This is a genomic window from Nonomuraea sp. NPDC005730 (assembly GCF_040630865.1).
GTDB lineage: Bacteria > Actinomycetota > Actinomycetes > Streptosporangiales > Streptosporangiaceae > Nonomuraea.
On sequence record NZ_JBEXYK010000072.1, the window covers coordinates 1 to 49,132 of the forward strand.

The following is a 49,132-nucleotide window of genomic DNA, read 5'->3' on the forward strand; positions in this document are numbered from 1 at the left end:
GGCTCGGTCGCCTGATGCCGCCGCCTTCCCCCGCTCTGGTCGCTGCGCTCCCGCCGCTCCTCCAGGCGACGGCGCTCCCTCGCACCCTCCAGCCGACGACGGTGACGGCCGAGGCGAGGACGAGGAGGGCGACGGTGAGGGTGTTGTTCACGTCCAGGAGCTTGAGCGCCGAGGCGAGCAGCACGATCGCCAGCAGGGCTCTGATCAGCCCGCCCGGGGCGCGTGAGGAGATCCGCGCGCCGAGGTAGACGCCGGGGATCGAGCCGATCAGCAGCGAGAGCGTGAGCTCCAGCTTGAAGTCGCCGAACATCAGGTGGCCGAGCGCGGCCGACGTGACCAGGGGCACGGCCTGCACCAGGTCGGTGCCGACGAGCTGGTTGGCCTTGAGCGCCGGATAGAGCACGAGCAGGGCCACGATGATCAGCGACCCCGACCCCACGGAGGAGACGCCGACCACCAGTCCGCCTACCGTACCGACCAGTAGGGTCGGAATTGGGCGCACGACGATCTCGTGGGTGCTCGACGAGCCGCCCCGCGCGCCGAGCCAGCCCTTGACCGCCATGCCGACGACGGCCAGCAGCAGCGCCACGCCCAGCGCGTACTTGACCGCGTCGGTCACGGCGAACGCGCGGGCCAGGAACACCCCGCAGAACGCGGCCGGCACCGACCCGGCGCACAACCAGCCGACCAGCCGCAGGTTGACCGTACCCCGCCGCAGGTGGACGACGCCGCCGACCGGTTTCATGACGGCCGAGGCGACCAGGTCGCTGGAGACCGCGGCCAGCGGCGGGACGTTGAAGAACAACATCATCATCGGGGTCATCAGGGCCCCGCCGCCCATGCCGGTCAGGCCGACCACGATGGCGACGACGAAGGACCCGGCCACCAGTGCGAAGTCGATCAACGTACCCACCCTCCGGACTGCAGCGTCCCCAGGACCTGGGAGACGGCCGCCTCGATCGAGATGTGCGTGGTGTCGATCACCAGGTCGGCGTCGTCCGGCTCCTCGTAGGGGTCGGAGACGCCGGTGAACTCGGGGATCAGGCCGGCGCGGGCCTTGGCGTACAGGCCCTTGCGGTCGCGCCGCTCGCACTCCGCCAGCGGCGTGGCGACGTGCACGAGCAGGAAGTCGGCCCCGACGGACTCGACCGTCTCGCGCACCTCCTCGCGGGTGGCGGCGTAGGGGGCGATGGGGGCGCAGATCGCCAGGCCGCCGTGGCGGGCGGCCTCGGCCGCGACGAAGCCGATGCGCCGGATGTTCAGGTCGCGGTCGGCCTTGGAGAAGGTCAGGCCCTTGGACAGCAGGTGGCGCACGACGTCGCCGTCGAGGTAGGTGACGGTGCGGGTGCCGAGCTCCAGCAGGGCGTCGCGCAGGCCGCGGGCGATGGTGGACTTGCCCGAGCCGGACAGGCCGGTGAAGAAGACGACCAGGCCGCGGCGGTGGGGCGGGCCGGGGAGCGTGACGGGCTCGGGGCCCGCGTAGTGCTCGGTGGCGCCGTAGGCGGTGGCGACGTGCTCACGCAGTTCGAGGTCGATCTCCGGCTCCGCGCGCGGCGCCAGGGGGACCGGGACCACGACGGTGCCCTCCGGCAGGTGCGCCTTGGCGCGCAGCGCGGCGCGGACGACGCCGGGGCCCGCCTCGCCGTACGAGAGGGGGAGCAGCACGATCACCGCGTCGAGCTCCTTCGCGGTGGCGGTGATCTCGGTGAGGTCGTCGAGCGGCCCGCGCATCGTGACGGCCAGCGCGGGCCGGCCGCCGAGCTCGGCCCTGACCTCGGCGGGCGTGCGGCGCAGCCGGGCGAACGGGCCGTGCTCGGGCGTGCCGAGCGCCTTGAGCGGGCCCGAGGTCAGGCCGTCGGCCTCGCGCGCGGTCACGGTGAGCACGGCCACCGGCAGGCCCTCGGGGTCGAGCAGCCGCACCTCGTCGCCGGGCGAGACCTCGGCGGGCAGGTGGAGGGTGACCGGCGCGGGCCAGGGGGTGCCGTCGGCGAGCGTGCCGCGCTCGTGCACGGCGTGCACGTCGTCGTGGCCCAGGAAGCCGGTCAGCGGCTCGAACGCCCCGGACAGCAGCAGCTCAAGGTCGGCCAGCTCGTGCGCGTCCGGGGTCCACTCCACGGTTTCCGACATCCCAACTATTCCGATTGAATTGGTAGGAAAGAAGTCTAGTCGCTCGGACCGTCCTGTCGCTAGAGCAGCCGGGCGAAGTGATGCTGGGGCTTCCTGATCACCATCGTGATCTCGTCATGGGAGGCGGGGTAGCGCCCGCCGCTCAGCCGGTCGACCAGCGCGACGGCGGCGGCGCCGAGCCGGCCGGCGCGGGCCGGGCCGCTGACCCGGCGCTCGTCGTCGGTGATCATCAGGCCGCGGCTGAGACAGAAGGCGTGCATGCCGTCGCTGGAGGCCAGCGGCTCGTAGACGACGGGCAGCGGGCCCGGCGTGCCGGGGGCGACCAGCGTGCGCCACAACGCCCGGCGCAGCCACGACGGCGTGAGGCGGTCGAGCAGGCCGTAGGCCGACTTCCTGTCGCGCATGCGCAGCAGCACCAGGCCGCCCGGGCGCAGCGACTGGAGCAGGCGGTCGAACACCAGCTCGGCGTGCTGGACGCGTTCGAGCAGGAACGACAGATGGATCACGTCGTAGGCGCGGTGCTGGAGCGGCACGCAACGCAGGTCGCCGAGCGACCAGGCCACCAGGTCGGCGCGCTCCTCGAGGACGTCTCTGATGGCCGGGTGGTCCTCGTCGGCGCCCGTGGCCCTGGCCTCCAGCGGCTCCACGTCGAGCGGCTCGTCGTGGGCGCACCCCGCGACGAGTAGGTCGAGCCGCCGGCTGTACCGCCCGGCCCAGTGCTCGCGGATCCGTTGACCGAAGAGGTCGCCTCGCTGGGCGACTGATCGCACCTCAGACATGTCACCTACAGTAATCAATCGAGTCGTCTCGGTTACGCACTTCCCTGCTAGCGTCCTGCCCCGTGGACGGGCAGGTTTACGTGGGGAACGCCAATATCGACGCGGCCGGCGACCGTGGCTGGCTGCTCGGTCACTTCAAACCCTTCGGCGACCCAAGGCACAGCGAAGAAGTCGAGATCAAGTGGGGCGTGCACCCGGCGGGCGACGAGCGTGCCCAGTGGGTCAGGGGTGAGCAGCGCACCGCCCTGCTCGTCCTGATCAGCGGCCGGTTCCGGGTGGAGCTGCCGGGGCGCGGCGTGCTGCTGGCCGAGCCCGGCGACTACGTGGTCTGGGGCAAGGGCGTGGACCATTCGTGGGTCGCCGAGGAGGAGTCGGTGGTGCTCACCGTACGCTGGCCGTCGGTCCCCGGCTACCGGGTGCCGCACCCCGAGTAGGCTGGGTGGAGACCCCCGCGACCTGACCCGGCCGGGGGTAGTTGTGTTGCCGTCGTGGGGCTGTGGGCGTATCTGATGAGTCTTTCCGGACTGCTTGACCTTGTGGCCCTGGGGGCCGGGGCCGACCCGAAGCTGACCGCCGCGCTCGAAGAGGGCGGCGACGTCTCACTGATCGCGCCCTCGGCGTTGCGGCCGTTCGGCGTGGCCGCGCTGGCCGCGCACGATCAGCGCACCGTGCTGGCCGTCACCGCCACCGGCCGTGAGGCCGAGGACCTGGCGGCGGCGCTGACGAGCCTCCTCGAGCCGAGCTCGGTCGCGGTGTTCCCGGCCTGGGAGACGCTGCCGCACGAGCGGCTCTCGCCGCGCAGCGACACCGTGGGCCAGCGCCTGGCCGTGCTGCGGAGGCTGGCGCACCCGGTCAAGGGCGACACCGCCGCCGGGCCGCTCGGCGTGGTGGTCGCCCCGGTCAGGGCGCTGCTCCAGCCGATCGTCAAGGGGCTCGGCGACCTGGAGCCGATCAGGCTGAAGGCGGGCGACGACGCCGACCTCGACGAGGTGGTCGAACGGCTGGTCACCAACGGTTACCACCGGGTCGACATGGTGGAGAAGCGCGGCGAGGTGGCCGTGCGCGGCGGGCTGCTCGACGTCTTCCCGCCCACCGAGGAACATCCGCTGCGGCTGGAGTTCTGGGGCGACACGGTCGAGGAGATCCGCTGGTTCAAGGTGGCCGACCAGCGCTCGCTGGAGGCGGCCGAGGACGGCCTGTTCGCGCCGCCGTGCCGCGAGCTGCTGCTGACCGGCGAGGTCCGGGCGCGGGCGCGGGAGCTGGCGCAGGAGCATCCGGCCCTCGCCGAGGTGCTCGACCAGCTCTCCGACGGTATTCCGGTCGAGGGCATGGAGGCGTTCGCGCCGGTGCTGGCGGGGGAGATGGACCTGCTGCTCGACCACCTGCCGGTCAGGTCGGCGGTGTTCGTGTGCGACCCCGAGCGCATCAGGGGCCGGGCCGAAGAGCTCGTACGCACCTCGCAGGAGTTCCTGGAGGCGTCCTGGATCAACGCGGCGGCCGGCGGCGAGGCGCCGATCGACCTGGGCGCGGCGGCCTTCCGCACGCTGGAGGAGATCCGCGGCCACGCCGACGCGCTGGGCCAGCCGTGGTGGACGATGGCGCCGTTCGGCAACGGCGTCGAGCTCGACGCCCATGACTCCGAGGCCTACCGGGGCGACACCGCCAAGGCGCTGGCCGACATCAAGGGCTGGCTCGCCGAGGACAAGGCGGTCGTGCTGCTCAGCGAGGGCCACGGGCCGGCCGAGCGCATGGTCGAGCTGCTCAAGGGCGTCGACGTGCCCGCGAGGTTGCAGCGTTTCCTGGACAAGGCGCCCGAGCCCAAGGTCGTGCACGTCTCGACCGGCCTGATCGAGCACGGCTTCATCACGCCGCGCCTGGCCGTGCTCACGCATCTTGACCTGGTGGGCCAGAAGGCGTCCACCAAGGACATGCGCCGGCTGCCCTCGCGCCGCCGCAACATGGTCGACCCGCTCCAGCTCAAGGTCGGCGACCACGTCGTGCACGAGCAGCACGGCGTCGGCCGCTACGTCGAGATGGTCCAGCGCACGGTCCAGGGCGCGACCCGCGAGTACCTGGTCATCGAGTACGCCAAGGGCGACCGCCTCTACGTGCCCACCGACCAGCTCGACGAGGTCACCCGCTACGTCGGCGGCGAGGCGCCCACGCTCAACCGCATGGGCGGCGCCGACTGGGCCAAGGCCAAGTCCAAGGCCAAGAAGGCGGTCAAGGAGATCGCCGGTGAGCTGATCAGGCTCTACTCGGCCCGGATGGCCTCGCCGGGCCACGCCTTCGGCGCCGACACCCCGTGGCAGCGCGAGATGGAGGACGCCTTCCCCTACGCCGAGACCGGCGACCAGCTCGAAGCCATCGACGAGGTCAAGCGCGACATGGAACGCGGCGTCCCGATGGACCGGCTGATCTGCGGCGACGTCGGCTACGGCAAGACCGAGATCGCGGTGCGGGCGGCGTTCAAGGCCGTCCAGGACGGCAAGCAGGTGGCCGTGCTGGTGCCGACCACGCTGCTGGTGCAGCAGCACATGTCCACCTTCGCCGAGCGCTTCTCCAGCTTCCCCGTCGCGATCAGGCCGATCTCGCGCTTCCAGACCGACGGCGAGGTCAAGGGCACGCTGGAGGGGCTGCGGTCGGGCGCGGTCGACGTCGTCATCGGCACCCACCGGCTGTTCAGCCCCGAGGTGCGGTTCAAGGACCTCGGGCTGATCATCATCGACGAGGAGCAGCGGTTCGGCGTCGAGCACAAAGAGGCCATGAAGCACCTGCGCACGCAGGTCGACGTGCTGGCCATGTCCGCCACGCCGATCCCGCGCACACTGGAGATGGGCCTGACCGGCATCCGCGAGATGTCCACGATCCTCACGCCGCCGGAGGAGCGGCACCCGATCCTCACGTTCGTGGGGCCGTACGAGGAGAAGCAGATCGGGGCGGCGATCCGGCGCGAGCTGATGCGCGACGGCCAGATCTTCTTCGTGCACAACCGGGTGGCCTCGATCAATCGGGTGGCGGCGCGGCTGCGCGAGCTGGTCCCCGAGGCGCGTATCGCGGTCGCCCACGGCCAGATGAACGAGCACCAGCTCGAAAAGATCATGGTCGGCTTCTGGGAACGCGAGTACGACCTGCTCGTCTCCACCACGATCGTCGAGTCCGGCCTCGACGTGCCCAACGCCAACACGCTCATCGTCGACCGGGCCGACAACTACGGACTGTCCCAGCTCCACCAGCTCAGGGGCCGGGTCGGGCGAGGCAGGGAACGCGGTTACGCGTACTTCCTCTACCCGCCGGAGAAGCCGCTGACGGAGACCGCGCACGAGCGCCTGGCCACCATCTCCCAGCACACCGAGATGGGCGCGGGCATGTACGTCGCGATGAAGGACCTGGAGATCCGCGGCGCGGGCAACGTGCTCGGCGCCGAGCAGTCGGGCTTCATCGCGGGCGTCGGCTTCGACCTCTACGTGCGCCTGATGGCCGAGGCCGTGCAGGAGCAGAAGGCCAAGCTGTCCGGGGCCGAGGTCCAGGAGGAGCAGCAGGACGTCAAGGTCGAGCTGCCCATCAACGCCCACATCCCGCACGACTACGTCACCTCCGAGCGGCTGCGGCTGGAGGCGTACAAGCGGATCGCGGCCATCACCGCGCCGATCCACATCGACGAGGTCCGCGAGGAGCTCACCGACCGGTACGGCAAGCCGCCGGTGGAGGTGGAGAACCTGCTGGAGGTGGCCCGCTTCCGGATCAAGGCGCGCTCGGCCGGGCTCACCGACGTCACGCTGCAGGGCCAGAACATCAAGTTCGGCCCGGCGCGGCTGCGGGAGTCGCAGCAGGTCAGGCTCGACCGGCTGTACAAGAAGGCGGTCTACAAGCAGGCGGCCGAGACGTTGCTCGTGCCGGTTCCCAAGACCAAGCCGCTGGGCGGGCAGCCGTTGCGCGACCTGGATCTGCTCAAATGGTGCGGCGACCTGGTCGAGGCGATGTTTCTTGAGCCCGCGCGGGTAAGCTAAGCGCGGTTTTTGTTCGGAAAGGGACGCATGTGAAGTCGATTCGAGTGGCTGTGGCCGCCGGTGCGGTAGGACTCGCCGCGCTGACCGCCTGCTCTTCGCCCATGGAGGCCGGAGCCGCGGCCGTGGTCGGGAGCGAGCGCATCTCGGCCCGCGACCTGACCAAGAACGTTCAGGAGTACGAGGCCGCCCTCAAGCGCGCCAACGTCTCGGCCGAGCAGCTCGGGGTGCCCGTCACCCAGTTCGTGCTCTACCGGATGGCGAACGAGAGCGCGTTCAGGCAGCTTGCGGCCAAGCACAACGTGCAGGTCAGCGAGAGCGAGGTCGACAACGCGCTCAAAGACCCGGGCCAGTACCAGTCGCCCGAGATCAACCTGATCGCCAGGGGTGTCAGCCCGGCTGACGCGCGCGGCTACCTGCGCGCGGAGCTGGGCGCGGTCAAGGTGCGCAACCAGCTCGGCGGCGCCCAGGACCAGGCCGCCCAGGAGAAGTTCGTCAAGGAGCTGACGAGCATCAAGCCGATCTACAGCCCGCGTTACGGTGAGTTCAGCCAGCAGGGCTTCGTCGATCCGGGCCGGTTCGGCAAGTCCGCCCAGCAGGCGCAGCCGCAGCAGGGCTAGCCCGATGCCGCTGATCGTCGTCACCACCTCGCCCAGGGTCGCGCCGGGCCTGCTGAGCGACCAGGCCTGGCAGGCGCTGCGCTCGGGGCCCGTGCTGACCGGCTCCGCCGCCCACCCGCAGCTTCCCTATCTGGCCGCCGCCGGGATCGAGGCGGAGGTCGTCGTGCCCGACGCGGTCGCGCTGTCCAGGCGGGCGGTGCGCGAGCGGGTGGTCTGGCTCGCCGGTGACGACGAGGACTTCATGCGCGCGATCGGGCGCGCGGCCATCGCGCTCGACGAGCCGCCGCTCATCGAGGTCGTGCCCGGTTCGTACGACCTGCCCGGCTCGCGGGTGCTCGACCTGGTCGCGGTGATGGACCGGCTGCGCACCGAATGCCCGTGGGACCGCAAGCAGACGCACGAGTCGCTGGTGCCGTACCTGCTGGAGGAGTCGTACGAGGTCCTGGAGACGATCGAGCAGGGCGACTACCCGGCGCTCCGCGAGGAGCTCGGCGACCTGCTGCTCCAGGTGGTCTTCCACGCCCGCGTGGCCGAGACGTTCGACATGGACGACGTCGCCGCGGGGATCGTCGAGAAGCTCGTCCGGCGGCATCCGCACGTGTTCGGGTCGGTGCGGGCCGAGAGCGCGGACGAGGTCAACGACAACTGGGAGGCGATCAAGGCGGCCGAGCGGGCGGCCAAGGGCGGCGAGTCGTCGGTGCTCGACGGCGTCGCCATGGGTCAGCCCGCGCTCGCGCTGGCCGCCCAGCTGCTGCGCAGGGCCGAGCGGGCCGGTGCGCCCGAGGCGCTGGCGGTCGCGATCGGCCAGGGAGTGGCCCGCGAGCTGTTCGACCTCGTACGCCGGGCGCAGGAGGCCGGGCTGGACCCCGAGGCCGAGCTGCGTGCCGCGGCCCGTGCCTACCGCGACCGCGTACGCGCGTGGGAGTCCAACGCCTGACCGCCCTGGTTGTCGGAAGAAGTCACCAAATGCCAGGATCCTTGGGGGCTTGAACCGGCGAGCCGAGGGGGACTGGTGGTGGAGCTGAGACCGCTGCGCTCGGGGGAGCCGCGCGAGGTGGCGGGTTACCGCCTGCTCGGCCGGCTGGGCGACGGCGGGCAGGGGTCGGTGTTCCTCGGCCGCGACGCGGGTGGCGGCCACGCGGCCGTCAAGGTGCTGCATCCGCGCCTGCTGGGCGACGAGCGGGCCACCCGGCGGTTCCTGCGGGAGAGCGCGACCGCCGCCAAGGTGGCGGGCTCGCGCACGGCACGGATCTACGGCAGCGGGCTGGCCGAGGGGCGGCCGTACATCGTCAGCGAGTTCATCGACGGGCCGTCCCTGCACGACCTGGTCCTCGACGGCGGCCCGCTGACCGGCGGCGAGCTGGAACGGCTGGCGGCCGGCACGATCACGGCCCTGACCGCCATCCACGGCGCGGGCATCGTGCACCGCGACTTCAAGCCGAGCAACGTGCTGATGGGCCAGGACGGCCCCCGCGTGATCGACTTCGGCATCGCCAAGGACCTGGACTTCTCCACCACGGCGAGCAGCGTCGTCGGCACGCCGGGGTACATGTCGCCGGAGCAGATCGCGGGGGAGAGCGCGACGGCCGCCTCCGACGTCTTCAGCTGGGCGGCCACCATCGGGTTCGCCGCCACGGGGGAGCCGCTGTTCGGCCGGGACTCGATCCCGGCCGTGATGAACCGGATCCTGCACGCCGAGCCGGACCTGCGCGAGGTGCCCGAGCCGCTGCGCGCGGTGCTGGCGGCGTGCCTGGCCAAGGAGCCGCAGGCGCGGCCGTCGGCCGACGACGTGCTGGCGCGGCTGCGGGGCCGTACGGCATCGCGCGGGCACGCCCGCGGGCGGGCGCGGCACGGCGCGGGTGAGGTGCGGGCTTCGCGGTCCGGTGCGCGTCCGGGGACGCGGCGGGGGTGGGCCGCCGCAGGGGTCGGCGTGCTCGTGGCCGTGGGGGTGGTGGCCGGGGCGCTGTGGCGGAACGCCGGGCTGCCCTCCGGCGGACAGGACGGCGGGCAGGCGGGGGCGTTCGGCGTCGAGCTCGGTCCCGCGTTCGGGCCCGAGCCGGGGGCCCAGGTGGCGGCGATGGCCATCGGTCACCACAAGGGCGCGCCCGTCGTCGTCTACGCCGAGCGGACGGGCAACTCGATCGAGGTGTGGGACCCGCGTACCGGCGAGCCGCTCGACCGGCTCGCGAACGCGGGCCCCACGCCGGTGCGCTCACTGCTGCTGGTCCCGGTGGGCGGCCGACAGACGGCGGTCTGGACGGGCACGGACGGGACCGTGCGGCGCTGGCGCATCGGCGACGCCCGCCCCGGCACGTGGCGCCAGGTGTGCCCGTCGGAGGCCCGCCTGGCGTCCGGCCAGTGGCGCAAGCAGCCCGCGGTCGTGATCGGCTGCCGCGACGGCCGGATCGTGACGCTCGACCTGGCCTCCAACCACGTCGTCGCCAGCGCCAGGCCGGCCGCCGGCCCGGTCACCGCCCTGGCCTGGGACGAGGCCAGCGGCAAGGCCCTCGTCGGCACCGGCAGGGGCCTGGTGGGCGCGGCCGGCGGGCTGCTCGGCGAGGGCAAGGGCGAGGTGCGCTCGGTCGCCGCGTTCGGTGACGGCCGCGCGGCCGTCACCACGGGCCGCTCGACCGCCGTGTACGACCTGGCCAGCGGCGCCTACGTGCGCGGCTTCGCCACGGGCGCGGCGGGCGCCGGCGTCACGGCCGCGGGCGGGCGCCGGATGATCGCCGGCGGCGGCGAAGGGGTCACCGTGTGGAACGCCGACCGCGGCGAGCGGCTGGGCGGCCTCGCGCCGGGCAGGAAGGTCAGCGGCCTGGCGGTGGGCGACGGGCTGCTGGTCGTCGCGACGGGCGGCCGCCTCCAGGCCTGGAGCCTGTCCTCGACCGGCTGACCCGCGACGGGCCCGACGCCTGTCCTCGCCCGGCTGACCCGCGAAGGGTCCGACCGGGCCTGGACCGGCTGACCCGCGACGGGCCCGGCGTCCGGCACCTGGACCGTGCCGTACCGGTGGCCCGGGGTACCGATAGGCTCTGATGGCATATTGCCTTTCGATTTAGGAGCGCAACCCGTGGCTACCATCGAGGTCGTTTACGCTCGCGAGATCCTCGACTCCCGGGGCAACCCCACGGTCGAGGTCGAGGTCGTGCTCGACGACGGCAGCAGCGGCCGCGCCGCCGTGCCGAGCGGGGCGTCCACCGGCCAGTTCGAGGCGGTCGAGCTGCGTGACGGCGGCAAGCGCTATGGCGGCAAGGGCGTGGAGAAGGCCGTGCTCGCCGTGACCGACGAGATCTTCGAGGAGATCAACGGGGTCGAGGCCGAGGACCAGCGCATCATCGACCAGATCATGATCGACCTCGACCGCACGCCCAACAAGGCCAAGCTGGGCGCCAACGCCATCCTGGGCGTCTCGCTCGCCGTCGCCAAGGCCGCGGCCGACAGCGCCGACCTGCCCCTGTTCCGCTACGTCGGCGGCCCCAACGCCCACGTGCTGCCCGTGCCGATGATGAACATCCTCAACGGCGGCGCGCACGCCGACACCAACGTCGACATCCAGGAGTTCATGATCGCGCCGATCGGGGCGGAGACGTTCCGTGAGGCCGTGCGCATGGGCACCGAGGTCTACCACGCGCTCAAGGGCGTGCTGAAGGAGAAGGGCTACGCGACGGGCCTGGGCGACGAGGGCGGCTTCGCCCCCAACCTGCCCTCCAACCGCGACGCCCTCGACCTGATCCTGGTCGCGATCGAGCGGGCCGGCTACGTGCCGGGCGAAGACGTGGCGCTGGCCCTCGACGTGGCCGCCTCCGAGTTCCACAAGGACGGCGTCTACACGATCGACGGCAAGGGCGTCTCGGCGCGGGAGCTCATCGCCTTCTACGAAGACCTGGTCGACAACTACCCGCTGGTCTCCATCGAGGACCCCCTCGACGAGGAGGACTGGGCGGGCTGGAAGGCCATCACCGAGGCCCTCGGCGACAAGGTGCAGCTCGTCGGCGACGACCTGTTCGTCACCAACCCCGAGCGGCTGGAGCGCGGCATCAACGAGGGCACCGCCAACGCCCTGCTGGTCAAGGTCAACCAGATCGGCACGCTGTCGGAGACCCTCGACGCCGTCGACCTGGCCCACCGCAACGGCTACCGGTGCATGATGAGCCACCGTTCCGGCGAGACCGAGGACACCACGATCGCCGACCTGGCGGTGGCGGTCAACTGCGGCCAGATCAAGACCGGCGCCCCGGCGCGGTCCGACCGCGTGGCCAAGTACAACCAGTTGCTGCGCATCGAGGAGCTTCTCGACGATGCCGCCCGCTACGCGGGTCGCGCGGCTTTTCCGCGGTTCCGGCGCTAGTTTCGACTGACGGTCCGCGGCCTGGGAAGGTCTGACGGCCGCGGGCCGTACGTCGAAGGGGGTGTGCAGCATTGGCGAAGAGGCCGCAGCTGACCGGGCGGGCCGCCATCCTCGCGGTCGTGGTGTGCGCGATCGCGATGAGCCTGGCCTACCCTGTGCGCGAGTACATCAGCCTGCGCCGCAGCATCGCCGAGCTGCAGGCGGAGAAGGCCAGGGTCGAGGCCGAGCGGCAGACGCTGCTGGCGCGCGACCGGCAGAGCGACGATCCCAACTGGATCAGGCGCACCGCCAAGGAGCGGCTGCACTTCTGCGGCCCCGGCGAGAAGTGTTATGTGGTGATGGAGCCCGAGCAGGGCAAGGAGCAGACGGCCGTGAAGCAGCCCGTCGAGGTGCCGCCGTGGTACCAGACGCTGTGGGAGTCGGTGGAGGCCGCCGACAAGGGCACGGGCCGCAGAGCGGTGGAGAGCAGCAGTGGAAAGTGACGACGTCGAGGCGGTTCAGCGGCAGCTCGGCCGGCCGCCCAGAGGTCTGCGCGGGGTGGCCCACCGCTGCCCGTGCGGCAATCCCGACGTGGTGGAGACCGCGCCGCGGCTGCCCGACGGGTCGCCGTTCCCGACCCTGTACTACCTGACCTGCCCCAAGGCCGCCTCGGCCATCGGCACCCTCGAAGGCTCCGGCCTGATGCGCGAGATGCAGGCCAGGCTGGCGAGCGACCCCGACCTGGCGGACGCCTACCAGGCCGCGCACGACGACTACGTCGCCAGGCGCGACAAGGCGGCCCACGACGAGGGCATGGAGCCGCTGCCCCGCGACATGCAGAGCACCGGCGGCATGCCGCTGCGCGTGAAGTGCCTGCACGCCCTGGTGGCGCACGAGCTGGCGGTGCCGGGGAGCAACCCGTTCGGCAGGGAGGCGCTCGACGCGCTCCCCGACTGGTGGAGTGACGGACCATGCGTGTAGCCGCCATCGACTGCGGCACCAACTCGGTGCGCCTGCTCATCGCCGACGTCCGCGACGACACGCTGCACGACGTCGAGCGGCGGATGGAGATCGTCCGCCTGGGGCAGGGGGTCGACCGCACCGGCATGCTGGCGCCCGACGCGCTGGAGCGCACGTTCAAGGCGATGCGTTCCTACCGGGAGCTCATCGACCGGCACGGCGCGGTCGCGACCAGGGTGGTGGCCACGAGCGCGACCCGCGACGCGGGCAACCGGCAGGAGTTCGCCGACGGCGTCCGCGAGATCTTCGGCGTGACGCCCGAGGTCGTGACGGGGGCGGAGGAGGCCGAGTTGTCGTTCAGGGGGGCGACCAGGGGCCTGCTGCGCATCTCGCCGGAGACCGAGCTGCCGCAGGGCCCGCTGCCGCCCTACCTGGTGGTGGACATCGGCGGCGGTTCCACGGAGTTCGTGGTCGGCTCCGAGCATGCCGAGGCCGCGCTGTCGGTGGACATCGGCTGCGTACGGCTGACCGAACGCCACCTGAGGGACGCCGGCGACCCGCCGCCGGCCCCGGCGCTGGAGGCCGTCGTCGCCGACATCGAGGCGGCCCTCGACCGGGTCGAGGAGGCGGTGCCCGTCGAACGGGCGCACACGCTGGTCGGCCTGGCGGGCTCGGTGACCACGATCGCGGGCATCGCGCTCGACCTGCCGGCCTACGACTCCGAGCGCATCCACCACTCCAGGATCACCGCCGAGGAGGTGCACGAGGTGACGCGGCGGCTGCTTGCGATGACCCATGGTGATCGCGCGCAGGTTCCGGTGATGCACCCTGGACGAGTTGACGTGATTGGTGCCGGTGCGCTAATTCTTGACCGGATCGTCCGTCGTTTCGCGTTTTCGCAGGTCGTCGTCAGCGAACACGACATCTTGGACGGAATCGCCTGGTCCCTCGCCGGCTGAGATAGCCAAATCCGGACATTTCCGATCTATGACCCGTGTTGAGCGTGCAATCACTATTGTGATTAGGTAAAGGCGCAAAACGGGGGCTTTGCCATATTGCTGTGCACGGAAGGTGCCGGCGTGGCGACCGTTCCCGAGCGCGTCTTTTCCCTCACGGAATGGAGCACTCTCACATGATGTCTGTTGGGTTGGCACGTAAGGCGGCGGCGTTCGGCGCCTCCGCCGCCGTGCTGGCCGCCATGGCAGCGGGCCTGGTCGCCAGCCCCGCTCAGGCGGCGACCTCGGCCGCGGCCGGCACGGCCACCGCGGCCAAGTCCACCAAGTCCGGCAAGGTCTCGGTCACCACGCCGAAGGTCTCGTCGAAGGACTACCAGGGTTCCTGTCCGGTCAACCTGCGCTTCTCGTCCAGGATCTCGGTCCCGGTCAAGGGCAAGACCGAGCTCGCCTACCGCTGGCTCCACGGTGACGGGTCCAAGGGCAAGGTCCAGGTTGTCAAGCTCAAGGGCCACGGCACCAAGTCGGTCACCGTCAAGGAGTCGGTGACCTTCAAGGGTGAGGTCAAGGGCTGGGAGGCCGTCCAGGTCCTCGGTCCGAAGAAGGCCACGTCCAAGAAGGGCTACTTCTCGGTCAGCTGTGCCGACCAGGGTGGCAGGAATGACGGGGACGACCGTTCGGGCGTCCGTACGGACAAGGACGTGTCGGTCTCGGCTCGCGCCTGGGCCAGCCCGTCGTCCTACGAGGGCGCCTGCACCCCGGGTGACAAGATCGACTTCACCGGTCTGATCAGCGTCAACCACCCGACCTGGGTCCGCTACCGCTGGATCCTGAACGGTGAGGTCGCCGACCACGGCAAGGTCAAGGTCTGGAACAAGCGTAAGGTCGGCTTCGGCATCTCCCCGCGTCACAGCCAGCGTGGCTGGGCGCAGCTGGAGATCGTCGGCCCCGACGACGCCCTGTCCAACCGCGCCTACTACAAGGTGTGGTGCAAGGACTCGACCCCCGCTCCCGCTGTCAAGGTGTCGGCCACCAACCTGGTGACGGCCACCAACCACAACGGCTGCAAGGTCGGCGCGCACGCCACGGTCAGCGCGACCGGCGCCGCGCGCGTCCAGTACACCTGGGCGGTCAACGGCGAGTCCGTGGCCAAGGGCGAGAGCCTCTTCGCGGGCAGCGGTTCCAAGACCGTCGAGCTCTCCGAGCAGGCGCTGACCGGCGAGGCCGCCAAGGGTGGCAAGATCACCCTGACGGTCACCGGCCCGAACAACAACGACTCGATCACGCAGTCGTACGCGGCGTGCGAGGCTCCCAAGCCCACCGCGTCCGTGTCGTCCGTGTCGGTCACCAACACCCGCACCGACATGTGCAAGGACAACCGTGGTCCCGGCGTGGACTTCTCGGCCACCCTGCACAGCACCGGCCCGACCACCGTCAAGTACTACTGGGTGGTCGACGGCGTCAAGGACGTCAACGTCCTTGAGCGTCAGGTCAACGGCGACCTCGCCGTGACCTGGGGCGTCGGTGGCACGCACAACAGCAAGGAGACGAAGGGCACCATCGAGCTCGTCGTCGTCAGCCCGAACGCCGCCTCGTCGGGCGTCGCCAACTACTCGGCGACCTGCCCCAAGGCCGACGCCTAAGCTGATCATGTGACCGGGCGGCACCCTTCCGGGAGCCGCCCGGTTCTCTTGTTGTCACTACTGTGCATTGCACAGTACTCTGCTTCGCGTGGATAGCAGCCAGTTGCTCAAGGGCGTGCTCGACCTGGCCGTGCTGGCCGTGCTCGCCGAGCGCGACGGCTACGGCTACGACGTCGTGCGCAGGCTCAGGGAGGCGGGCCTGGAAGAGGTGGGCGACGCCTCCGTCTACGGCACGCTGCGCCGCCTGTTCAAGGCCGGCGCGCTCAACTCCTACGTCGTCGCCTCCGACGAGGGCCCCCACCGCAAGTACTACGGGCTCAACGAGGTCGGCCGCACCCTGTACGCCACCTCCGCCAAGCGGTGGGCGTCCTTCGCGGCGACCATGGATTCCCTGCTCAAGGAGGGCCACGCATGACCACGCCGGAACAGTACGCGCAGGCCGTCCGCGACGCCCTGGCCGGTCACCCGGACCGCGAGGAGCTGATCGAGGACCTCGACGACCATCTGGCCGAGATCGCGGCCGAGTCCGACCTGCCGCTGGAGGATCGGCTCGGGCCGCCCGCCGCGTACGCGGAGGAGTTGGTGGCCGCCTATGGGGGGCGTCCCCAGAGCGGCCGGAGTCGCCGTCCGCGGCCTCGCGCGTGGGCGGCGGGGGCGCATGCCGGGCTGTTGCGGCACAAGCCGTACCGGAGCTTCGTGGCCTTCCTGCCCGAGCTGCGGCCAGGCTGGTGGGTGCTGCGCGGCTACCTGCTGGCCATGCTGCTGCTGGCGATCACGGCGGGCGGCGGCGTCGTCCCCGGGAACCTGGCGGAGTGGGCGCTCGTGGCGGTGGCCGTGTGGGTCTCGGTGTGGTTCGGCCGGGCCCGCGGGGGTCGCTTCGCCGCGCTGCTGGCCACGGGCGTCAACGTGCTGGCGGCGCTGGCGCTGCTCGCCGGGATGGCGGCGGTCTCCGACAGGGACGACCAGCCGGTCGCGATGGCGGCGCCGGCCGACGTGATGCTGGTCGGCGGCGGCCTCGACGTCTACAACATCAAGCCGTACGCCAAGGACGGCAGCCCGCTGACCGACGTCTACCTCTACGACCAGGACGGAAACCCGATCACGGTCAGCCCCGAGAACCACGGGTACATGGTCGACCGGTCCTGCGGCGAGCCGGTGCTCAACCGCTACCCGCTGCCGCTGGTCCAGCAGCAGGAGATGATGGCCGACAACGGCATGCCCACGGCCACGCCCGCCGCCTGCCCGACGGCCTCCACGGCGCCCCTCGCCCCGTCGGCGACGCCCGTGCCGACCGCCACCGCCACCACCGCCACGCCCGTGCCGACCGCCACCGCCACCACCGCCACGCCCGTGCCCGAGAAGACGAGGTGATCGGGCACCATCGGTGTCATGAGCTTCGTACCACCCGGCACCGGCTGGCCCGGCGACCCCGCCACCCCTGACACCCCGGTGGCCCACGACCCCGCGGACGTGCGCCGCCTCGCCTCCACCACCGGCACCCTCGCGGAGCTCACGGCCGCGCAGTCCGTCTGCCGCGCCTGCCCGCGTCTGGTGGAGTGGCGCGAGGAGGTGGCGCGCGTGAGGCGGCGCGCGTTCGCGGACGAGACGTACTGGGGCCGTCCCGTCCCCGGGTGGGGGGCCGAGCGGCCGAAGGTGCTGCTGGTCGGCCTGGCGCCGGCGGCCCACGGTGGCAACAGGACGGGCCGCATCTTCACCGGCGACCGCAGCGGCGACTGGCTGTTCGCCTCGCTCCACCGCTGCGGCCTGGCGGCCCAGGAGACCAGCACGTACGCCGGCGACGGCCAGGAGCTCATCGACACCAGGGTGGTGGCGTCGGTGCGCTGCGCGCCCCCGGCCAACAAGCCCACGCCGGAGGAGAAGGCCGCCTGCTTCCCGTGGATGGCGCGTGAGGTGGCGATGGTGGCGGGGAGCGTACGGGTGGTGGTGGCGCTCGGCGGGTTCGCCTGGCAGGCCATGTGGCCCGCGCTCAAGGACGCCGGCTACGACCTGCCGCGCACCCGCCCCCGGTTCGGCCACGGCGTCGAGGTCGAGGTCCGGCACGATGCCGCCCCCGTCACCCTGATCGGCTGCTACCACCCCAGCCAGCAGAACACCTTCACCGGCCGCGTCACCGCCCAGATGCTGGACGACATCTTCCTCCGGGCCAGGTCGCTGGCGGTGTGACGCGTCCCACCATCCCCGGGTTGGACTCTCCGGAAGTGCCCGACGTAAGCTTGTGAATGCTTTCACAAGCATTCCACGAGGGATGGGGCCTCAGGATGAACAAGCACATCTTGATCGTCGGCGGCGGGTACGTCGGCCTGTACACCGCGCTCAGGCTGCAGCGCAAGCTCCACCGCGAGCTGCGCGGCGGCGAGGCGCGCATCACGATCATCGACCCCCAGTCCTACATGACCTACCAGCCGTTCCTGCCGGAGGCGGCGGCGGGCAACCTCTCGCCCAGGCACATGGTGGCCCCGCTGCGCCGGATCCTCCCCAAGGTGCGCATTCTCAACGGCACGGTGACCAAGGTCGACCACGCCGAGCGCGTCGTCACCTTCCAGCCCGCCGAGGGCGAGCCGCGCCAGGTGGCCTACGACGTGATCGTGATGGCCGCCGGGTCGATCTCGCGTACGCTGCCGATCCCCGGCCTGACCGACATCGGCATCGGGTTCAAGACCGTCGGCGAGGCCATCGCGCTGCGCAACCGAGTGCTGCACCTGCTCGACGTGGCCGAGTCGACCGTCGATCCCGACGTGCGGCGCAGGGCGCTCACGTTCGTCGTGGTCGGGGCCGGCTTCGCGGGCGTGGAGGCGCTGGCCGAGCTGGAGGACATGGCCAAGGACTCCACCCGCTACTACCGCAACATCGGCCCGCCCGACCTGCGCTGGGTCCTCGTCGAGGCCACGAACCGGGTGCTGCCCGAGGTCGGCCCCGAGATGGGCAAGTGGACGCTGGAGCAGCTGCGCGAGCGCGGCATCGAGGTCAAGCTGGACACCAGGCTGGAGTCGTGCGCGGGCGGCCACGTCGTGCTCAGCGACGGCACCGAGTTCGACGCCGAGACCCTGGTGTGGACGGCGGGCGTCAAGCCGAGCCCGGTCGTCAACGACAGCGACCTGCCCCTGGACGAGCGGGGCCGGATCAGGACCACCGCCGCCCTGACCGTCGCCGGCACCCGCGACGCCTTCGCCGCCGGCGACGCGGCCGGGGTGCCCGACGTGACGAACCCGGGCCAGTACTGCGCCCCCAACGCCCAGCATGCCGTGCGCCAGGCCAAGGTGCTGGCCGACAACATCATCCGCCACCTGCGCGGCGAGCAACTGGTCGATTACCGCCACAAGTATGTCGGATCGGTCGCCGGATTGGGCCTGCACCAGGGCGTCGCCAATGTCTATGGCGTGAAGCTGCGCGGTTTCCCTGCGTGGTTCATGCACCGCACCTACCATCTGTCGCGGGTGCCGACGCTGAACCGCAAGGTCCGTGTCGTCGTCGACTGGACCCTGGCCCTGTTCTTCAAGCGAGAGACCATCTCGCTGGGTGAGATGGAGCATCCGCGCGACGGGTTCAGGGCCGCGGTGGCGACGACCCGCCGCTAGCCCAGGTACGGCAGCGCCCCGGCGAGCATCGCCGGGGCGTTTTCGGCACCCCTGGACGAAATGCGGAAGGGGTACCACGGGTGGGGCTCTCAGCGGTGACCGTGCTCGGCGTGGACCGGCCCGGCGTGATCGCCGCCGTCACCGGTTCGCTGGCCGACTGCGGCGCGAACATCCAGGACTCGACCATGACGCTGCTCGGCGGGTACGTGGCGATGATGCTGCTGGTCTCCGGCGATCTCGACTCCGCCGAGCTGACCAAGCGGCTCACCGTGCCCGAGCTGGTGGTCTCCGCCTCGGCGATCGAGGCGCGGCGGCACTTCTGCGACGACGGCGGCGGCCTCGGCTACGTCCTGACCGTGCACGGCCCCGACCGGCCGGGCATCATCTCGGCGGTCAGCGCCGTGCTGGCCGCCGACGGCGGCAACATCACCGGCATGAGCACCCGGCTCACCGGCCGCCTCTACGTGCTCATCGCCGACGTCGAGCTGCCCAAGGACGTCGACGTCGCCGCCCTCATGCGCCGGCTGGCGGCGGTCGGGGCGGGGCTCGACTCGGAGATCACGTTCCGTCCCGTCGAGCCGGACCTGCTGTGACGGGCGCCAGAGGCACCCCGCGCCAGGTGCTCGGCGCGCCGCACCCGGCGCTGTCGGCCAAGGCCGAGCCGGTCGATCCGGCGTCCCCCGAGACCGTGCGGGCCGCGGCCGACCTCCTCGCCACCCTGCGCGGCGAGACGGCCATGACGGGTCTGGCCGCCCCGCAGATCGGCCTGAGGTGGCGGCTGATCGCCTTCAACGCCTGGGCCCACCCTCGGGCCCGGTCGTGGGCCGGGGAGCTCGTCCTGGTCAACCCTCGCCTCACCAGCGCCTCCCACTGGGACGGCGGGCGCGAGGGGTGCGCGTCCATCGCGGGGCTCACGGCGGACGTACGCCGGGCGACGCGTATCACCGTACATGGGCATTTGCCGGGCACAGGGGAGCCGGTCATCATCGAGGCGGACGCCTTCGAAGCCCGCTGCATTCAGCACCAACTGGACCATCTGGACGGTCTACTCTTCTTGGACAGAGTGCACGGGGCGCTATCACTTCACCGCAGACTTCACAGTTGTGACGCCTGATGCGAAGTTGTGCTCCTCGGAAGCATGGTCCGTTTCGTATGATTGCGGCGCCCCCGTAGCCCAATGGCAGAGGCAAACCCCTTAAAAGGGTTGTAGTGCGGGTTCGAATCCCGCCGGGGGCACCTTTCTTAAGTGTCCCCGACCTGGGGTTTTCTCCGAGTGAAGCGTCTTGTCGCATCCGGTGGTTCACTACTGCTGTCAACCCGTCACACAATGCTTCCCCTCGTTTGCCGGGAAGACCCGGTGTGGTGAGGCATCGGGAAGATTCCGTTTTCATCACGAAACCCAACAGAACCCAGTTTCAATTGGTCGCGACGCAGTTACTCGCCGCCCGGCCGCCGGCCCCCCGGGCGGCCGCTCCGGCCTCGGGAACTCGTGCGAGGTCACGTTCGTTGTCCTCGCTGCCGAAGTCCCCCCGACGAACTTCGATCTGAGCGTGAGTTGACCTAGGTGCCGCCAGGCCCCGTAGGCTCGGCGCCACAGGAGGCAGCGATGGAGAGCAAGAACCCCGTTTTCGGCAGGGCGCGTCAACAGCGCGCGGGTTGGGCGGGCCCAGCCCCGTCACCCGACACCCTGCGGAACATGTACGACGCCCCGTCGTACGCACCCCCGGCCCCGCCCGCCTACCGGGCGATGACCCTCGACGACGTCGTCGTCCGGGGCTTCCTCACCCTCGGAGCGCTCGTCGTGGCCGCCGCCGCGGCGTGGGTGCTCAACGTCCCCCCGATGGTGGCCATCGGCGCCGCCGTCGTGGCCCTGATCCTCGGCCTGATCGCCTCGTTCACCCAGAGCACCAACCCGGCGCTCATCCTGGGCTACGCGGTGTTCGAGGGCGTCTTCCTCGGCAAGATCAGCCAGCTCTTCGAGGGCGCCATCAGCGGCATCGTCTTCCAGGCGGTGCTCGGCACGGCCTTCGCCTTCGGCGCGGTGCTGACCGTCTACTCGCTGCGGGTCGTCCGCGTCACACCCAAGCTGGTCAAGTACGGCATGGCGGCCGCCATCGCGGTGGTCGGGCTGGTGCTGGTCAACCTGCTCGTCGGCATCTTCAACGGCGTCGGGCTCGGCCTGCGCACCGACAGCCCGCTCGGCTACATCTTCAGCATCGTCATGATCCTGATCGGCTGCTTCTTCCTGCTCCTCGACTTCGACTCGATCGAGCAGGGCGTGCGCCAGGGCGTGCCGGAGAAGTTCGCCTGGCAGTGCGCGTTCGGCCTCATGCTGAGCCTGGTGTGGATCTACCTCGAGGTGCTCCGCCTCATCAGCTATTTCACCGGCGACGACTGATCGTTCACCTCCTGGGGGCCTCGCCGTAACGGCGGGGCCCTCTCTTTGTGCGACCGGAAATCTACCTGCCGTCACAGAATGATGCCTGGCCGGGGGGTTGCCATTCGCAGCGCGGTGTTGCAGTGTCGAGCAAAGGACCTTAATCCGCGGAGGTGCCCATGTCCTTGAACCACTCACCGGAGACGCAGACGAAGCTCATCGCAAGGGTCCCCACGATAACGGGACGCGAACTCCCCGAGTGGTTCCAAGCCATCGACAACGGCCCGTCCTTCCTGAGGTGTGACGAGCGGGCCAACTGGCTCGCCGACGAGCACGGGCTGACCCACGGCTACGCCGCCGCGATCGTGCTGGAGCACGAGCGGCACCGCCGTACCCGAATGGGCTTGATGTAGAGCCCTTCCCCATCCCGCGCCCGTGCTCTGAGCACGGGCGCGTCATCATGAACACATGGATCTGGACAAGGCGCTCGGCTTCATCGAGACGAACCACCACGCAGTCCTGCTCACCAGCCGTCGCGGAGGGCACCCGCAGATGTCGCCGGTGCTGGCGGGCGTGGCCGGTGGGCACATCGTCATCAGCACCCGCGAGACGGCGATGAAGGTGCACAACATCCGCCGGGATCCCCGCGTCTCGCTCTGCGTGCTCGCCGACGGCTTCTTCGGCGAGTGGCTCCAGGTCGACGGCACGGCCGAGATCGTCTCCCTGCCGGAGGCGATGGACCAGCTCGTCGCCTACTACCGCGACATCTCCGGCGAACACCCCGACTGGGACGGCTACCGCGAGGCCATGGTCAGCGAGCGGCGCGTCATCGTCCGCGTGACGCCGCTCCAGGCCGGGCCCGACCGTCAGGGCTGACCGCCGGCACGCGAACGGCCCCGCGCGGCCGGGAAGGCCGGGCGCGGGGCCGCAGAGCACGATCTAGGACAGGCGCTCCAGCACCATCGCCATGCCCTGGCCGCCGCCCACGCACATCGTCTCCAGGCCGAGGCTCTTGTCGTGGTGGCGCAGGCTGTTGATCAGCGTCGAGGTGATGCGCGCCCCGGTCATGCCGAACGGGTGCCCGACGGCGATGGCCCCGCCGTTGACGTTGAGCCGGTCGAGCTCGATCCCGAGGTCCTGGTACGACGGGATCACCTGTGCCGCGAACGCCTCGTTGATCTCCACGAGGTCGATGTCCTCGATCGCCATCCCGGCCCGGGACAGCGCCTGCTTGGAGGCCTCCACCGGCCCGAGGCCCATGATCTCGGGCGAGAGCCCGCTGACGCCGGTGCTGACGATCCGGGCCAGCGGCGTGATGCCCAGCTCGGCGGCCTTGACGTCGCTCATGATGACCAGGGCCGCCGCGCCGTCGTTGAGCGGGCAGCAGTTGCCCGCGGTGACCGTGCCGTCGGGGCGGAAGACCGGCTTGAGCCCGGCCACCCCCTCGTACGTGGTGCCGGCCCGGGGGCCGTCGTCCTTGCTGACCACCGTGCCGTCGGGGAGCGTGACGGGGGTGATGTCCTTCTGCCAGAACCCGTCGGCCAGCGCCTTCTCGGCCAGGTTCTGGGAGCGCACGCCGAACTCGTCCTGCTCGCGGCGGCTGACGCCCTTGAGCTGGGCCAGGTTCTCGGCGGTCTGCCCCATGGCGATGTAGATGTCGGGGACGGCGCCGTCCTGGCGGGGGTCGTGCCAGGTGTGGCCGCCCTCGGCCGTCTGCTTGGTGCGGGCGGTCGCGTCGAGGAAGAGCGGGTTGTGGGTGTCGGGCAGCGAGTCGGAGTTGCCCTTGGCGAAGCGGGAGACGGTCTCGACGCCGGCCGAGACGAACACGTCGCCCTCGCCCGCCTTGATCGCGTGGAAGGCCATCCGCGTCGTCTGCAACGAGGAGGAGCAGTAACGCGTGACGGTCGTGCCCGGCACGGTGTCGAGCCCGAGCAGCACCGCCACCACCCGGGCCATGTTGAAGCCCTGCTCACCGCCCGGCAGGCCACAGCCGAGCATGATGTCGTCGATCGTGTTCGGGTCGAGCTGGGGCACCTTGGCCAGCGCCGCCTGGATCATCTGTACGGTCAGATCGTCGGGACGGATGTCCTTGAGCGACCCCTTGAAGGCTCGTCCGATCGGGGAACGCGCGGTTGCGACGATGACTGCCTCGGGCATGGCCCCTCCTTGTGTCCAGCGCTGATATTAGAACTATATTCCAGTCCTCCTCGCAAGCACCCCGGGGGCCCGCGTCAGCCGTACATGCCGGGGGCGGTGGCGGTGTGGTCGTTGACGGCGTGCACGGCGCCCTTCTCGTCGCGCCACAGGCGCCAGCCGTCCTGGCTGCCGGTGAACCAGGGCGGCGGGGCGTTCATGGGGGAGACGCGGGTGCCGGTGCCGAGGTCGTACTCGCAGACGGCGGCCGTGGAGTAGAAGCCGGGGGCCTGGCCGCGCAGCGGCAGCGGCTTGGGGTCGGTGACGCAGAAGGACCAGCCCCGCTCCTCGCCCACCTGCGCGGGCTTGCCCGAGACCAGGTCGAAGGCGCTGCCCTTGGCGTCGTGCTTGAGGAAGCCCAGTTTGTCCATGCGGTCGGGGAAGGCCAGCCACCAGCCCGAGCCGGGGACGTCGGAGGCGGTGATCTGGCCGACCACCCGGCCGGTCTCGGAGTCGAGCCTGGCGAAACCGCCGTAGGCGCCCTGGCGGTCGACCGGGCGGACGACGGGCGCGTAGCCGGGGCTGCCGCTGGGGTAGACGCGTACGACCGAGGGACGCATCCAGTTGACCGTGCCGTCGCTGATCCGGACGGAGAACAGCCCGAAGGTGGAGACCTTCTTCGTCTGGGGGTTGGTGTAGGGCGCGACGTAGCCGACCAGGTTGTCGCCGGTCGAGCCGAACGCCCACCCGCCCGACAGGTCGATGCCCGGCCCGAGCGCCTGCTCGATCGGCTGCTGCCACTGCAGCTTGCCGGTCTTGACGTCGTAGGACTCGATCATGGGGTTGGCGGCCATCCGCAGCAGCAGGACCCGGGCCGGGTCGGACCACTCGACCTCGGAGATGCCGGGCAACTTCCACATCACCCGGCCGGTCGCCGGGTCGAGCACGACCATCCGGGCGTGGGTCAGGGCGGTGTGCTCCGACACGCACAGGTAGGGACCGCAGCGCTGCGGCCCGAACGTGGAGTGCATGGGCCTGGCCCACTTCTGCGCCCCGGAGCGGGCGTCGCGGGCGATGAGGGTGGCGTTCCAGCGGCCCTTCCTCGCCGGGTCGAGGGCCACGACCACCCCCTGGCCCTTGGCCGTCTCCACGACCGCGGGGGCGGAGACGCCCATGCCGGGCAGGCGGCCCGCCATGGTGGCCGGGTACGCCCACAGGCGCCGGCCGTCTTCGAGACCGAGCGTCACGGTCTCCAGCGTGCCGTCGGGCTTCATGGAGGTCGTGGTCACCACACCGGCCGCGGACACGATCCGGCTGACCGCGTTGACCTGGGTGTTCTGCCAGGAGGGGAAGTTCGCCGTGGCGGCGTCGCTGCCGGAGCAGGCGGTCAGGGCGAGGGTCCCCGCGAGGGCCAGGGAAGGTTTCATGAGGGGCCGGAGCACAGGCAATTCACTCCAAAAGAGGACGAGGAGTGACGGCTAAGGCGCGGAGGGTGACCGGATCGGGCGTCGTCAAGCCCCCCGGCGCGCACGATCACGCGTCGGTGGGATCGTCGAGCCGCCCGCCGGGCGCGCTCAGGCGTCGGTTGGCGTCTCGCCGAGCCGCCGGCGGAACAGCGTGGCCCACTTGCCGTGGAGCCCCGTCGCCCGCCCGTCGACCCGGGTCGCGGTGACCTCGGTGCCGGGCTCCTCCGCGGCCGTTGCCGCCGCAAGGTAGATCGGTTGCAGTCCTTCGCCCCGCGCGGGCCGCGGCTCAGGCCACAGCCCCAACGCAGCGCACACCGACGGTAGCACCGCGTAAGCGGCCTGCGCGTAACCTCGGTCAGATGGATGGAAACGATCCGGTCCGAACATTTCTGTCGGATTTGTATCGAATTCCGGCCCCAGGACGTCGGCGAACGCCACCGTACGGCCGCCCGCGTCGACCACGGCGACGGTCTGGGCCGCCGCGAGCTGACGGCTCCACCGCCGGGTCACCCAGCGCAGCGGCTGGGCGATGGGCCGCACCGTACCGAGGTCGGGGCAGGTACCGACGACCACCTCGACGCCCGACTCGCGCAGCCGCCGCACCGCCTTGGCCAGATGGCGCACCGCCACGGCCGGCGGCGTCTGGGTGATGATGTCGTTGGCCCCCACGAAGATGACCGCCACGTCCGGGCGCATGGCGAGGGCGGCGTCCACCTGCTCGGGCAGTTCGGCGGAGGGGGCGCCCGACTTGCCCGCCACGAGCAGGTGGACCGGCCGCTCGGCCACCGCCGCCACGCCGTTGGCCAGCAGGACGGCGGGGGTGTGGCTGGGATCGGTCATGCCCAGGCCCACCGAGGTGGAATCGCCGAGCATGACCATCTTGAGGGGTCTGCCGCGGAAATCGCCGTAGACGCCGTCGGAGGGCGGTCCGTCCAGACCGTGGGGGCGGCCGATGGCCTTGCGCGCGAGCAGTCCCTCGGCGATCAGCAGGCCGTACGCCGTGGCTCCCAGAGCCGTGAGCCCGCCACCTCCGAGCGCCGCCGCCATCGCGATCCGCCTGGCCGCGCGTGCCATGCCTGCTGCCCAGACCACGTAGTGTCCTCCCGGTCGAACTCGGCGGTAGCGTTTGCTTGAAAACTAGCCGAGGGCCTGCCACCCCCACTGGATCTCGGCCTCGGGCAAGCTGATCAAGCTTCGGCAAAGAAGGTGAACACCTCGGTGCGCGTTTACGATTCCCTGGTCGATCTCATGGGGAACACTCCGCTGGTCCGCCTGCACAAGGTCACGGCGGGGATCTCCGCCCAGGTGCTGGCCAAGGTCGAATATTTCAATCCGGGCGGCTCGGTCAAGGACCGCATCGCGCTGCGCATGATCGAGGCCGCCGAGGCTTCCGGCGCGCTGCGGCCGGGCGGCGTCATCGTCGAGCCGACGTCCGGCAACACCGGCGTGGGCCTGGCCATCGTGGCCCAGCAGAAGGGCTACCGGTGCCTGTTCGTGGTGCCCGACAAGGTGGCCCAGGACAAGATCGCGGTGCTGCGCGCGTACGGGGCCGAGGTCGTGGTCTGCCCGACCGCCGTCTCGCCCGATCACCCGGAGTCCTACTACTCGGTCTCCGACCGGCTGGCCCGCGAGATCCCCAACGCCTGGAAGCCCGACCAGTACTCCAACGTCAACAACCCCGACTCCCACTACCACTCGACCGGTCCCGAGCTGTGGGAGCAGACCGACGGCCGCATCACGCACTTCGTGGCGGGCATCGGCACCGGCGGCACGATCAGCGGCACCGGCCGCTACCTCAGGGAGGTCTCCGAAGGCCGGGTGAAGATCATCGGGGCCGACCCCGAGGGCTCGGTGTACTCCGGCGGCTCCGGCCGTCCCTACCTGGTGGAGGGCGTGGGCGAGGACATCTGGCCGGCCACGTACGACACCGGGATCTGCGACGAGATCATCGCGGTGTCCGACAAGGACTCCTTCAACATGACCCGCCGCCTGGCCCGCGAGGAGGGGCTGCTGGTCGGCGGCTCGTGCGGCATGGCCGTGGTGGCGGCGCTGCAGGTGGCGGCCAAGGCGGGGCCCGACGACGTGGTGGTCGTGCTGCTGCCCGACGGCGGCCGCGGCTACCTGTCGAAGATCTTCAACGACGACTGGATGGCCGACTACGGCTTCCTGACCACCAGCTCCGACGAGGGCCTGGTCGGCGACGTGCTGGCGCGCAAGGGGCCGGGCCTGCCGGAGTTCGTGCACGCCCACCCGCACGAGTCGGTCGGCACGGCCATCTCGATCATGCGCGAGTACTCGGTGTCCCAGCTTCCGGTCATGAAGGAGGAGCCGCCGGTCATGGCGGCCGAAGTGGTCGGCTCCATCGTCGAGCGCGACCTCCTGGAGGCCCTCTACCACGGCAGGCTCGCCTCCGACGACCCGATCTCCGACCACATGTCGGCGCCGCTACCCACGATCGGCAGCGGTGAACCCGTCGCGCGCGCGGTCGAGGCGCTGGAGAAGGCCGACGCGGCCGTCGTCCTGGAGGACGGCAAGCCCGCCGGGCTGCTCACCCGGCAGGACCTGCTCGCCTTCCTCGCCAACCACTGATCAGGGTTTCCGTATCGATTCGATCACGGTGCCGAGGCCCTCGTGCCCGCGTCCCTCGGCGTCGGCGCGCTCGAACAGCTCCTTCAGCGCGTTCGGCACCGTGGTCTCCACGCCGGCCTCGGCCAGCGCGTGCACGACGTGGCCGAGACCCACGGCCTGCATGTGCAGCGAGTTCAGCTCGCCGGGGTAGCTCCCGGCGGCGAACTCCTCGGCCAGGATCCTGGCGAACCCCATCACGCCGTCGCCGCCGAGCTGGGTGAAGGTCTCCCGCACGTACGGCAGGAACTCCAGCGGGGAGACCCCGGCCGTGCTCAGCATCGCCATGGCGTGCATCTGGCTGGTCAGGCTCGACCAGAAGATCAGCAGCAGCGACTGGTAGTACATCATCGCCAGGCCCTCGTCCGCGCCGACGTGGACGACGTCGCCGAGGGCCCTGAGAGTGGCCGTGTGCCGGTCGAGCACGTCCTTCGGGCCGCTGTAGAAGGAGTACGCCCCCGGCTGCCCGATGCCCGGCGGCGGGACCATGATCCCGGCGGTGATGAGCGTGCCGCCCCGTCCGGCCACCCGGCGGGCCGCCGCGCGCAGCTCCTCCGGGGTGCCCGAGCTGAGGTTGACCAGCACCTTCCCGTCGAGCCTGGCCTCACCGAGGCTGTCGTACATCGCCTGGTAGCCGATCTGGCTGAGCACCAGCAGGTCGCCGTCCGCGGCCGAGGCCGCGCGCCGGGCCCCGCGGGCGACCAGCGGTTCGGTCTTGCTCGCCGTACGGTTCCACACGGCCACGTCGAAACCCGCGCCGAGGAACGTCTCGGCCATCTTCGACCCCATCGGGCCGAGTCCCACAACTGTCACCTGAGTCATGACAGGGAGCCTGCGGCACCGCCCTACGGAAATCCTTATGACCGGCTACGGGTTAGTCTGTGCATGGTGCGATTCGGGGTGCTCGGCCCGCTGGCCGTCTGGACGGACGGCGGCGAGGAGATCCACGTCGCCGAGCCCAAGGTCCGCGCGCTCCTGGCCGCCCTGCTGGCGGCCGGCGGCGGACCGGTCTCCGCCGACCGGCTGATCGACGACCTGTGGGGCGACCGGCCCACCCGCAACCCGCTCGGCACCCTCCAGGCCCGCGTCTCCCAGCTCCGCCGCGCGCTCGGCGACCCCGCCATGGTCGTCCACGGCCCGGCCGGCTACCGGCTGGCCGCGCACGACTGCGACGCCGTCCGGTTCCGCGCGCTCGTGGGCCGCCGCGGCGCCACCCCGCGTGACCGCGCCCGCGAGCTCGACCAGGCGCTCGCCCTGTGGCGGGGCGCGGCCTACGCCGACTTCGCCGACGAGGGGTTCGCCCGTCCCGAGATCGCCCTGCTGACCGAGCTGCGCCTGTCGGCCCTGGAGGAGCAGGCCGAGATGCGCCTCGCGCTCGGCCACGACGTCGACCTCGCCGACCTGGTCGCCCGGCACCCCCTGCGCGAACGGCTGCGCGCCTCGCACATGAAGGCCCTGTACCGGGGCGGCCGGCAGAGCGAGGCGCTGGCCGGCTACGAGGAGCTGCGCGTCAGGCTGGCCGAGGAACTGGGGCTCGACCCCTCGCCCGAGCTGGCCGCGCTGCACCGGGCCATCCTGCGCCACGACCGCTCGCTGGCCGCCCCGCCGCCCGCCGCCGCCCCCGGACCGCTCACCAACCTGCCCGCGCCGCTCACCCCGCTGGTCGGCCGGGACGCCGACCTCGCCGAGGTCGGCGCCCTGCTGGCGGACTCGCGGCTGGTCACCCTGACCGGGCCGGGCGGCGTGGGCAAGACCCGCCTCGCCCTCGCCGCCGCCCGCCGCCTGGCCTTCCCCGAGGGGTCCGCCGAGCCGCGGCAGGGCGGGTTCGCCGACGGGGTGTGGCTGGTGGAGCTGGCCGGGGCCGGGGGCGCCGACGTGGCCGAGGCGGTGGCGGCCGTGCTGGGCGTGCGCGACGACGACTCCGTGCCGCTGGCGTCCAGGCTGGCCGGGGCGCTGGCGGGCAGGAGCGCGCTGCTGGTCCTGGACAACTGCGAGCATCTGGTCGAGCAGGTCGCCGGGCTCGTCTCGGCGCTGCTGCGGGCCGCGCCCGGCCTGCGCGTGCTGGCCACCAGCCAGGAGCCGCTGGGCGTGTCCGGCGAACGGGTCCGGGTCGTCCACCCGCTGGCCGAGGCCGACGCCGTACGGCTCTTCGCGGCCCGCGCGGAGGTCGAGCCCGGCCCCACCGTGGCCGTCATCTGCCGGCGGCTCGACGGCATCCCGCTGGCCCTGGAGCTGGCGGCGACGCGGGTGCGCGCGCTCGGCGTACAGGAGCTGGCCGCCCGGCTGGACGACCGGTTCAGGCTGCTCAGCGCCGGGATGCGGGACGCGCCGGCCCGGCAGCGCACGCTGCGGGCCACCATCGACTGGAGCTGGGAGCTGTTGTCCGCCGAGGAACGCGCGGTGCTGCGGCGGCTGGCCGCGCACGCCGACGGCTGCACCCTGGAGGCCGCCGAGGCGGTCTGCGCCGAGCCCGGCGTGGACGTGCTCGACGTGCTGGCCAGGCTCGTGGACCGGTCGCTGGTCGCCGTGGCGCGCGGCCCCCTGGGCCCCCGCTACCGGCTGCTGGAGTCGGTGACCGCCTACTGCCTCGAACGGCTGCGCGAGGCCGGTGAGCACGACCTGCTGCGGGAGCGGCACGCCCGCTACTACACCGACCTGGCCGCCCGCGCCGAGCTGCGCGGCCCGCGCCAGCACGAGTGGCTGGACCGGCTGGACGCCGAGAGCGCCAACCTGCGGCTGGCCCTGTCTGGACCGGAGCCCCTGCGCCTGGCCAACGCGCTCGCCTGGTACTGGATCCTGCGCGGCAGGCTGCGCGAGGCCCGCAGGTCGATCGAGGCGGCGCTGGCGGCGGGCGGCCAGGACGGCGCCGCCGCCCTGGCCTCGGTGTGGCTGGCCGGCATCGGACTGCTGCTCGGCGAGCCCACCCCGCCGGTACGCCGGGCCGCGCTCGACCGTGCGGGGGCCGCGCTGGCCGACTGGTTCCTCAGCTACGTCCGCTGGGCGTACGGCGACCACGCGGCGCACCGGGACGCGGTGGGGCGGGCGCTGGTGGCGTACGAGGAGCTGGGGGACCGGTGGGGGGTGGCGGCGGCGCTGTGCCTGCGGGCCAAGCTCGCGGTGGGCCGCGGCGACCTCGCGGCGATGGAACGCGACGGCGAGCGCGGCCTGGCCCTCTTCCGGGAGCTGGGGGACGAGTGGGGGCAGGTCGAGGCCATGGACGTCCTCGACCGGCTGGCCGAGATCCGCGGCGATTACGAGCGGGCGGCCCGGCTGCGGCACGAGGCGCTGCGGCTGGCCGAGGGGCTGGGGTTCGACGTGTCGTTCAAGCTGGCCGCGCTCGGCCGGCTGGCGCTGCTCACGGGCGACTACGAGCGGTCCGACGACTACCACGGGCGGGCCAGGCGGCTGGCGGTGGCGCAGTCGTACCGGTCGGCGGAGGAGAACGCGCTGCTCGGCCTGGCCATGAGCGCCCGCAGGCAGGGGCGGTACGAGGAGGCGGAGTCGTACCTGCTGTCCGCGCTCGACTGGCTGCGGCAGGTTCGGGGGACGCCCGGGACGGCGTTCGTCATGGCCGAGTGGGGGTTCGTGGCCGAGCAGCGCGGCGACGCCGGGACGGCGCTGGCCCGCCAGCGCGAGGGGTACGCGAAGGCCCGCGCGACGGGCGACCCGAGGGCCGTCGCGCTGGCCCTGGAGGGGCTGGCGGGCGCCTTGTCGATCGCGGGCCGCGAGCACCTGGCGGAGGCGGCGCGGAAGCTGGGACGGGCCTCGGCGCTCCGGCGAGCCGTCGGCGCGCCCCTTCCCACCGGCGAACGCCATGACGTCGACCGGATCACCACCCGCCTGCGCACCGCGCTGGGCGAGCCGGAGTTCGCCCGGTCCTTCGCCGCGGGGGAGCGGGATCCCGAGGTTTCGGGGCGGTGGGAACCCGGTGAGGGCGCGGTCGGCCGGTCGTCCGGGTCAGGGGAGCGGGAACTCGGCGATCACTTCCCAGGGGCCCTCGGGGGACGGGCCCGCGTAGAGCCTGCCGCCCAGCGCCTCCACCCGCTCGGCCATGCCGACCAGCCCGAACCCGCCGCCCAGCCGGGAGACCCGCGGGTCTGAGGCGACCGAGCCGAAGTTCCGCACCCGCAGCACGACCACCCGCTCGTACCGCCGCAGATCGGCCTCCACCCACGCGGCCCGGGTGGCGTGCTTGCGCACGTTGGTCAGTGACTCCAGCAGGACCCGGTGCAGCGTCGTCATCACCTCGGGTGGCAGCGTCCGGTCGTCGATGCCCGACCCGATCTCGAACGCCACCTTCGGCCCCTCGACCGAGAACCGCTCGGTCAGCAGCCGCAGGTCGGCCAGCGTCGTGCCGGGCCTGCGGTCGGCCTCGTCCTCGGTGCGCAGGACGGTGACCATGCGCCGCATCGAGGTCAGCGCCTCCGACCCGGCCGAGGCGATCGCGTCGAGCGCGGGCAGCACGGCCTCGGGCTTGTGCTCGGCGACCGTACGCGCGGCCTGGGCCTGGACGACGATGCCGGTGATGTGGTGGGCGACCAGGTCGTGCAGCTCCCTGGCCAGTTCGAGGCGTTCGGCCCGGCGTACGGAGTGCACCGCCTCGGTCCGGCGCTCCTGCTGGAACCGCAGGTAGCCGCCGATGCCCGCGGCCATCGACCACCCCGCGAACAGCAGGAACGCGAACGCCAGCCCCGCGGTGGGGTAGTCGCGCCTGGCCGACTCGGCCATCAGCACGGCCAGCCCCACGAGCGACAGCACCGCCGCCCGCCGTACCGGCTCGACGTGCCGCAGCACGCCGATGAGGAGGATCAGCAGCGACCCCGTCTCGGCCATGCCGGGCGCGCCCAGCGCGTCGACCGACGCGATGACCAGCGACACGGCGAAGGACAGCCCCAGCAGCGCGCAGAAGCCCTCAAGCCGGTGGCGGCGGCGCAGGACGACCGCCGCGATCCCGGCCGCGCCGCAGAACGGCACGAACCACTGCAGCCCCCCGGTGCTGACGGCGATGGCCAGGTCGAGCATCAGCATCAGGCCGAGCCAGCCGAGCATCGCGATCTCGCTCAGCCGCCGGACCCAGTACACGATGCCTTTCGAATCCCCCACGCCACGAGAGTAGGCCGGAAGTCGGACAACTCGTATCAACCGATCGGCCGACCCGGTCGCCGCCGGACCAGCCCTTCAGCGGAGGCGGCGGTGACGGCCCCTCGGCGATGCTGGAACACATCGGAAGGGGGACAGGACATGGTTGTCATCGGGTTCGTTCTGCTGGGGTTGGGACTGGTCGTCACGGCGCTGCTCGCGCTGGCCGACCCCGTGCTGCTCTCGCGCATCAACGGTGAGGACGCGGAGGGCGCCAGCGGCCGCCACATCGACGTGCAGGCCGTACGGCTCAGCGCCCCGGCCGTGACGGCCGCGCCGGCCGCGACGGCCCGCGAGCCCCGGGCGGCCTGAGCCTTCGTGAGACGTGGCCCGCGCGGGCATGGCCGCGCGGGTCCGGGCGGGCGCCGTCGGGGGACGGGCCCCGCCACCGGCCCGCGATCCGTTGGGGAACGGATCGCGGGCCGCTTTCCGTTAACGTGGGGCCTATGACCAACGGTTTTGAGACCCTGGCGATCCACGCAGGTCAGGAGCCCGACCCGCTGACCGGCGCGGTCGTGCCGCCGATCTACGCCACGTCCACCTACAAGCAGGACGGCGTGGGCGGCCTGCGTTCGGGATATGAGTACAGCCGCTCGGCCAACCCCACGAGGACGGCGCTGGAAGAGGCGCTGGCCGCCGTGGAGGGCGGCGCGCGCGGGCTGGCCTTCGCCTCGGGCCTGGCCGCCGAGGACACCCTGCTGCGCACGGTGTGCAGGCCGCAGGATCACGTGATCATCCCCAACGACGCGTACGGGGGCACGTACCGGCTGTTCGCCAAGGTGCACGAGCGCTGGGGCCTGCACTACGACCCGGTCCCGCTGCACGACCTCGACGCGGTGGCGGCGGCCATGACGCAGAAGACGAAGATCGTGTGGGTCGAGACGCCCACCAACCCGCTGCTCGGCATCGCCGACATCGCCGCCCTGGCGGAGCTGGCCCACGAGAACGGCGCGCTGCTGGTCGTGGACAACACCTTCGCCTCGCCGTACCTGCAGCAGCCCCTGGCGCTCGGGGCCGACGTGGTCGTCCACTCCACCACCAAGTACATCGGCGGCCACTCCGACGTGGTCGGCGGCGCGCTGATCGCGCGGGACAAGGGCCTCGGCGAGGAGCTGACCTACCACCAGAACGCGATGGGCGCGGTGGCCGGCCCGTTCGACGCCTGGCTGACGCTGCGCGGGCTCAAGACCCTCGGCGTGCGCATGGACCGCCACTGCGACAACGCCGAACGCGTCGTCGACCTGCTGCTCGCGCACCCGCGCGTGACCCAGGTGCTCTATCCGGGCCTGGCCGAGCACTCCGGCCACGAGGTCGCCGCCAAGCAGATGCGGCGCTTCGGCGGCATGGTGTCCTTCCGCGTCACGGGGGGCGAGGCCGAGGCCGTGGAGGTGTGCAACCGGGCCAAGCTGTTCACGCTCGGCGAGTCGCTGGGCGGCGTCGAGTCGCTCATCGAGCACCCGGGCAGGATGACGCACGCCTCCGCGGCGGGCTCGCCCCTGGAGGTGCCGAGCGACCTGGTGCGCCTGTCGGTCGGCATCGAGACGGTCGACGACCTGCTCGCCGACCTCACCCAGGCCCTCGGCTAGGGCGCCGGGACCACCGTCAAGGCGTCGGGACCACCATCAGGAAGAGGATCACCAGCCAGATCACGGCCAGCAGGCCGCTGATCGCGGCGATCCGGCCGTTCTGCACCTTCGCGTCGTCGTCCGCGCTCTCGCTCTCGAGGGCGCGGAGGGCGGTGCGCAGGTCGCGGTCGATGATGACCAGCAACACGATCGCCACGATGAACAGCGTCATCGACGCCGTCATGTACCAGAGGCCGAGCACGCCGTTCCCGACGGCGATGCCCAGGGCCACGCCGAACACCAGCACACCCAGGCTGGCGAGGCTGTAGATCCTCGTCGTGCGCTGGATGTTCCGCAGCACGGGCACGTTCTTGTTCCGGATGGCCCGCGGAGCCGCCATCGTCGCGGCGGTCAGCGGGCCGATCGTGAAGATGGCGAAACCGATGTGCAGCCAGAGAAGCAGGGACATGCGCCTGAGACTAGTCCCCGACGATCTCGGTCGGCGGCTCGACACTCTCTTTAACCTGCGAGGAGCAACGCATGATGAGCTCCGTGGCCGCCACCGCGACGGCCATCAGGGTGATCAGCAGGATCGTGGCAATCATGGGCTCTCCTCCTTCCCCCGTGGCGGATGTAAATATCGTCCGTAATGACTAGACGGACGTGCAACGGAATAAGTTCGCCACGGGTATGGTTGGTCACCGTCGCTTTTTTCTTACCTTCAGGGCACAAGGGGGTGCCGTCCGTGGTCATCAGGCATGTCGAGCCGTACACCGACGAGTGGCTGCAGCAGCCGGCCGGCTATGTGGAGCGCGTCGTCGACCTGCTCGGAGCCGAGGTGGCCGACTGGTGGGAGGGCCCCTGCGATCCGCGTCACGCCACGGTCAAGCTGGCCGACGGCCACGCGCTGGTGTGGGACGAGGAGAGCGGCTGGCGGCTCGGCCGCTTCGTCTCCGGCGGGGCGGGCGCGCACACCGAGCTGACCGGCGTCCGCTACCTGGGCCACGGGCTGCTGCCCCGGCCGGAGCGCGTGCCGTCGGCTCTTGTCGACGCGCGGGCGGGGGTGGGGGCCAGCTCGGCCTGGCGGCCCTGTTACCGGTCGCACCGCAACTGCCGCGACGGGTTCGACGTGGCCCTCGACTTCTACGCCCGCCTGATCGAAGCCTGACCAAGCCCCAAAGCCCCAAAGCCCCAAAGCCCCAAAGCCCCAAAGCCCCAAAGCCCCAAAGCCCCAAAGCCCCAAAGCCCCAAAGGCAAGGGCCTCCGCCCTGAGGGCGCTCCGCGCCGAGAGGCTCCGGGCCCCGCTTCCTCGGGGGAGCCGAGCTCCCCCGAACCCCTGGCCGGGGGTCTCCCGACCCCCGGACCCCCGGAGGTCACTCGCCTCCTCCCTCATGCGTTGGAGAAGGCGGTACTGCCACCTCCGAGACCGGGCTCTCTTCCTGATGCCCAAGACGCCCGAGGCAGCCCCCTCGCGAAGACCGGTAGGCAGCCGTTGGCCCTCTTCGCGGCCATCTGATGCATCACAGACGGCCGTCGGCGGCCCCAGTCGAACGAGGGAGCGTGCTCGACGAAAGAGGCCCTGTGCGTTGTGCCTGGAGCTCCGCCTGACGGGCGAGCTGGCCGCCCAAGTGGTCAGGATCCATGCCGACGAGCGAGTGCAGCCGCCCTTGCCTGAACTGCTCACGGGTGGGAGGTTGCCGTCTCCAAGCTGCCGCGCCGTAGTGCAGGGGCACGATGTGCCAGTCGTGCCCGTACCGGTGGTCGAGGTCTTCGAGGTTCATGGTGTGCCCGCGATGTGTTCGAGAATCAGCTCGGCAGCCTCCTGCGGCAGTGCGGCCAGGCGGGGGAGCGGTCTGTCCGGCAGCGGAAGGCCGCCTACGCGCACCTCCACCACGTACTCCCCTGAACGAGGGGCCATGCGGACGGTCGCGGCGCGCCTGCCCTGTTCGGCGTAGACCACGAGCTCGGGCGGGTGTCGTTCCAGCCGGCTGGCGGAGCCTCGGCCCGCAGCTTTGAGGGTGAGCCGGTATCTGTCGTCGATGGCCAGAGTGCGAATTCCCCGAGTCCTCAGCAATCGACGGAGCTCGTGCAGGGCCACGATGTGCCTGCCTGCCGTTCTGTCATTGATGGGGACGTCTCCGCCCTCCGCATCGCCCGGCTTCTCGGGCATCCGTTCCAAGAGCTTGCGAATCATTGATCGTCGCCGTTCAGATGGGTCTCCCTGGGGTGCTCGGCCATGTTTCCCCATTCGTTTTCGGGAGGCCAGGAGGGGTATTCCTCAGAGGAATAAGGCCCTATCGGCCATACCTCTCCGCTATACGCTCGGCTGGTGGAAGCTCGGTCACTGCCCGAAGCCCTTACGGCGATCATGAAACAGCGCGGCTGGACCCAGCAGCAGCTCGGCCGCGAGCTGGGAGTGTCGCAGGCGTGGATCTCGCGCGTCTGCAACGGTGTCGCCGACACGGGTCTGGCGCGGGCGAAGGAGCTGCTCGCGCGTGTGGGGTGGGAGGTACGGTTTACACCCTCCGTGGAGGAGCCTGTGGAACGCCGCGAGTTCTTGTCGGCAGCCGCATCGGTCGTGTTCGTCGCATCCGCCGCCGACTCCGATCCCTACCTCGACCCCGACTACGTGCGTGCTCTGTCCGACAGCCTGGCGCGAGGGCGCTACGAACTCGGCGGACTGCCTCTCGCGGCCCGCGCCCTCGGGCACGTGAAGCACGTCGCTCACCTGCGGATGGGCTCTGCGGGCCACGAGCTCCGAGGTGCGGCGTCCGATCTGATGTACCAGGCGGGCATCGCGCTGTACGATGCCGGCCGGCTCGCCCAGTCCGAACATGCGGGCACGATCGCCCTTGACATCGCCTGCCAGGCGGAGGACCCGTCAGCGCAGGCCCGCGCGTACGACGCCCTGAGCCGCGTCAGCCTCTACCGTGGCGATCCGCTGCGCGCCGTGCGGCACGCCCAGTGGGGGCTGCGCGTCCCGGACCTTCCGTCGAGCCGCCTGTCGAGCTTGCACATGCGGCTCGGCCGTGCCCTGGCCTGCATCGACGGCAACCAGCGGGTGGCCCGTGAAGCCCTCGATCGCGCCCTGGGCACGTCCGGTCTGAGCCCGTTCGCCGAGGCCGCTCTCGGCGGGGACGTCGCCATCGGCCTGAGCCGCCTGGGCCACTACGACCAGGCGGATCGGCTCCTACGGGAAGCGGCGGCGGCCATGGCGCAATGGTCTCCACTTTTCCGCGCCCAATATCTCGGAAGGCAGGCGCAGACGGCGGTACGCGCGGGCAAACCGGCGCTCGCCGTGCATCACATGCAAAGTCTCACCCGCGCGCTACCGTTCGTCGGCAGCGCCCGCGTGAATACCCGCGTGACACAAATCATCGCCGCGACGGCCAAGTGGGACCGTATTCCGGAGGTGCGTACGGCGCGCGAACATCTGCGGTCGATGTTGTCGGCCGGATCCCCTTCTGTTTGACGATATTCGGCTGCTTTCCCGGAGTCAGCGGGAGCGGCGGAGGCGGAGGAAGTCGCTGACGACGTATTCGCCGAGCCGGTCCGCGCTCGGTGAGAACACCCGCCCGCCGTTCCTGCGGGCCACCTCGTCCACGAACTCCTTCAGCCGGTCGTCGGCGGCCAGCATGAAGACGTTGATCGTCGCCCGCCGTCGCGTCATCTTGTCCACCTCGGCCAGCGTCAGCTCCAGCGTCTCGTGCGACGGCGGCCACTCGAAGGCCGACCTGCCGTTGCGCATGAGGTGGGCGGTCGGCTCGCCGTCGGTGACCACCAGCACCACCGGCTCGAAGTCGGGGTGGCGGTCGAGGTGGCGGCCGGCGATCAGGAGGGCGTGGTGGAGGTTGGTGCCCTGGACCATGTCCCAGTCGAGGCCGGCCAGCTCGTCGGGCTGCAGGACCCTGGCGTAGTTGGAGAAGCCGATGATCTGCACGGCGTCCTGCGGGAACTTGGAGGCCACCAGCGCCTGGAGGGCCAGCGCCGTCTGCTTGGCCGCGGCCCACGTGCCGCGCAGGGCCATCGAGTACGACAGGTCGACCAGCAGGCACACCGCCGCCGCGCTGCGGCGTTCGGTCTCGGAGACCTCGAAGTCGTCGACGGACAGCCGCACCCGGGCCCGCCCGTCCTTGGGGGCGGTCGCCACGCCGCCGCTGCGCACGCCGTTGACCAGCGTGCGGACGACGTCGATCGGCTGCTCGTCGCCGAAGCGCCACGGCCGGGTGGAGCCGGTCAGCTCGCCGGCCGAGCCCGCGTCGTGCTGGTCGTGGTCGCCGCGCCGGCCCGCGTCGAGGGAGGAGAACACGCGTCGCAGCGCGGTCTCGCCGAGCCGCCGGACCGCCTTCGGGGTCAGCTCCAGCTTGCCGCGGCGGCGGAGCAGGTAGCCCTGCTCCTCCAGCTCACGTTCGATGCGCTTGAGCGCCTCCAGGTCGTCGACCGCAGCCCGGCCCAGGGCGCGGCGTACGGCGGCCTCGTCGATGTCGTCGAGCCGCGCGCCCGGGTAGTCCTGGCGCAGGGCGGTCTCCAGCTGGGTGAGGTCGGCCAGCTCCTCCAGGGCGGTGACGGCGTCGCCCATGGCCAGGGGCTCCTCGCCGGTCAGGCGCTCGGGGGCGTTCCAGGCCAGGTCGGGACGGCGGGCGTGCAGGGCCTCGCCGAGGCGGCGCATCTGGTCGGACAGGCCGGCCTGGTCGAGGGTCTCGTTGATGAGGTTGGACAGCTCCTCGCGCTGGCGGGGGGTCATCGAGGCCAGCATGCGCTGGGTGGCGGCGGCCCGCCGGGCCAGGATGTCGACGAGCTCCTCAAGGTTCCGGGGTGTTTCTGGGAACAAATCGCCATATTTCGCCATAAAGGCGTCAAAGTCTTCTTGGGTGTGCTCGCCTCGGGTGTCCCTGTCCAGCATGTCGTTCAGGTCGGACATCATCTGCCGGACGCGGGCCATGGCCTCGGGGTCGGGGTTGGCCAGCGCGTCGCGGAGCCCTCTGAACTGGCTGTCGAGCACCTCGCGCCGCAGCAGGTCGCGCAGCTCCTCGAACGTCTGGCGGGCCGCCGCGGAACGCCACTCGTACGTGCTCAGCTCCTGGATGGCGCTCGCGGTGTCCTCGGGCAGCCCGTCGAGCCCGGCCTCGCGCAGCCGCGCGTCGTCGGACGGGTCGGGGAACAGCTCGGCCCGCTCCTGCCCGATCGCCTTGTCCAGCAGCGCCCGCGCGCGTTCGAGGGTGCCGTCGAGCCGCCCGCGCTCGCGCAGGTCCCTGCGCCGCCTGCGGACCTCCTTGAGCATGTCGTCGAGCCCCCGCCGGTCCTGGCTGCCGGGCAGCCCGCGCTTGAGCAGGTCGCGCAGCGCGTGCACCGGCGTCGAACCGGACAGGATCGCGTCGCCCATCTCGTCGAGGGCCGCGCGTACGTCGTAAGGAGGGGCCAGGGGGTCGGGGCCGTCGTGGTATTCGCCGTAGCGGAAGGCCATCACGCTTCCACGCTAACCCCAACCCGCCCCCGCCCGTCTACGGACGCCTGGCCACTTCCCACACCTCGACCGCGCTGTTCGCGTCGGGCGTATAACTCACCTGGACCTGGACCGCGCGCCCGGCCCCCTTGAGCGCCTTGGTCAGATCGGCCGACTCGCAGGGCAGCGTGCCGAGCCCGCGCTTGTCGACGCCGGCCGGCTTCCCGGACACCCAGCGGTCGCCGCAGCGGGCGGTGGCCCGGTAGAAGGACGTCAGGTACGTGTAGCCCAGCTTGATCTGCTTGCCGCCGGTGCTGAACAGGACCGTCGCGTCGTCGATCCGCTTGACCGAGCCGCGCGCGGTGACCGGCTCCGGCCAGGCGTTCAGCAGGAACTCCTGAGCCTTCACGGCCTTGCCGCCCTCGTACTCCACGCGCAGCGGGACCGCGCCCTGCCGGAGCCCGACGGTGAGCTGGGCGGGCTTGCACGGCGTGCGGCCCAGGCCGTCGCGGTCCAGCGCGACCCGGCCCTCGGTCTCCTTCAGGTCGCACGCCGTCGTCACCCGGCTGTAGGCGGCACGGGTGTAGTCGAGCTTGAGCTCTTCGGCCCCCGGGACCGGGGTCAGCTTGTAGAGCACGTTGCCGCCGCGCCGCACCTTGGCCGGCTTCATGGGGACGATCCGCAGGCTGCCCTTGCCGTCGGCCCAGGCGTAGCCGTAGGCGGTCTTGGCGGCCGTCCTGGCGGGGGCCGCCTGCGCGGGCAGCGCGAGGCCACCCAGGACGAGGCCGACGGCGGTGGCATGGATGAGCAGGCGCATGGGCGGTTCCCCCCGGAGTCGTGATCAACCAAACACTACGACGCGGGAAACCGCCCGTTTGTTCACGTCCGGTAGATCGTGACCCCGTCGAGGTCTTCCTTTGACAGCCGTCGCATCAGGTAGAGACCTTCGAGCGCGAACTCCAGGGCCGCCGCGGCGTGCCCGGGGGACTCCTCGCCGGCGCCCATGCCGAGCCTGGACATGATCTTGGCCAGGCCGCTGACCGGCCCGATCCGGTGCAGCAGCTCGGCCGCGGCCACCATGTCGCCGGACTCCACCTGGTTGCCCTCGGCGAACTTGTCGGTCACCGGGGACAGGTCCATGCCGCCCAGCCTGCTCCTGAACGTCTCGGCCGTGGCCCGGCGCAGCAGGTGGGCCAGGATCTCGGTCTCCCTGCCCTCCTCGCTGACCTCGAACTCCACCTTGCCGCGCAGGCTGTGGACGACGCAGGCCAGGTCGCAGACGCGCGTGACGGCCTGGTCCTCGCCCTTGATCGCGGACCTGCGCACGGCGGAGGCCGCGGCGGTCTCGGCGGCGGCGATCGAGAAGCGCGCCGACACGCCGGAACGGGCGTCGACGGCCGTGGACTCGCGGACCAGCCGGGTGAACCTGGCGATCACCTCGATCAGGTGCTCCGGAACGTCGGCCCCGATGTCGGGCACCGACTCCTGGCGGATGAGCGTGAGCTCGTCCTCGACCGTGAGCGGGTAATGGGTGCGGATCTCGGCGCCGAAGCGGTCCTTCAGCGGCGTGATGATGCGGCCCCTGTTGGTGTAGTCCTCGGGGTTGGCGCTGGCGATGAGCAGGATGTCGAGGGGCAGGCGCAGGTTGTAGCCGCGCACCTGGATGTCACGTTCCTCCAGCACGTTGAGCAGCGAGACCTGGATGCGCTCGGCCAGGTCGGGCAGCTCGTTGACGGAGAACACACCGCGGTTGGTGCGGGGGACCAGGCCGTAGTGGACGGTCTCGGGGTCGCCGAGGGTGCGCCCCTCTGCGATCTTGATGGGGTCGACGTCGCCGATGAGGTCGCCGACGGAGGTGTCGGGAGTGGCGAGCTTCTCGCCGTAACGCTCGTCGCGGTGCTTCCACGCCACCGGCAGCTCCTCGCCCAGCTCCCGCGCCAGGGTCTTGCAGCGCGTGCAGGCGGGGGCGTACGGATGGTCGTTGATCTCGCAGCCCTCGACCACCGGGGTCCACTCGTCGAGCAGGCCGGTGATCGTGCGGATGAGCCGCGTCTTGCCCTGCCCTCGCTCACCGAGCAGGACCAGGTCGTGCCCGGCGAGCAGCGCCCGCTCCAGGTGTGGCAGGACGGAGTCGTCGAAGCCCACTATGCCGGGGAACCGGGGCTCGCCGGCCCGCAGCCTGGCCAGCAGGTTTTCCCGGACCTCGGCCTTGACGCTGCGATGAACGTGGCCGCTCTCCCGCAACTCGCGGAGAATACGTGGCTGATGCACGGGATCGAGACTACGTCCCCCGCGAGAAATGCGGCAGAGAGTTTCGCATCTGGCGGAGATTTCGGATCTTGACCTATTGCGTGACGGTTCGTACGCGTGCTTGTCCCTTTAGTGGGGAGAATCGGCCCTAGGGAACATGCACATGTCGAGGGAGGCGAGACGTGTGGCCTTGATGACAAGCCGCTTCGCCGACGGCCTCGCCGTGGGTTCCGACCTGGTGGAGGCCGCGGAGAGCGCCGTCGGTCAGGCACTGTCGAGGCTCAGCGGCCAAGCCGACCTGGTCTGCTTCTTCATCTGCGGCGAGGACCCCGAGGACGTCGCCAGAGCGGGCCAGGCCGCGATGAAGCTGGCGCCCGAGGCGCATGTGATCGGATGCAGCGCCACCGGTGTGATCGGCGACGGTCAGGGGGTCGAGCTGACGCCCGCGGTGAGCGCGTGGGCGGCCACCCTGGAGGAGGCCAGGCTCACCACGTTCGCCCTGGAGACGCTGGCGGCCGAGGACCGGTTCGTGGTCGTCGGGCTGCCCGAGCGCACAGGGGACGACCACGTGGCGATCCTGCTGGCCGACCCGTACACCTTCCCGACCGACGCGTTCGTGGAGCGTTCGGTCGACGTGCTCGGCGACCTGCCGCTGATCGGCGGCCTGGCCAACGGGTTGCAGGGCAGGGGGTCCGTACGGCTGTTCGCGGACGGCAAGATCTACACCGAGGGCGCGATCGGCGTCCTGCTCAGCGGGCCGATCAAGATCAGTACGGTGGTCAGCCAGGGCTGCCGCCCGATCGGCCCCAGCATGGTGGTCACGGCCTCGGAGGAGAACCTGCTGCTCGAACTGGCCGGTCAGCCCGCGCTGGCCCGGCTGGAGGACATCGTCAGCGAGCTGGACGAGGACGACCGCGAACTGGTCGCCGCCGGCCTGCAGATCGGCGTGGCCATGGACGAGTACGCCGAACGCCACGAACGCGGCGACTTCCTCATCAGGGGCGTCATCGGCATCGACCCCGAACGCGAGGCCGTGGCCATCGGGGACATCGTCGAGATCGGCCGTACCGTGCGCTTCCAGGTCAGGGACGCGGCCACCGCCGACGAGGACCTGTACGACCTGCTCGACGCCCACCGCGAGGAACTCGGCAAGGTGGACGGCGCGCTGCTGTTCTCGTGCAACGGCCGGGGCTCGGCGATGTTCGGCACCGCCGACCACGACCCGGTCGCCCTGCGCGACACGCTGGGACCGATCGGCGTCGCGGGCTTCTTCGCCGCGGGCGAGGTCGGGCCGGTCGGCGGACACAACCACGTGCACGGGCTCACGGCGTCCGTGCTGGTCTTCTCCAGCGCCGCGGAGCCGGAGCTGTCGTGATCCTGGCGATCGACGTCGGCGGCACCAAGCTGGCCGCCGGACTGGTGGCCCCTGACGGAACCGTGATCACCTCCCGGCGGGCCGCCACACCCCAGAACGCCGACGCCGAGACGCTGTGGCACACCCTCACGACCCTCATCGACCCCTTGTCGGCCCGCGCCGAAGGGGTGGGCGTGGGCTGCGGAGGGCCCATGACCTGGCCCGACGGCGAGGTCTCGCCGCTCAACATCCCCGGCTGGCGCGGCTTCCCGCTGCGCGCCCGGCTGGCCGGCCGGTTCCCCGGCTTACCCGTACGCCTCCACAACGACGCCATCTGCCTGGCCATCGCCGAACACTGGCAGGGCGCCGGCCGGGGAAGCGCCGACATGCTGGGCATGGTGGTCTCCACCGGCGTCGGCGGCGGCCTGATCCTGGACGGACGCCTGGTCAACGGCGGCACGGGCAACGCCGGCCACATCGGCCACGTCGTGGTCGAACCGGACGGCGGCCCCCGCTGCGGCTGCGGCGGCCACGGCTGCCTGGAAGCGGTCGCCCGCGGCCCCGCCCTCACCGCCTGGGCTCTCACCCAGGGCTGGACTCCCACCGGCGACCCGGAGCCCTTGGAGGCGTCCGAGGGCAGGGAGGCGTATCAGGAGGACCGGGCGGTCACCGGGCGGGCGCTGGCGGCCGACGCGCTCGCCGGGGACCCCGTGGCCCTGCTGGCGATGCGGCGGGCCGGACGCGCGCTCGGGATCGCCATCGCCTCCGCCACCCACCTGTGCGACCTGGACCTGGTGACGATCGGCGGCGGGCTGTCGCAGGCCGGCGAGCCGCTGTTCGGCCCCCTGGAGGAGGCTTTGCGGGAGCACGCCCGCATGGGGTTCGCCCGCCGCCTCAAGGTCGTGCCCGCCGCCCTCGGCCAGGAAGCCGGCCTGGTAGGCGCCGCCGCCCTCCTCCTGGCCGGCGGCGCCTACTGGACCTCCTCCCGCGACTGACCCTCGCGGGAGGGTCGCCGGGCGGGCGCGGGCCGAGGGTGCGGAGGCCGCCGCCTGCCCGGGAGGGCGGTCGTGCGCCGGGCGGGGGCGGAAGAGCCGCCGGCCGCCCGGAGGTCACCCCTGTTCGGTGTGCCGGCCAGGGCCCTCGCCGGTGCCGTCGCCGGTGCCGGAGCGGTCGGTGGGGCCGTCCGTGGGCGGGGCGGGCATCGCGGTCGGCTCGCAGGGGCCCACCGCGCCCTTGACGATCTGCAGCGAGGTGGAGACCGGAGGGGCCTCCGGCCCGCTCCTGTCGAGGGTGACCGCCAGCACGAGCGTCTGCCCGGCGGGAACGCGTCCCTTCGGGATCTTGAAGGAGATCCCGTTCCCGCTGCTGCCGATGCTCGCCTCGAACCGCCCCTCGGCGGTCCCGTGCTGCCCCCGCGGCTCCTTGCAGACCTGCCCGTACGGCAGGTAGTCCACCACCGCCTTGACCCCCGCCGCGGCCAGCTGGGACGCCAGCCCGTCCGGGTCGCGGAAGGCGTTGATCTCCACCGCCACCCCGCCGTCGGCCGTCCCGGTCACCGCGTACGCCGGCGCCCCGCCGAACAGGCCGGTCGCCGCCACCGTCGCCACCGTCGCCACCGCGGCGACCCCGGCCGCCGCGGCCAGCCCCACCAGCCTGCGCCGGGGCCGCCGGACGCCCGGCGTGCCGACCTGGGCCCCGACCGGAGCCCCGACCTGCGCCGGCCCGGCCGCCATCTCGTGCTTGAGCGCGCCCAGCAACCGCTCCTCGAAAGTGTTCATGCCTGTCCCTCCACGTACACGGCCGACGGCGAAGCGACGTTCTCCAGGGCGCGTCTGGCCCGGTGCAGGCGGACCCGCGCGGTCACCTGCCTGATGCCCAGGGCGGCGGCCGCCTCGGAGACGGTGAGCTGGTCGATCGCCACGAGCTCAAGCACCGCGCGTTCGCCCTCCGGCAGGCCCGCCATGGCCTCCAGGGCGCCGCGCATGCCGCGCTCGGCGTCGATCCGCTCCTCCATCCGGACGAGGTCGTCGTCGTCCATCAGCCGCCGCCCCGCGATCCGGCCGGCCGCCCGCGCTTCCCGTGCCGACCTGCGCAGCTGGGCCGACACCACGTTGCGGGCCACGCCGTACAACCACGCGGTCTGGCTGCCCCGGCCCGGCACGTAGGTGTGGGCCGAGTCGAGGGCCGCCAGGAAGACGTCGGCGGTCAGGTCGGCGGCCAGGTGAGGATCGCTCACCCGCCGGACCACGAATCGCATGACGACGTCGACATGGCGGCGGTAGAAGGCCTCGAAGGCCGCCGGGTCCTCATTGAGGCGCACTGGCCTCGCTCCCTTCGTCGTTCGCCCTTACACCTGTACTTGGTCCGGCCGACGGGAAGCGTTTCGGCGCAGGTCAGGCGAGGGTGGGGCGGCGCGGCTGGAAGAGCCACGCGTCGAAGAGCGGGTCGAGGTCCTTGCCGGACAGCCGCTCGGACAGGTCGACGAACTGCCGCGTGGTGACGTTGCCGTAGCGGTGTTCGGCGGTCCAGGTCTTGAGCAGCTTGAAGAACGTCGGGTCGCCGACCGCCTTGCGCAGGGCGTGCAGCGCCATGCCGCCGCGGGTGTAGACCGACTCGTTGAACAGGTCACCGGGTTTGGCCCGGCCCGGCGGGTAGGACCACATCGGGTCTTTGACGCCGCGGTTGTAGAAGTCTTTGAAGATGGTGTCGGCGGTCTTCTTGCCCCGGTGCTCCGACCACAGCCACTCCGCGTACGTCGCGAAGCCCTCGTTGAGCCACAGGTCCTTCCACCGCTTGATGGTCAGGCTGTCGCCGAACCACTGGTGGGCCAGCTCGTGGGCGATGATGCCCTCGTCGGGGTCGAATCCGCCGTAGAGGGGTTTGGTCTGGTTCTCCAGGGCGTAGCCGGCCGAGTAGTCGTCGACCACGGCGCCGGTCGAGGAGAACGGGTAGGGGCCGAAGACCGTGCTCCAGTAGTCGGTGATCTCGCCCGAGACGTTGTAGACGCGGTCGAGGCCGGTCCTGAACTTCGGATCGACGGCCGCGTACGTCGGGATGCCGCCCGGCGAACGGCCCTGACGCACCTCGAACTTGCCGATCGTGGCCGTGGCGAGGTAGGTGGCCATCGGGTGCGGCTCGCTCCACCGGTAGGTGGTGCGGCCGCCCGCGGTGGACGGGGACGCGCTCTGCTCGCCGTTGGCCACGACGGTCAGGCCGGCGGGCACGGTGACCGTGAAGTCGAACGTGGCCTTGTCGGCCGGGTGGTCGTTGCTGGGGAACCAGGTCTTGGAGCCGTTGGGCTCGGAGGCCACGAACGCGCCGTCGGCGGTGGGGATGAACCCGTAGGTGCCCAGGTTGGCGGTGTCCTTGGCGGGCGTGGGGCTGCCGGAGTAGGAGATCTCGGCGGTGAACGGCGAGCCGGCGGTGAGCCGCGCGGCCGGGGTCACGGTCAGCTCGCCGCCCTTGCGGGAGAAGCCCGCGGGCGAGCCGTCGACGCTGACCTTGGCGACGTCGAGGCCGGTGAGGTCGAGGTTGAAGCTCGACAGGTCCTGGGTGGCCTTGGCGCGGATCTTCGTCAGGCCGGTGAGCCGCTTGGTCGCCGGGGTGTAGTCGACGGTCAGCGAGTAGTGGGCGACGTCGTAGCCGCCGTTGCCGTCCTGGGGGAAGTCGGCGTCGCCGATGCCCGGCGCGCCCGCGTGGCGGCCGGCGGCCGAGCGGGGCGGCGGCTCGTCGGTGGGCGCGCAGGCGAGCACGCTGATCAGCGCCACCAGCACGGCCGCGCCGCGTCTTCTGATCCGCATAGGTGAACCAGCCCCCTTCAAGCCGTGACCGGAATCTTACGCTGGGTCACGCGCTCCCGACGACTCGTCACCGCGGAGGGGGAAGAGCCGGAGGCGCCGGCGGCTCCCCGCCGCCGGCGCCCCATGAGCCCTGAAAGTGGTGGTGGTCCCATGAAATCCAGATCACCCCCACCAAGTCGGGACAAACTAAAGGTTGCCCCTTCGTTCCTGCTCGCGCTCGATCGCCTCGAACAGGGCCTTGAAGTTCCCCTTGCCGAACCCGAGCGACCCGTGCCGCTCGATCAGCTCGAAGAAGACCGTGGGACGGTCCTGGACCGGCTGCGTGAAGATCTGCAGCAGGTAGCCGTCCTCGTCGCGGTCGACCAGGATCTTGCGCTTCTTCAGCTCCTCGATCGGCGCCCTGACCTGCCCGATGCGCTCGCGCAGCTCGGGGTCGTCGTAGTAGGAGTCGGGCGTGTCGAGGAACTGCACGCCCGCCGCGCGCATGTGGTCGACGGTGGTGAGGATGTCGTTGGTGGCCAGGGCGATGTGCTGCACGCCCGGCCCGCCGTAGAACTCCAGGTACTCGTCGATCTGCGACTTCTTGCGGCTGATCGCCGGCTCGTTCAGCGGGAACTTGACCTTCCGCGTGCCGTCGGCCACGACCTTGGACATCAGCGCCGAGTACTCGGTCGCGATGTCGTCGCCGACGAACTCGGCCATGTTCGTGAAGCCCATCACCTTGCGGTAGAACTCCACCCACTCGTCCATCTTGCCGAGCTCGACGTTGCCGACGCAGTGGTCGACCGCCTGGAACAGGCGTCCCGTCTTCGTCGCGGGCGGCGCGACGAGCGGCTCGGCCGGCACGTAGCCGGGCAGGTACGCGCCCCCGTAGTTGGACCTGTCCACGAGCGTGTGCCGCGTCTCGCCGTAGGTGGCGATGGCCGCGAGCACCACCTTGCCGTGCTCGTCCTCCAGTGTGTACGGCTCCACCAGGCCCGTGGCCCCGTGGGCGACCGCGTAGGCGTACCCGGCCTCCACGTCGGGCACCTGGATGGCCAGGTCGATCACGCCGTCACCGTGCTCGGCGACGTGCCTGGCCACGTCCGTGCCGGGCCGGATCGAGGCCCTGAACTCGAAGGTGGCGCTGCCCGAGGTCAGGACGTAGGCGACCTCGTCGCGGCTGCCGGTCTCCGGCCCGCGGTAGGCCACCAGTCGCATGCCGAAAGCGGTCGAGTAGTAGTGGGCGGCCTGCCGGGCGTTGCCCACGGCGAACACCACGGCGTCCATGCCGTTAACCGGAAAGACATCAGTCATACCCCTAACTCTCGATTTAGCTGGACGAGTTGTGCAACAGTTACTTGAACGAGTGCACAATCTGTCCACCTATCTCAGGTCAGAGTCGGAGAACTTGTACAGCATGACGATCGACGAACTGGACGCCCGGCTGATCTCACTGCTGACCGCCGAGCCCCGGCTTGGTGTGCTGGAGTGCTCCCGCCGCCTCGGCGTCGCCCGCGGCACCGTCCAGGCCAGGCTCGACCGGCTGGTGGCCAGGGGCGTGATCACCGGGTTCGGGCCCGACGTGTCGCCCGTTGCGCTCGGCTACGACGTGACGGCGTTCGTCACCATGGAGATCAGGCAGGTCTCCGGGCACGACCCGGTCGCCCACCGGCTGGCCCACATCCCCGAGGTGCTGGAGGTGCACACCATCACCGGCGGCGCGGACCTGCTGTGCCGGGTGGTCGCGCGGACGAATGCCGATCTGCAAAGGGTCATCGACCAAATCGTGGATGTTCAGGGGGTGCTCAGGACTTCTTCGATCATCGCACTCGACACACCGGTTCCATACCGAGTGCTGCCTTTGGTCGCCGATGTTCCGCGCCGCGGGGGGCGCTAGTGGCCCGTCTCTGAACGTTGACCCGGTAATTGATCTCGGCTGGTGAACCCGGAAAGCTGGCTGCCTCTGGAACCTGGGAGGTAGCCGTG

At 71.4% G+C, this 49,132-nt stretch carries 44 protein-coding genes, 1 tRNA gene and 2 pseudogenes; 29 read left to right on the forward strand and 18 right to left on the reverse strand.

The genetic code is table 11. The features are described 5' to 3' along the window. The 3 genes from ABZ444_RS44530 to ABZ444_RS44540 form a co-directional block, all read right to left on the reverse strand. Positions 1 to 904 (reverse strand): sulfite exporter TauE/SafE family protein (locus tag ABZ444_RS44530; protein ID WP_358010273.1); only part of this gene is annotated, 904 nt, incomplete at its 3' end. Next, positions 901 to 2,127 carry an adenylyl-sulfate kinase gene (gene cysC / locus ABZ444_RS44535; protein WP_358010274.1) on the reverse strand — a complete coding sequence of 409 codons (1,227 nt, stop codon included), beginning with the start codon at positions 2,125 to 2,127 and terminating at the stop codon, positions 901 to 903. The genes cysC and ABZ444_RS44530, both read right to left, overlap by 4 nt. Positions 2,128 to 2,186: 59 nt before the next feature. Continuing rightward, positions 2,187 to 2,906, reverse strand: coding sequence for a methyltransferase domain-containing protein (locus tag ABZ444_RS44540; RefSeq protein WP_358010275.1), 720 nt, complete (start codon positions 2,904 to 2,906; stop codon positions 2,187 to 2,189). Between the two features lie 62 nt (positions 2,907 to 2,968). On the opposite strand from ABZ444_RS44540, the gene ABZ444_RS44545 reads away from it, so the two are divergent. From ABZ444_RS44545 to ABZ444_RS44640, 20 genes and pseudogenes are all read left to right on the forward strand, one after another. Beyond that, on the forward strand, positions 2,969 to 3,340 hold the full coding sequence (locus ABZ444_RS44545; protein ID WP_357974763.1) for a signal peptidase I: 372 nt from the start codon (positions 2,969 to 2,971) through the stop codon (positions 3,338 to 3,340). A gap of 75 nt (positions 3,341 to 3,415) precedes the next feature. After that, on the forward strand, positions 3,416 to 6,916 hold the full coding sequence (mfd, locus tag ABZ444_RS44550) for a transcription-repair coupling factor (protein ID WP_358010276.1): 3,501 nt from the start codon (positions 3,416 to 3,418) through the stop codon (positions 6,914 to 6,916). 23 nt (positions 6,917 to 6,939) lie between these two features. Continuing rightward, a pseudogene (locus ABZ444_RS44555) lies at positions 6,940 to 7,533 on the forward strand (SurA N-terminal domain-containing protein); the annotation flags it as partial. A 4-nt stretch (positions 7,534 to 7,537) separates the two neighbouring features. After that, positions 7,538 to 8,470 (forward strand): MazG family protein, encoded by a 933-nt coding sequence (locus ABZ444_RS44560; RefSeq protein ID WP_358010278.1) that lies wholly within the window; start codon positions 7,538 to 7,540, stop codon positions 8,468 to 8,470. 75 nt (positions 8,471 to 8,545) lie between these two features. Further along, a complete protein-coding gene (locus tag ABZ444_RS44565; RefSeq protein WP_358010280.1) occupies positions 8,546 to 10,426 on the forward strand; it encodes a protein kinase in 1,881 nt (626 codons plus the stop codon). Positions 10,427 to 10,603: 177 nt separating this feature from the next. Continuing rightward, on the forward strand, positions 10,604 to 11,881 hold the full coding sequence (gene eno / locus ABZ444_RS44570) for a phosphopyruvate hydratase (protein ID WP_358010281.1): 1,278 nt from the start codon (positions 10,604 to 10,606) through the stop codon (positions 11,879 to 11,881). Positions 11,882 to 11,952: 71 nt separating this feature from the next. Next, complete coding sequence (locus ABZ444_RS44575; protein WP_357974748.1) at positions 11,953 to 12,363, forward strand: septum formation initiator family protein; 411 nt, start codon at positions 11,953 to 11,955, stop codon at positions 12,361 to 12,363. Beyond that, positions 12,353 to 12,841 carry a DUF501 domain-containing protein gene (locus ABZ444_RS44580; RefSeq protein ID WP_358010282.1) on the forward strand — a complete coding sequence of 163 codons (489 nt, stop codon included), beginning with the start codon at positions 12,353 to 12,355 and terminating at the stop codon, positions 12,839 to 12,841. Before ABZ444_RS44575 ends, ABZ444_RS44580 begins: the two co-directional genes overlap by 11 nt. Continuing rightward, the gene (locus ABZ444_RS44585; RefSeq protein ID WP_358010283.1) at positions 12,832 to 13,779 is read left to right on the forward strand and encodes a Ppx/GppA phosphatase family protein; all 948 of its coding nucleotides are present in this window, start codon (positions 12,832 to 12,834) and stop codon (positions 13,777 to 13,779) included. The genes ABZ444_RS44580 and ABZ444_RS44585 overlap by 10 nt, the downstream gene beginning before the upstream one ends. Positions 13,780 to 13,967: 188 nt before the next feature. Next, positions 13,968 to 15,416 carry a hypothetical protein gene (locus tag ABZ444_RS44590; RefSeq protein WP_358010284.1) on the forward strand — a complete coding sequence of 483 codons (1,449 nt, stop codon included), beginning with the start codon at positions 13,968 to 13,970 and terminating at the stop codon, positions 15,414 to 15,416. An 88-nt stretch (positions 15,417 to 15,504) separates the two neighbouring features. Further along, positions 15,505 to 15,831, forward strand: a complete 327-nt coding sequence (locus ABZ444_RS44595) for a PadR family transcriptional regulator (RefSeq protein ID WP_352323564.1) — start codon at positions 15,505 to 15,507, stop codon at positions 15,829 to 15,831. After that, the gene (locus ABZ444_RS44600; protein ID WP_358010285.1) at positions 15,828 to 16,787 is read left to right on the forward strand and encodes a hypothetical protein; all 960 of its coding nucleotides are present in this window, start codon (positions 15,828 to 15,830) and stop codon (positions 16,785 to 16,787) included. The genes ABZ444_RS44595 and ABZ444_RS44600 overlap by 4 nt, the downstream gene beginning before the upstream one ends. Positions 16,788 to 16,805: 18 nt before the next feature. Further along, positions 16,806 to 17,600, forward strand: coding sequence for a uracil-DNA glycosylase (locus ABZ444_RS44605; RefSeq protein ID WP_358010286.1), 795 nt, complete (start codon positions 16,806 to 16,808; stop codon positions 17,598 to 17,600). A 95-nt stretch (positions 17,601 to 17,695) separates the two neighbouring features. After that, on the forward strand, positions 17,696 to 19,012 hold the full coding sequence (locus ABZ444_RS44610; protein WP_358010288.1) for an NAD(P)/FAD-dependent oxidoreductase: 1,317 nt from the start codon (positions 17,696 to 17,698) through the stop codon (positions 19,010 to 19,012). Positions 19,013 to 19,092: 80 nt separating this feature from the next. Then, on the forward strand, positions 19,093 to 19,605 hold the full coding sequence (locus ABZ444_RS44615) for an ACT domain-containing protein (protein WP_358010289.1): 513 nt from the start codon (positions 19,093 to 19,095) through the stop codon (positions 19,603 to 19,605). Continuing rightward, entirely contained in the window at positions 19,602 to 20,126 is a 525-nt protein-coding gene (locus ABZ444_RS44620; protein WP_358010290.1) for a peptide deformylase, read from the forward strand. The genes ABZ444_RS44615 and ABZ444_RS44620 overlap by 4 nt, the downstream gene beginning before the upstream one ends. A 49-nt stretch (positions 20,127 to 20,175) precedes the next feature. Further along, a tRNA-Leu gene (locus ABZ444_RS44625) sits at positions 20,176 to 20,248 on the forward strand. Between the two features lie 370 nt (positions 20,249 to 20,618). Further along, on the forward strand, positions 20,619 to 21,410 hold the full coding sequence (locus ABZ444_RS44630) for a Bax inhibitor-1/YccA family protein (protein ID WP_358010291.1): 792 nt from the start codon (positions 20,619 to 20,621) through the stop codon (positions 21,408 to 21,410). 158 nt (positions 21,411 to 21,568) lie between these two features. Beyond that, entirely contained in the window at positions 21,569 to 21,802 is a 234-nt protein-coding gene (locus tag ABZ444_RS44635) for a DUF4287 domain-containing protein (protein WP_352323556.1), read from the forward strand. 55 nt (positions 21,803 to 21,857) lie between these two features. After that, a complete protein-coding gene (locus ABZ444_RS44640; RefSeq protein WP_357974722.1) occupies positions 21,858 to 22,265 on the forward strand; it encodes a PPOX class F420-dependent oxidoreductase in 408 nt (135 codons plus the stop codon). A gap of 63 nt (positions 22,266 to 22,328) precedes the next feature. On the opposite strand, the gene ABZ444_RS44645 is transcribed toward ABZ444_RS44640, so the two are convergent. The 3 genes from ABZ444_RS44645 to ABZ444_RS44655 all read right to left on the reverse strand — a co-directional run bounded on the left by ABZ444_RS44645 (position 22,329) and on the right by ABZ444_RS44655 (position 26,080). Beyond that, complete coding sequence (locus ABZ444_RS44645; RefSeq protein WP_358010292.1) at positions 22,329 to 23,546, reverse strand: acetyl-CoA C-acetyltransferase; 1,218 nt, start codon at positions 23,544 to 23,546, stop codon at positions 22,329 to 22,331. A gap of 74 nt (positions 23,547 to 23,620) precedes the next feature. Continuing rightward, positions 23,621 to 24,949 (reverse strand): PQQ-binding-like beta-propeller repeat protein, encoded by a 1,329-nt coding sequence (locus ABZ444_RS44650; RefSeq protein ID WP_358010293.1) that lies wholly within the window; start codon positions 24,947 to 24,949, stop codon positions 23,621 to 23,623. Between the two features lie 147 nt (positions 24,950 to 25,096). Next, positions 25,097 to 26,080, reverse strand: coding sequence for an SGNH/GDSL hydrolase family protein (locus ABZ444_RS44655; RefSeq protein ID WP_358010294.1), 984 nt, complete (start codon positions 26,078 to 26,080; stop codon positions 25,097 to 25,099). 126 nt (positions 26,081 to 26,206) lie between these two features. Here ABZ444_RS44655 and ABZ444_RS44660 point away from each other — a divergent pair, with 126 nt between their 5' ends. Next, positions 26,207 to 27,577 (forward strand): cystathionine beta-synthase, encoded by a 1,371-nt coding sequence (locus tag ABZ444_RS44660; protein ID WP_357974710.1) that lies wholly within the window; start codon positions 26,207 to 26,209, stop codon positions 27,575 to 27,577. Here the strand turns inward: ABZ444_RS44660 and ABZ444_RS44665 are convergent, their stop codons facing one another. Then, the gene (locus ABZ444_RS44665; protein ID WP_358010295.1) at positions 27,578 to 28,426 is read right to left on the reverse strand and encodes an NAD(P)-binding domain-containing protein; all 849 of its coding nucleotides are present in this window, start codon (positions 28,424 to 28,426) and stop codon (positions 27,578 to 27,580) included. A gap of 72 nt (positions 28,427 to 28,498) precedes the next feature. Between ABZ444_RS44665 and ABZ444_RS44670 the strand changes: the two genes are divergently transcribed. Then, positions 28,499 to 31,714, forward strand: coding sequence for a BTAD domain-containing putative transcriptional regulator (locus ABZ444_RS44670; protein ID WP_358010296.1), 3,216 nt, complete (start codon positions 28,499 to 28,501; stop codon positions 31,712 to 31,714). 285 nt (positions 31,715 to 31,999) lie between these two features. On the opposite strand, the pseudogene ABZ444_RS44675 reads toward ABZ444_RS44670, so the two are convergent. Continuing rightward, positions 32,000 to 32,662 (reverse strand): annotated as a pseudogene (locus ABZ444_RS44675) (histidine kinase dimerization/phosphoacceptor domain-containing protein); the annotation flags it as partial. A 192-nt stretch (positions 32,663 to 32,854) separates the two neighbouring features. On the opposite strand from ABZ444_RS44675, the gene ABZ444_RS44680 reads away from it, so the two are divergent. After that, positions 32,855 to 33,064 (forward strand): hypothetical protein, encoded by a 210-nt coding sequence (locus tag ABZ444_RS44680; RefSeq protein WP_358010297.1) that lies wholly within the window; start codon positions 32,855 to 32,857, stop codon positions 33,062 to 33,064. A gap of 134 nt (positions 33,065 to 33,198) precedes the next feature. Beyond that, a complete protein-coding gene (locus ABZ444_RS44685) occupies positions 33,199 to 34,338 on the forward strand; it encodes a cystathionine gamma-synthase (protein WP_358010298.1) in 1,140 nt (379 codons plus the stop codon). Positions 34,339 to 34,354: 16 nt separating this feature from the next. On the opposite strand, the gene ABZ444_RS44690 is transcribed toward ABZ444_RS44685, so the two are convergent. Then, positions 34,355 to 34,786 carry a DUF2269 family protein gene (locus ABZ444_RS44690; protein WP_358010299.1) on the reverse strand — a complete coding sequence of 144 codons (432 nt, stop codon included), beginning with the start codon at positions 34,784 to 34,786 and terminating at the stop codon, positions 34,355 to 34,357. A gap of 10 nt (positions 34,787 to 34,796) precedes the next feature. Beyond that, positions 34,797 to 34,922, reverse strand: coding sequence for a hypothetical protein (locus tag ABZ444_RS44695; RefSeq protein ID WP_352326121.1), 126 nt, complete (start codon positions 34,920 to 34,922; stop codon positions 34,797 to 34,799). 140 nt (positions 34,923 to 35,062) lie between these two features. On the opposite strand from ABZ444_RS44695, the gene ABZ444_RS44700 reads away from it, so the two are divergent. Continuing rightward, positions 35,063 to 35,485 carry a DUF6292 family protein gene (locus ABZ444_RS44700; RefSeq protein WP_358010301.1) on the forward strand — a complete coding sequence of 141 codons (423 nt, stop codon included), beginning with the start codon at positions 35,063 to 35,065 and terminating at the stop codon, positions 35,483 to 35,485. A gap of 609 nt (positions 35,486 to 36,094) precedes the next feature. On the opposite strand, the gene ABZ444_RS44705 is transcribed toward ABZ444_RS44700, so the two are convergent. Continuing rightward, positions 36,095 to 36,511 carry a hypothetical protein gene (locus ABZ444_RS44705; RefSeq protein ID WP_358010302.1) on the reverse strand — a complete coding sequence of 139 codons (417 nt, stop codon included), beginning with the start codon at positions 36,509 to 36,511 and terminating at the stop codon, positions 36,095 to 36,097. Positions 36,512 to 36,646: 135 nt separating this feature from the next. Here ABZ444_RS44705 and ABZ444_RS44710 point away from each other — a divergent pair, with 135 nt between their 5' ends. Next, positions 36,647 to 37,789, forward strand: coding sequence for a helix-turn-helix transcriptional regulator (locus ABZ444_RS44710; protein ID WP_358010303.1), 1,143 nt, complete (start codon positions 36,647 to 36,649; stop codon positions 37,787 to 37,789). A 24-nt stretch (positions 37,790 to 37,813) separates the two neighbouring features. Here ABZ444_RS44710 and ABZ444_RS44715 read toward each other — a convergent pair whose 3' ends face one another. From ABZ444_RS44715 to ABZ444_RS44725, 3 genes are all read right to left on the reverse strand, one after another. Beyond that, positions 37,814 to 39,781 carry a hypothetical protein gene (locus ABZ444_RS44715; RefSeq protein ID WP_358010312.1) on the reverse strand — a complete coding sequence of 656 codons (1,968 nt, stop codon included), beginning with the start codon at positions 39,779 to 39,781 and terminating at the stop codon, positions 37,814 to 37,816. 37 nt (positions 39,782 to 39,818) lie between these two features. Beyond that, positions 39,819 to 40,577: a hypothetical protein gene (locus tag ABZ444_RS44720; protein ID WP_358010304.1), complete on the reverse strand. Its 759-nt coding sequence runs from the start codon at positions 40,575 to 40,577 to the stop codon at positions 39,819 to 39,821. Positions 40,578 to 40,639: 62 nt separating this feature from the next. Continuing rightward, on the reverse strand, positions 40,640 to 42,031 hold the full coding sequence (locus ABZ444_RS44725; protein ID WP_358010305.1) for a sigma 54-interacting transcriptional regulator: 1,392 nt from the start codon (positions 42,029 to 42,031) through the stop codon (positions 40,640 to 40,642). A 172-nt stretch (positions 42,032 to 42,203) separates the two neighbouring features. On the opposite strand from ABZ444_RS44725, the gene ABZ444_RS44730 reads away from it, so the two are divergent. Both ABZ444_RS44730 and ABZ444_RS44735 read left to right on the forward strand, forming a co-directional pair. Continuing rightward, positions 42,204 to 43,385 (forward strand): FIST N-terminal domain-containing protein, encoded by a 1,182-nt coding sequence (locus ABZ444_RS44730; protein ID WP_358010313.1) that lies wholly within the window; start codon positions 42,204 to 42,206, stop codon positions 43,383 to 43,385. Beyond that, positions 43,382 to 44,359 carry an ROK family protein gene (locus ABZ444_RS44735; RefSeq protein ID WP_358010306.1) on the forward strand — a complete coding sequence of 326 codons (978 nt, stop codon included), beginning with the start codon at positions 43,382 to 43,384 and terminating at the stop codon, positions 44,357 to 44,359. The genes ABZ444_RS44730 and ABZ444_RS44735 overlap by 4 nt, the downstream gene beginning before the upstream one ends. 114 nt (positions 44,360 to 44,473) lie before the next feature. Here ABZ444_RS44735 and ABZ444_RS44740 read toward each other — a convergent pair whose 3' ends face one another. The 4 genes from ABZ444_RS44740 to hppD form a co-directional block, all read right to left on the reverse strand. After that, positions 44,474 to 45,142: a hypothetical protein gene (locus tag ABZ444_RS44740; RefSeq protein ID WP_358010307.1), complete on the reverse strand. Its 669-nt coding sequence runs from the start codon at positions 45,140 to 45,142 to the stop codon at positions 44,474 to 44,476. After that, positions 45,139 to 45,684 carry an RNA polymerase sigma factor gene (locus ABZ444_RS44745; protein ID WP_352352982.1) on the reverse strand — a complete coding sequence of 182 codons (546 nt, stop codon included), beginning with the start codon at positions 45,682 to 45,684 and terminating at the stop codon, positions 45,139 to 45,141. Before ABZ444_RS44745 ends, ABZ444_RS44740 begins: the two co-directional genes overlap by 4 nt. A 73-nt stretch (positions 45,685 to 45,757) precedes the next feature. Further along, positions 45,758 to 47,164 (reverse strand): M1 family metallopeptidase, encoded by a 1,407-nt coding sequence (locus ABZ444_RS44750; RefSeq protein ID WP_358010309.1) that lies wholly within the window; start codon positions 47,162 to 47,164, stop codon positions 45,758 to 45,760. A gap of 186 nt (positions 47,165 to 47,350) precedes the next feature. Further along, positions 47,351 to 48,433: a 4-hydroxyphenylpyruvate dioxygenase gene (gene hppD / locus ABZ444_RS44755; RefSeq protein WP_358010311.1), complete on the reverse strand. Its 1,083-nt coding sequence runs from the start codon at positions 48,431 to 48,433 to the stop codon at positions 47,351 to 47,353. 130 nt (positions 48,434 to 48,563) lie between these two features. Here hppD and ABZ444_RS44760 point away from each other — a divergent pair, with 130 nt between their 5' ends. Next, positions 48,564 to 49,043, forward strand: a complete 480-nt coding sequence (locus ABZ444_RS44760; RefSeq protein ID WP_352323250.1) for an Lrp/AsnC family transcriptional regulator — start codon at positions 48,564 to 48,566, stop codon at positions 49,041 to 49,043. Positions 49,044 to 49,132 lie beyond the last annotated feature (89 nt).

Excerpts from the sequence above, each read along its gene's own strand:
- cysC (WP_358010274.1), bottom strand. The coding sequence starts at position 2,127 with ATGTCGGAAACCGTGGAGTGGACCCCGGACGCGCACGAGCTGGCCGAC.
- ABZ444_RS44540 (WP_358010275.1), bottom strand. The coding sequence starts at position 2,906 with ATGTCTGAGGTGCGATCAGTCGCCCAGCGAGGCGACCTCTTCGGTCAA.
- mfd (WP_358010276.1), top strand. The coding sequence starts at position 3,416 with ATGAGTCTTTCCGGACTGCTTGACCTTGTGGCCCTGGGGGCCGGGGCC.
- ABZ444_RS44560 (WP_358010278.1), top strand. The coding sequence starts at position 7,538 with ATGCCGCTGATCGTCGTCACCACCTCGCCCAGGGTCGCGCCGGGCCTG.
- ABZ444_RS44585 (WP_358010283.1), top strand. The coding sequence starts at position 12,832 with ATGCGTGTAGCCGCCATCGACTGCGGCACCAACTCGGTGCGCCTGCTC.
- ABZ444_RS44600 (WP_358010285.1), top strand. The coding sequence starts at position 15,828 with ATGACCACGCCGGAACAGTACGCGCAGGCCGTCCGCGACGCCCTGGCC.
- ABZ444_RS44605 (WP_358010286.1), top strand. The coding sequence starts at position 16,806 with ATGAGCTTCGTACCACCCGGCACCGGCTGGCCCGGCGACCCCGCCACC.
- ABZ444_RS44610 (WP_358010288.1), top strand. The coding sequence starts at position 17,696 with ATGAACAAGCACATCTTGATCGTCGGCGGCGGGTACGTCGGCCTGTAC.
- ABZ444_RS44630 (WP_358010291.1), top strand. The coding sequence starts at position 20,619 with ATGGAGAGCAAGAACCCCGTTTTCGGCAGGGCGCGTCAACAGCGCGCG.
- ABZ444_RS44635 (WP_352323556.1), top strand. The coding sequence starts at position 21,569 with ATGTCCTTGAACCACTCACCGGAGACGCAGACGAAGCTCATCGCAAGG.
- ABZ444_RS44640 (WP_357974722.1), top strand. The coding sequence starts at position 21,858 with ATGGATCTGGACAAGGCGCTCGGCTTCATCGAGACGAACCACCACGCA.
- ABZ444_RS44645 (WP_358010292.1), bottom strand. The coding sequence starts at position 23,546 with ATGCCCGAGGCAGTCATCGTCGCAACCGCGCGTTCCCCGATCGGACGA.
- ABZ444_RS44650 (WP_358010293.1), bottom strand. The coding sequence starts at position 24,949 with ATGAAACCTTCCCTGGCCCTCGCGGGGACCCTCGCCCTGACCGCCTGC.
- ABZ444_RS44670 (WP_358010296.1), top strand. The coding sequence starts at position 28,499 with ATGGTGCGATTCGGGGTGCTCGGCCCGCTGGCCGTCTGGACGGACGGC.
- ABZ444_RS44680 (WP_358010297.1), top strand. The coding sequence starts at position 32,855 with ATGGTTGTCATCGGGTTCGTTCTGCTGGGGTTGGGACTGGTCGTCACG.
- ABZ444_RS44685 (WP_358010298.1), top strand. The coding sequence starts at position 33,199 with ATGACCAACGGTTTTGAGACCCTGGCGATCCACGCAGGTCAGGAGCCC.
- ABZ444_RS44690 (WP_358010299.1), bottom strand. The coding sequence starts at position 34,786 with ATGTCCCTGCTTCTCTGGCTGCACATCGGTTTCGCCATCTTCACGATC.
- ABZ444_RS44695 (WP_352326121.1), bottom strand. The coding sequence starts at position 34,922 with ATGATTGCCACGATCCTGCTGATCACCCTGATGGCCGTCGCGGTGGCG.
- ABZ444_RS44705 (WP_358010302.1), bottom strand. The coding sequence starts at position 36,511 with ATGATTCGCAAGCTCTTGGAACGGATGCCCGAGAAGCCGGGCGATGCG.
- ABZ444_RS44715 (WP_358010312.1), bottom strand. The coding sequence starts at position 39,781 with ATGGCCTTCCGCTACGGCGAATACCACGACGGCCCCGACCCCCTGGCC.
- ABZ444_RS44720 (WP_358010304.1), bottom strand. The coding sequence starts at position 40,577 with ATGCGCCTGCTCATCCATGCCACCGCCGTCGGCCTCGTCCTGGGTGGC.
- ABZ444_RS44730 (WP_358010313.1), top strand. The coding sequence starts at position 42,204 with ATGACAAGCCGCTTCGCCGACGGCCTCGCCGTGGGTTCCGACCTGGTG.
- ABZ444_RS44740 (WP_358010307.1), bottom strand. The coding sequence starts at position 45,142 with ATGAACACTTTCGAGGAGCGGTTGCTGGGCGCGCTCAAGCACGAGATG.
- ABZ444_RS44750 (WP_358010309.1), bottom strand. The coding sequence starts at position 47,164 with ATGCGGATCAGAAGACGCGGCGCGGCCGTGCTGGTGGCGCTGATCAGC.
- hppD (WP_358010311.1), bottom strand. The coding sequence starts at position 48,433 with ATGGACGCCGTGGTGTTCGCCGTGGGCAACGCCCGGCAGGCCGCCCAC.
- ABZ444_RS44760 (WP_352323250.1), top strand. The coding sequence starts at position 48,564 with ATGACGATCGACGAACTGGACGCCCGGCTGATCTCACTGCTGACCGCC.